Here is a 57,671-nt window from a genome sequence, read left to right as displayed (position 1 = left end):
GTCCAAGATAAATGACTATGGTGAGGATCAGGGTCAGTCGTGAAAACAGCTGTCCCTCCTGCAGCAAAAACAGGTATAAGATTGCCAGTGCGCCTACTATGATGCAGTGGTTCAAAGTGACGATAAAATTACGGTAATATCCTCGTTTCAGTACACTTTTCATGGTGCCGTATCCAAAGATCACGACAAGATCTGCCAGTTCAAGGAATACTGCCATATTACGGTAAATAATAGTTGCATATGGATTAAATCCATATCCGCTGATCGCATATGCCAATACATAAGCCAACTGCAGGCAGAGCATATCCAGAATTATAAAGTCCGCGTGTTTTAGCCATCCCTCAGAATCTTTTCTATACATACGTTTTCCTTCCCCTTACATTTTTATAATATATTTGTCAACTTACGATTATCCCCACAACGGTGTAAGTAACATTCTAAGTAAAACAAAATAAAACCAGACACAATAAACATTCCAAAGAAAAGGAAGTTTATTCCAATTACATTTTTAATACATGGATTTAGTAAAATATGCCATCTTCCAAAGACCCATACAGAAAGCAGAATGAAACAACTCAAGGGAAGTGCATCAAGATTTTCAAGATATGTAACATAAGGGTTTCGATTTTCAATTTTCTTTTTCACATTTCTCCAATTACCAGAGGTTGGGGAATCTGTCCTGCGACTAAACCTGTACACTCGCAACATTCTATCTCAATCTTTCCTATACCCCCCCCCGTGAAATTTCGGGGCTGTTTGTTGTCCTTCCGCAATTGTGTTGCTTTTGAATTTAATGATTTTCCATACGCGAATGTATTATATCACATACTTTCATTTATGCAAACCCCAAAACGCAAAGCGAACATAAATAGCCATAGTTTTCGTAAGTTTTGACATAACTCTGTGTTATCGCGGATGGGAATTTAACTATATTTTCTGTTGGAATTATTGTGCGTTTCAGTCATGCATCCCAACAGCTTTTTTATGGTAACCCGATGAGATTCGACACACAATACAATAAGTTCGATATTTTTCGACATTCTCAAGCTCTTTCCTATGTAAAAAGCCGCCCGGATATCTTACGATAAGTGGGCGACTTCTTATTGCTCCAGAAAAGGACTTTCAACATACAAGAACTACTTCTTCAAATATTAAGAAATGCAAAACTATCATTGAGCACTTCATTTTCTTCCCAATTATATGCTTTCAATATTCTTGCCCTTTCATCGTATTTTTCCTCTGGCATTCTGATAGCAAAGTATGTATTGACTATTGCTTTTGAAACCAATGATTTTTTCTGTAGGTATCTGTCCTGATTTTCCGCTTCTGTTTCTATAAATTGTCTGCTGTCCTGAATTATTTTGCTTTCTATCGAATCCGTATCCAATGCCTGTAGCATAATTGATTCAATTGCACCAACTTCGCTTTCCGGGAGACATTTGATATATATGTCTAATTCTGTCGACTCCAAAAAATCATTGTCAACAGCCCACTTTCGTAATACATTAATGTCCTCTTCAAGAAAATACGTTCCTATTTTTTCATTAATTTTATCCAGGAATTCTCTGTTGCTAGAAACTGTATCATGGTCAATCAATATAATTACCTTATTGACTAACTCCTCTTCTCTCGTTGTATTTTGAATCTGCTCCTGCAACTCCTGCATCCTTTTAGGAATGTTCATTATTCCTCCACAGCTTTCAATATCTACAATATCCGTATCTCTCTTTAATGTCTTTTTTCTCAGTCTGTTTGTTTCTGCATTTTCCAGAAATCCATTGTAATGCCATCCATATTTATATTGAAGCACATATTGAATCATCAATAAATCAGTTGTTCCCTCACAAAAAATCATTGTTTTCATCTATCTTAACTCCAATCCATACTGCTCCTTCAGCTTTATAGCTTTTGTAGCATCCACATTACGTGCTTTTATGCCATTTAAAGTTTCTACCAATGTAATCATTCTTATATCTTTTTCCATATCTGGGCAGCACTTTAGCACTTTCGATATAGCCTCAATGCTATGAGATGTCATAAAAACCTGTACATTCAGTTTTTTACAGGTTTCCAGTATCCATTTAAATGTTCTTTCCATTGCAGAAGTGTGGATTGCGGTTTCAAACTCATCCAAAAGCAAAATTCCATCGTTTGCCTTGACAACTGCGCTCATTAATAAAATTGCCTTTTTCATTCCATCACCATAAACATTTAACGGTAATGCTTTATTATTAGATTTTGAAAGGATTTTGTATGTCCCTCTGCCAAAATTATTTTTATCATAATTTATACTTAATATATTTTCATCAAACTCCTTCAAAATTGAAAGCATTTCCTCATAAAGGTCTGGCCTGTTTAATACTTCGCCTAAAAAGACTTCTCCTGAAGCATGTCTTGTTGGAGAAATATAGACTATATTTTGAGTAAGACTCTTTTGTCTTCTCAAAGGACGTGGATATACAGATGCATTCATTTGTCCCTCATAAATTTTTTCTTTTAATATCGCTTTTCCATTTAATGCAACTTTAAACTCTATCCTGGCAATTTCCCTCGTCTGATCTTCTAACTCTTCTCGATTTTCTTTTTCTATATAAGATAGCCCGGATATAGCTTCATAACGTTTCTCTGTAATTTCCTCCACACTCTCAACAGCATCAGCCCAAAGTGTTACGATGTCATCTTCCGTCTTAAAAGTATACTCCAGCCTCTTATCTTCTATATTTATATCAAACAAATCATAAATACCTTCATAAAAAGACATTCTGTTACGCATAGATGTCGTCGTTCTTCTGCTCAAAGAGCTCCACATCAAAATGTCATCTGGCTGTCTCAGACTCTCAATTATCTCCAAAACACTTGTTTTTCCACAGTTATTATTTCCTGCTATAATATTGACTTGTGCAAGATCAGTTAATCTAAGATTTCTAATTCCTCTAAACGATTTTATATTAATCTCATTTATATTTTTCATATTTATATTTTACTCCCTTTCAGAGATAATACCTTCAACTTATCAGTATTATTTTTAGTATAACGGATAAATAATCAAAATACAATTTTAAGTTTTAGATATGTTCGACATACAATACAATAAATCGACTACATTTATATCCACCCATTCCTTACTTCTGCAAATTCTTTACAGGAGCGTTCACCCCGGCATATATCCTTCCAGAGCAAAGTACCCTCTGCATGCTCCATATTTTGCTTTTCTTCATATAAATACAGCTGATACGCCAGATGTGCACAGAGCATTCTGGTCATGATAATTTCCTTTATCTGTGTTTCTGATTCGTCTGTAATTTGATTGTAATCTGTCTGTAAATCGATATCTGCCAGTATTGTACTTAATCTCTTCTGACGGAATTCACTTAATTCCATTTTGTCAAGATACATACTGATATCTAACAGACGCAGAAAATCATGCAGACCTGGCTCTTTTCGATAAAAGCAAAGCTCCAGCAACGAGTCGCATATCTTATTCATCCATGTTTTTTCGATATCCGCCAACAGCAATACCAGTATTGCCTCTGCTGCTGAAGTTACGATTTCCTTATCCACTGATCTGCATCCTTCCAGTATTTGATCTGTGATATTTTTTAACTCTTCATCCGTGCATATCAGTACCCGGAGTTCCATGCATTCAATATTGTACGAGCTGATTTCTGCTTCCATCTGTGCTATTTTTACCCGAGATTCCTCTGATATATTTTTTATATTGTTGCTTCAGCATCAGTAGTACCAGTTTTTTCTGTTCTGCAATTGTTGCTGCCGAAGCCAGTCTGCGCAAGATTTCCATGCCATTTTTGATTATATGACCATATGCATTTCCCCGAAAATCCTCATCTTTTCCATGCATCTCATCAGTCGTTCTTTCAACAGCCCCATAAACATATTTGAATATAAGCCGCACATGTTCTCCATCTTTTTCATTGAGTTTTATGCACTTTTTCCTCGTCAGTACTTTTTTCACTGTATTCAGGGATTCAAACCTCAGGAGCATATACCAGCCGACATATGATGTAGTGCCTGTCAGGCCTGATATAAATTCCGACTCATCGTTATCCAGCAGTCTGACCCAGTTTATATGCAGCGGAACAGCTATACGGTCAAGCATTCTGTAAAATGCGTAGTCATGTCTTGCACGTATATCTGCACGGCATATTACTTTGATATCTCTGTTCATTTCAAACGGAACTTCTTTGCGTGCTTTGTTCTGCTGTCTCTGCATTTCTTTGCAGAATGTATTTCTCTCTTTTTCGTAGTCAAAATAATCTCTGTACAGTCGGATTTTTCGGTTAAGCCTGTGCAGTGGGATATCATCCCTCATAGGCTCCAGTCCATAAAGTACAAATCTGTGCAAAAAGTAACTGCTCGCCAATATGGAACGGTGATAAACAATTTCCAGTCTGTCTCTGTTGTTTTCCTCTTTTATCTTTCTTTCAAGTTTTGCTTCAAGTAATGTCAGTTCTTTCTCCGCATCATCCAGCATCCCACATTCCGCCATGAGTCCTGCAGCCTGCATTCGTACGCTGTAAGCTTCTTTGCTGAATTTTACTTCTTTTAGCTGCAGTCGGACATCGGTAATTTTCATCTGCATGAAAGAATACTTGATTTTCTCAATCTGCAGCTGATCTTTTCCTGTGTCTATTACATCCGCACATTTATCTGTTATCTCGAATATCCGTTTCCATTCTTCATCACATATGTTTTCCCTGTGTAGTCTTAATAATGTCTGTCCTATAAAAAAGAATTTTTCTTTTCTCTCCGGAAGATGAAGTTCCCATTTTAAGAGTTTTTCATCTTCTGAAAGTGTCTCCTGTTCATTATCTGTAAGCACGGGTTCATTTACAGTTGCAGGCACAAAATTTCCGGATGCAATAAAGGCCGAAATTGCCTCTCCCATCTCCAGAATATTGTCATGCATTTCCCGAACTTCCTGAAGCAGCTCTTCTCCCCATATTTCATACGCTAGTCTTCTGTCATTTTTGTAAATGCATTTTTTGAACATTTTGATAAATTCATTTACAAAATGCTCTGCATCTACCTCATACGCTTCGCACAATCTGCCAAGTTTTTCTCTCAACATTTCGATATATTCATATCCGGGAGTTTCCTTTAAACTCAGATAAATTTCCCGCATGTTCTCTTCCGAAAATACTGCTGCTATTTTATCAGCAAACAGTTTTTTGTTTTCGGACTGCGTGGAAATTACTCCTTCTATTCATTTATTACATAATATCCAAAAAAGCCGTCCAGCTTATGATACGTGAACGACTTTTCATTATTTTACTGCTCATCTTTTTTTTCTTTATCAGCTCTGGCGGCAGGGGTATCCTGCATGGCTGTGATCTGGCCTTCTTCGACGCCTTCTGTGCTCTCCGGCATAAATAATATTTTTACGGTTGCAAACATGATCATCATATCTTCCAGAAGGCTCGGACGACTGATATATGTCAGATCCATCAGTAGTTTATCATATGGTGTCGTATTGTACTTGCCGTAAACCTGTGCATACCCGGTCAGACCTGCTTTGGCCTGAAGGCGCAGGCGAAATTCCGGCATAACTTTCTCGTATTCTGCTGCAATAGACGGTCTTTCCGGACGTGGGCCGACGATTGTCATATCCCCTTTCAGAATATTAAAAAGCTGTGGCAGTTCATCGATACGGCATTTTCTGATAACTCTGCCGACCGGTGTGATCCTCGGATCATTCTCACCACTTGAAAGACGCGCCACACCATCTTTCTCTGCATTTACTTTCATGGAACGGAATTTCAGCACGCCAAACTCTCTCCCGTTTTTGGTCAGACGGGTCTGTGAGTAAAAAACAGGACCGCCATCATAAGCTTTGATCGCAATTGCTGTAATAAGCATGATCGGTGACAATATAATGGCTGCAGCACCGGCAAAGACGATATCCGCCAGCCGTTTCAGAAAAAGGTATTCCGGCTGTGGATCGTATCTTCCAATCCGCAGCATAGGCAGATGGAACATGTGGATCTGTTTGGCTCCACTCATCAGGACATCTCCCACACGTGGAATCACATATACACGCACATGCCTGTCAATACAGTATTTCAGGATGATATTTCTTTCACGGCTGTGGATACCGCTGAGAAAAACCGTCTCCATCTCATCCAGTTTTTTCATATCGTTCAGGCATTCTTCTACCTGAAGTACTTCTTCCACTTTGAATTTTTTCTGCATGTCATACTGGCTGATCAGTTTCTCCATTCCTTCACGGACATCATAAACGATCATGGTCTTCTGTGGCGGAAACGTACGGAAATACCAGAGATGTGCCAGTGTACACCATACAAAAGAGATCGCAGTCTGACCGGCGATTGCCAGCAGTCCCGGTATCACACTCGGAAATCCCTTAACAAGAAGTACGATCACCAGATAGGTGATTCCATCTGTGATCAGCACCGCCAGCACCTGACTGTAGACCATTTCGGATATACGATTTACTGACACGAGGAATGCGCTGTATACTCTGGCAAACATAAAATATACCAGCATAAAGAGAACCAGCATCAGCAGGTTTCCTTTTTTATAGAAGCTGTTTTCCATCTGTCCGACATAGTACCCATACCAGCACCAGGCAAACGGTATTGTCATAAGAATGACATTCAACAGTTTTACAACACGAAGCGGAATGTCATGAGCAAGCATTTTGGTTCTTGATTGTTCTTTCATGTTTTCTCCTAATTATTTTCTCCTGCTCACGGACGGCTCCAGCAGTACCTTCAGTGTTGACGCAATAATGCTCAGATCCAGTGCAAAGGAGTAGTTCTGGATATAATAGAAATCCATTTTTAACTGATTTGACTTGGAACTGCTGTATTTGCCGTGAACTTTGGCATATCCGGTCAGGCCTGCTTTGACTGCCTGACGATACGTAAATTCCGGAAGTTTTTTCTGAATGTGTTCTGCCGACTCCACCTGTTCCGGATACGGACCGACTACTGACATATCTCCTTTAAGGATATTGAAAAACTGCGGAAGTTCATCAAGGTGCGATACCATCAGGAAATATCCGCCCGGGATCCACGGATCCGGATCCTCGATCGTTTTGCCCGGCTTCATGGTGCGGAATTTGTACTGCCAGAAATGCTTTCCGTTTCTTGTAAGGCATTCCCTCTTAGTCAGAATCGGGGCACCTGCCGCAATCCTTACGTATAAGGCAAGAATCAGATACAGCCATGACAAAAGCACCAGCACCAGCGCAGAAAAAGCAATATCAAAAACTCTTTTTGCCACTCTCTGCTCGACCGTCAGGCCGCAGTTACGAAACAGCTGCAAAGTCTTATCTGAAAGTGAGATTTTTTCGGAACTCATCAGCAGAATATCGGCTAATGTCGTCTGGCAATAGCATCTCTTCTTCTGTTCGTAACAATAACGGATATAAAAAGTTCTTTCTTCCTCCGGCATTTCCCCGAGCATGACTGATTCGTGCCGCCGGATTTCACGAATGATGGCTTCCCGGCCTTCCTTTAACGAAATTCTGGTTTTAAGATGGAAACGTTCACCCTGTTTCAGAAGTTCTTCTTCTAAGGATTCCATGTTGTTTTTGCCATAGATCAGAAGTACTTCGTGTGCCGGATAAATGTTGGCATACAGCCACCGTACCAAAAGTGACCACACCAGACCGATCAGCAGGTTGATTGCTGCTACAGCGATCATCGGTGCAATATGCATACGGAATCTCCATCGTCCGATCAGAGCCAGCTCGATATATGTCGCAGCGTTTGCCAGAATTACGGTAAATCCATGCGAAAGCAATATTTCGATATATTGCTGATGCACAACACGAAAAACAGAAAACACCTTTCCGATCAGGATATTTAATGCCGCATACAAAACAAATAATGCCACATATCCCCAGAAGGAATACTGTCGTCCGATAATCGCTTTATAGTTGTATTTCTGATACCATGCATGCGCAAATACGCTTGTCCATGCAAGGAGCAGCAGTGCATTCATGATCATCAGAAACAGTTTTTTGAACCGTTCTTTTCTCATCATCAGACGATAACTTCTCCACCATAACATGGAATATTTACTGAGTCCATGCAGGGTATAGCTTACCATATAATAAACGCGGCTTACCGTCGGCACACCGGCTTTAATGTATGTCTGCCAGTTCATATGCGCGGACTTGCCCTTTTTGCCTGATTTGGACGCAAGTGCTCTTCGATAAACAAGCAGCGGCTCATCTACCCCATATGCGCATGGAATTTTGGAAAGGATGGCGAGCCATGTAGCAAAATCCTCGTGAATTCCGTCTTCTTCCGGCATCGGAAATTCCAGCATCAGTTCTCTTCGGATCAACACGGATGAGCAGGAAATCACATTTTGCTTCAGAAGTTTTTTCCTGCTTACTTTCTCCGGTACATGAAGTACATGGGCAATGGTCATTCCATCATCTTCTATAAAGGCCGATCCTGTAAACAGAAACGCAGCATCCGGATGTTTTCTCAGAACTGACATCTGCCGTTGCAGCTTCTCCGGTCTCCACAGATCGTCACTGTCCAGAAACGCGATCCACTCACCTCTCGCCTGTCGGATACCATTATTTCGGGTTGCCGCTGAACCGGAATTGTGCTGATTCTGAAAAATTCGTATTCTATTATCTTTCTTTGCAAGTGCCTGCATCCGCAGCCAGGTTGCATCCTTTGAACAGTCATCAATGATCAGCAGTTCCCATTCTTCGAAACTCTGTGCAAGGACACTGTTTACTGCCTCTTCTAAATATTTTTCACAGTTATAAGCCGGAGTAACGATTGATATTTTTGGCATAAGAGCCCCTTTCTTTTCTCCTCGTAATTCTCTGATGTCTGTATTTTACCACAACATTCCCATAATTGTCATCTTTTTGAAAAATAATCACATTTACTCCCTTTTTCAGAACAGTTCTCATTTAATGAAAAAAGCACCACCCTTGTCTGACCTCTCAGAAATCATTCTCAGGTGATGCATTTTATTATTTTATTTCTGCTGAAAAATTATTCTACAGTAACGCTCTTTGCAAGGTTTCTCGGCTTATCAACGTCAAGACCTTTTGCAACGCTGACAAAGTAACCCAGAAGCTGCAGTGGGATTACCGCAAGGGACGTTGCAAAATGCGGATCTGTCTTCGGAATATATACGGTAAAGTCTGCAGTGTCCTCAATATTGTAATTGCCAAATGTGGTCAGTCCCATCAGATATGCACCACGGCTCTTGCACTCTACCATGTTGCTAACTGTTTTTTCATAAAGAGCCGGCTGTGTCAGCACACCGATAACCAGTGTACCATCCTCAATAAGGGAGATGGTTCCATGTTTCAGCTCACCTGCTGCATACGCCTCAGAATGGATATAGCTGATTTCTTTCATCTTCAGGCTGCCTTCCATACTGATTGCATAATCAATACCACGGCCGATGAAGAACACATCTTTTGAGTTCGCCTGTTTGGATGCAAACCACTGCAGGCGTTCTTTGTCATCAATGATCCGCTGGATTTTATCCGGCAGAGTCTCAAGTTCTTTGATATATGTGCAGTACTGTTCTTCGGAAATCGTACCTTTTACTTTTGCGAACTGGATTGCCAGTACATATGCTGCGATCAGCTGTGTACTGTATGCCTTCGTAGTTGCAACGGAAATCTCCGGACCTGCAAGTGTGTAGAATACATTATCTGCTTCACGCGCAATAGAGGAACCGACTACGTTTACGATACCCATTGTGCGGATACCTTCATTTTTGCAAAGACGCAGTGCCGCAAGGCTGTCTGCAGTCTCACCTGACTGGCTGATGATCACTGCCAGTGCTTTCTGATCCAGAATCGGGTTGCGGTAACGGAACTCAGATGCAAGCTCTACACGTACCGGTACACGCACTATATCTTCAAATACATACTGTGATGCCATGCCTACGTGGTAAGCGGAGCCGCAGGCAATGATATACACCTGGCTGATCTCCTGAATTTCTTCGTCGGAAAGTCCGATTTCAGAAAGATCGATCTGTCCGTCTTTGAGTACGGAATTAAGTGTGTCTCTGACTGCTTTTGGCTGCTCATGGATTTCTTTCATCATGAAATGCTCGAATCCGGCTTTTTCGGCTGCTTCTGCATCCCATTCGATCGTCTTCATTTCTTTCTGGATTTCTTCGCCATCAAGATTGTAGAAAGTGATCTCACCCTTGCGGACGCGAGCCATCTCCAGGTTGCCGATATAGTAAACATTTCTTGTGTATTTCAGAATCGCCGGAACGTCGGATGCCACATAGGATTCTCCATCGGCCACACCAAGGATCATCGGGCTGTCTTTACGTGCCACATAAAGTTCTTCCGGATAATCTTTAAACATAATTGCAAGTGCGTAGGAACCACGGATACGAACCATTGCATGGTTGATTGCATCGACCGGAGTTCCTTCGTATTTTTTGTAATAGTAATCTACCAGCTTGACGGCAACCTCTGTGTCTGTCTCTGAATAGAAAGTGTATCCTTTGCGGAGCAGTTTGTCTTTCAGTTCCTGATAATTCTCGATAATACCATTGTGTACGGCAACTACGTTTCCGTCATCGCTCACATGCGGATGTGCATTGTTTTCGGACGGTTCTCCATGTGTTGCCCAGCGGGTATGTCCGATACCACAGGTTCCCGGAACAGATTCTCCGCCGTTTGTTTTTTCTGCGAGTACTTTCAGACGCCCCTTTGCCTTGATGACTTCTGTCTTGCCTTCTCCGCTGCGAATAGCGATTCCGGCTGAATCATATCCACGGTATTCAAGCTTGGACAGTCCATCCAGAAGAATCGGTGCTGCCTGATGGTTTCCTGTAAAACCTACGATTCCACACATAAATATTTCTCCTCTTCTCTTTTGCTTAATATATGCAGCTTACAATATAATGTAAAAAATAAACATAATTATACAAAAATCAATTTTTCGTCTATGATAACACAAAACCGGCAGATGTTCAACCCGGTTTCGCCGGACAGCTCTTATCTGAGTATGATGTAGATGGTGTAGATCAGGTACAGACACACCATCGACGCGCCCTCTGCTCTGGTGACTTTTTTGCCCGTTATTGCATAAAACAGAACAAGGATTGAAAATCCAATAAGCACCAGAATATCGATCAGATTGACGCTGATCAGAGCTACAGGACTGATGGATGCCGCAACACCAAGTACCATCAGGATATTAAAAATATTGGAACCGACTGCGTTTCCGACTGCCATGTCAATTTCGTTTTTACGTGCTGCCACAAGTGAAGTAACAAGCTCCGGAAGGGATGTTCCGATGGAAACGATCGTAAGACCTACCAGCGTCTGGCTCATACCGAGGTCAATCGCGATCCGGCTTGCTGCATCTACTGTCAGGTCTCCGCCAAAAGCGATTGCTGCTGCGCCGCCTACAATATAAAGGATGCTCCTCGGATAGGAAAGAAGTTTCTGTGTGCTTTCTTCTGCTTCTTCAATACTCTCGATTTCTGTCTTTTTTCCCTCTGCCCTGGCTTTCATTGCTGTGCGAATCATCACGACAATGTAGGCTGCAAACAGTACCAGAAAAATGACTCCATCGAGGTGTCCCAGAATCATGTTGTGTTTATCTCCGATTGCCAGATATCCAAGTCCGAGCAAAAGCAGGGCGCAGATGATAGAAAGCGGGATGTCTCTTGTGATGGTCTCATACTGTACCATAATCGGTGTGATAACAGCGCAAACTCCGACAACAAACATCAGGTTAAAAATATTCGAGCCGACTACGTTGCTGACGGCAAGTTCATTATTATGTGCCAGAGATGCGGTCACGCTGACTGCTGTTTCCGGCAGGGATGTTCCCATTGCTACGATCGTAAGTCCGATGATAATGGACGGAACTTTTAGTTTGTGTGCAATACTGGAACTGCCTTCTACAAAGAAGTCTGCTCCTTTTATCAGAAATACAAATCCTATTACAAGAAATACCAGCACCAGTGCAAATGGTGACTGATTAATAAAATTTTCCATAGTCTGCCTGTCTCCTTTTTCGTTTTCGCTTCAGTTGTTGACAGTATATCCCAATTTGACAGATACAGCAAGGGGAAGTATGATTGAGTTGTTTTATAGAAGAAATAATGTTATAGAAAAGTATGATTATATTTTTGCAGAATTATATTTTATGAGAAAGGACTACCCTATGCAGATCACACGCCCTGATTTTTATAAAGAATTTTCCTGTATTGCCGGATCCTGCCCAGATACATGCTGCGCAGGCTGGCAGATCATGATTGATAAAAAAAGTCTGAAAAAGTACCAAAAACTCAAAGGACCTTTTCGTAACCGACTGCACAATGATATTGACTGGTCAGAACAGGCTTTTCGCCAGTATGACCATCGCTGTGCATTCCTGAATGAAGAAAATCTCTGTGATATTTACAGTGAGGCCGGAGCGGATATGCTCTGTGATACCTGCCGTAAATATCCGCGTCATATTGAGGAATTTGAGGGACTCCGCGAATACTCGCTTTCTCTTTCCTGCCCGGAGGCTGCGCGGATTTTTCTTTCACACAGGAATAAAATTTCTTTTGTGACACAGGAAGTTCCTTCAAAGGAAGAAACTTATGAAGAGTTTGATTATTTTCTTTTTACAGCTCTGATGGATACGAGAGATTATCTTTTTTCCATTATTCAGGATCGATCTGTTCCGGTGAAGTTGCGCTGTCAAAAACTGCTGGTATGTGCGCATGATTTCCAACTGGCGTTGGATAAAAATGAACTTTTCCAGTGGGAGGATATTCGTGCACGACATGAAAGGTCAGGATTTACGGCAGAATTTCAGGCTAAAGTGCGGAGCTGGACTGCAGGTAAAGGTGTTACTACAAACAAAGATACTGATGTTATGGCATCTGATTCAAATTTCCGGAATTGTGATTCTGCCTCATTGGAATTAAGGAAGCAGATCTGGCAGACAGTAATTCCGCAGATGGAAGTCCTTCGTCCGGGCTGGCATGAATATCTGGAGGAAACGCTGGTGCCGCTTTATGACGGTGATTTTGCTGAGGAACCTGATATTTACAAATCCTTTATCACAGCATACCCCGACTGGGAAATTCAGGAAGAACAGCTCCTGCTCTACTGGATTTACACATATTTCTGCGGTGCTGTATACGACGGGCGTATCTTCGCCAAAGTAAAAATGGCGATTGTATGTACTTTTATGATCCATGATCTGGCAGTCGGAACTTATCTGAAAAATGGCGGAAGTTTTTCTTTTGATGAGATGGTTTCCATCTGTTATCGCTTCTCACGCGAGCTGGAACACTCTGATCTGAATCTGAATAAATTTGAAGAGTTGATGGATGAAGAAAATGTATTTAGATTCAGTAACTTCATATCTAAAACCACTTAATCTTCTCGACATTCCAGCCTTTTTAGTAAGCAAAAACACATGGCATCATATTACTCATATGATATCATGTGTTTTCATAAACTATGGAGAATATCTATATTTTTTTATAATATTCAGATGATTATGCATACCATGCCGCCTTTGCTGTCGTTGACAATTTTCTGCATGGTATCCTGTAATTTTGACTGGCTTTCTTCACCGATGGATGCGATTTTGCTGCGGATGCCATCCTGCACAAGCTGCTCGATGGATTTGCCGAAAATATTGGTCTCCCAGATGCTTTCGCCTCTTTGTCCACTCTCGCCAATGTACTGAATCAGGTCTTTTGCCTGCTGCTCCGTGCCTACGATCGGCGCGATCTCCGTCTCAATCTCCGCTTTGATCATATGGACAGATGGACTTTTTGACTTGATTTTTACTCCGAATTTACTTCCCTGTCGAATTACAGACGGATCCTCAATCTGGATTTCATCAAGCTCCGGAACAACGACACCATAGCCGGTATCGCGAACTGCTTCCAGTGCCGACTGCACCTTTACATACTGCTTTTTCATTGCAGCAAGCTCTTTCATCGTGTGGATCAGATCGTATTCACTTTCCATCTGAATCCCACTCATTTCACTGAGTATTTTGTAATAATATTCGTCTTTGACCTGCACTCGAACACGGACACAGCCACTCGACAGACAGACTTCCTCCAACATGGTTTCCTGTACACATGGAATCCCGAGGCTGACCGATTCTCTGGTGATGTCTTTGATATGATGAAATTCTTTCATCTTCGTGCGAATGCAGTCCAGAATCTGTGCTTTCAGCTCGTGATCTGCCGGAAGCATCTCCACCCATTTCGGAACAAAAAACTGAATTTCTGTCACAGGGAATTCATACAGCACATTCGAAAGAATTTTGGTGACATCTTCTTTGCGAAGCTGTTCACAGTTTGCTGCCATGGTGATGACACCATATTTTTCCTGCAGGGAGCGGACAAGGTTCTGTGTTTCTTCTTTGTATGGTGCCTGAGAATTCACAAGAAGCAGAAACGGCTTGCGTTGTTTTTTTAACTGATTGATGGTCGCTGCCTCCGCCTCGGCAAAGTTTTCCCGTGGTAATTCTCCGAAGCTGCCATCCGTCGTAATCACAAGGCCGATTGTTGCATGCTCTTCGATAACTTTACGTGTTCCGGTCTCTGCTGCCTCATGAAACGGAATTGCTTTTTCAAACCACGGGGTCTTTACCATTCGTTCTTTTCCTTCTTCGATGTGTCCGCTGGCATCTTTTACCAGAAATCCAACGCAGTCAATCAGACGGATGCGGACTTTCTGCTCATCTCCGAGCGGCACTTCTACCGCCTCTTTCGGTATGAATTTCGGTTCAACTGTCGTGATCAGTTTTCCGGATCCACTTAACGGAAGCTGATCACGTACCTCTGCCTGTTTTGCCGGTTCCATCTCCGGCAGTGCGACCAGCTCCATAAATCTGCGGATAAATGTGGATTTTCCGGTGCGGACGGGTCCTACAACGCCTATGTATATATCGCCGCCGGTTCTTGCCTGAATATCCCGGTAAACCTGAAATTTTTCCATAAAAAAGCCCCCTTGCATATACTCACACAATCCCATGTATTGTTACATATATATGCATAAGGGGCTTCTGTTATGATTTTGTCTGTTTCCTTATAGAATAAATCTGCACAACTAATTCATGTTTGGCATAAGATTTATGCTTCTTTTGTACCATGTTCTTTCAGGTATGATGCTCTTCCCTGTTCGTAAAGATTATTTCCTTCGCAGTCAATGATAACTACCAGTGGCATTTCTTCTACATAAAGACGGCGAAGCGCCTCTGACTGGAGATCTTCATAAGCCACCAGTTCTGCTTTTTTGATGCATTTGGCAAGAAGCGCACCTGCTCCACCGATCGCACCGAAATAAACTCCATTATATTTTTTCATTGCTTCTATGACTTCCGGAAGGCGGGCACCTTTTCCGATCATGCCGCGCGCACCCACGGACATCATCGTTGGTGCGTAAGCATCCATTCGTCCACTTGTAGTCGGTCCTGCGGAACCGATAACCTGCCCCGGTTTGGCAGGGGTTGGTCCTACATAATAAATCGTTGCATCTTTCGGATCAAAAGGAAGTTCTTCTCCTCTGGCAAGTGCCTCGCACATTCTCTTATGTCCGGCATCACGGGATGTGTAAATGGTTCCGGTAAGGTAAACGGTATCACCGGCATGAAGGCTTTTTGCAAGTTCCTCTGTCAGAGGAAGTGTAATATGTCGTTCCATTCTCAGATCACCTCCGTTTTGTGTCTTGTCACATGGCAGCTGATGTTGATCGCACATGGCATGCCGGCAATGTGAGTCGGCATGGTCTCGATGTTCAGACCAAGTGCGGTTGTTCTTCCTCCGAATCCCTGCGGTCCGATGCCAAGCTGATTGATTTTTTCCAGCATTTCTTTCTCAAGGTCTGCATAATATGGATCTTCGTTTTCGGAATCTATCGGACGCATCAGAGCTTTTTTCGCAAGAAGAGCTGCCTTATCAAAAGTACCGCCGATTCCTACTCCGACAACCATCGGAGGACATGGGTTCGGACCTGCTGTCTCTACTGTTTCGAGGATAAAATCTTTGATTCCTTCGATTCCCGCGGATGGCTTAAACATGCGGATCGCGCTCATGTTTTCACTGCCAAAGCCTTTCGGACCAACGGTGATTTTGATGTTTTCGCCCGGAACGATTTCTGTATAAAACATTGCCGGTGTGTTGTCTCCGGTATTTCCTCTGCGAACCGGATCTTTGACAACGGATTTACGCAGATAACCGTTGGTGTAGCCACGGCGTACTCCTTCGTCTACTGCCTCGCTCAGATCTCCGCCTGTAATATGTACGTCCTGTCCGATTTCAAGAAAAACGCAGGCCATTCCGGTATCCTGACAGATCGGAACTTGTTCGTTTTCGGCAATCTCATAATTTTCGATAATGTTGTCAAGGATACCGCAGGCAATCTGTCCGTCCTCACAGGAACGACAGGCCTGAATGGATTTTTTGATGTCATCCGGAAGCACCTGATTGGCTTCGATGCAAAGTCTCTCGATGGTGTCCGTAATCATGGATGCTTGTATTTCACGCATGTCGGTTGCACTCCTTCGTGTTGTGTATTTTTATTTTTATGTTTTTTGTTTTATTGTATCGTATCGAGAATTTTTGTGCAAGGGTGGATGAAGGAATTTGTGCGGAGGAGAACCGATAGTTCACGAAAGAAAGGCAGGCGGTCCGGTGACACGCTGAGTCACCGGACCGCCTGCCTTTCTTTCTGTGAATTGGTATCCCCTCCGCACAATTTAATTCCATCGCATCCGTCAAAAATTTGCCTGGATGCGAAGTTGGCTCAGGGTCGGGGCGGAACGCCCCTACCGGGAGCTCTAATGAACCGGAGTCATAATGCTTGATTCATTTGAACTTGAAGGTATCTATGAGAGCATGTGATATAACCGCCGAAATGACAATCATAAAACATGAGGAACTAGAAAAAGCTGACCGGGATCTGTCTCCTGTAACCTGGTGCAGCTTCCGAAATTTTTTCGTTCCAGCGATAACTGCGTTGCACTGTCTGAGCGCTTCAGCGCGAGTTTGCAAAAGCAGTTATCAATAGGCGAATGAAAGAATTTCGAGAAACGCAAGCCGGTTGCAGGGACAGATCCCGTGTCAGCTCTTCTCATTGCACCTCAGTGATACGTCCCTCACCTCGGTGTTATATCACATTACTCTCATCATACCCTCAAATTACAAATCAATAAAACTCATTATGAAGCAGTTCATGCTCCTTGCCTTTGAGCAATCCGGCATACAGTTCCTGTACAAGCGGGTTCTCATCGGACTTCTTGATGATCATGGTATTATCTGCATTGTACAGACCTTTTGCTCTCGCATACTTGGTTCTGTCACCTGCTCTGGTCGGCTGACCACCACCCATGATACATCCACGACGACATGCCATGATCTCAATCAGATGATACTCGGCTTCGCCGTTCTTTACACGTTCCATAACGGTTCTTGCATTTGCAAGACCGCTGGCAACGCAGACTTTTACATCAATTCCTTTATACGGAACTGTGAATTCTTTGATGCCTTCTTCTCCACGAACACCGCACTCTGCGATTTCATTCATGGTCTCCTTGGAATGATCCGGATTCAGACGACGGAGAACTGCCTCTGTAACACCACCGGTAACACCAAAGATTACACCACCGCCGGAACCAAATCCAAATGGCATATCACATGCTTCCGGATCAAGTGACGCAAAGTCAAGACCGAAGTTATCGATCATACGGATCAGTTCGGTAGTCGTAATAACGATATCTGTATCTTTCTCTCCGTGTGTATAGCTGTTCGGCCGAACTGCTTCTGCTTTCTTTGCAGTACATGGCATAACAGAAACCATGATGGTCTTCTTTCCTGCCGCATGCTCCGGATCACGGAAATATTCTTTAATTACTGCGGACATCATTCCCTGTGGGGATCTGCAGGTAGAAAGATTCGGAATAAATTCCTGATACTGGTCAGTGATGAATTTTACCCATGCAGGACAACAGGATGTCAGAAGAGGAAGTTTTTCACCTTTTTCAATTCGGTCAAGGAACTCTGCTGATTCTTCCATAATGGTAAGGTCAGCACTGAAGCTTGTATCATAAACTTCATCAAATCCCATACGGTGAAGTGCATTGACGATTTTGCCCATTACACTTCTGCCTTTCTGAAGGCCGTAATGGTCACCAACAGCTACACGAACTGCCGGAGCGATCTGTGCAACCACACGGATTTCCGGATCCGCCAGAGCCTTCCAGACTTTATCAGAATTTGTATGAATGGAAATCGCTCCGGTCGGACAGAATACACGGCACTGGCCGCAGTTTACGCACTGTGTCTCTGCAATCTTTTTGTTGAATGCCGGCATAACCATAGCTTCTGTTCCACGGAATGCAAATCCAAGTGCTCCGATTCCCTGAATTTCTTCGCAGGCACGTACACAGTTGCCACAGAGGATACATTTATTCGGATCACGCACAATAGATGGCGAACTGAAATCCAGTTCATGCTGCTCTCTTGTATTTTCGAATCGGATGTTTCTTACTCCGAGACGATGTGCCAGTTCCTGAAGCACACATTCGCCGCTCTTGATACAGGTTGTACAGTCACGGCAATGTGCTGCAAGAAGAAGCTCCACGATCAGTTTGCGATAATTTCTCAGTCTTCCGGTATTGGTATAGATTACCATTCCGTCTCTCGGCTGTTCGGAACAGGATGCAAATGTTTTGCCTCTGTCATCTTCAACCGTACATAAACGACAGGCTCCGAATGTGGAAATCTCTGAATGATAGCACAGTGTCGGAATGTTGATGCCTGCATTACGGATCACGGTAAGGATATTTTTTTCATCGGTAAATTCCACTTTTCTACCGTCAATTGTCATTGTACCCATAAGTCAGCCCCCTTCCTATGCTTCCACATAAATTGCATCAAAGTTACAGTTATCTTTACAGGTACCGCACTTGATACAAAGCTCATTGTCAATATGATACGGATGTTTGATCTTTCCGGAGATTGCCGCTGCCGGACAGTTCTTCGCACACTTGCCGCAGCCGATACAGAATTCCGGATTGATGTGGAACTGACGAAGTGCGGTGCAGACTTTTGCACGGCATTTCTTGTCTCGGATGTGTTCTTCGTATTCATCGCGGAAGCGTTTCAGAGTGCTGATGACCGGAAGCGGTGCACTCTTTCCAAGTCCACAGAGAGCCATACTCTGAACCATGGTTGCAAGCTCTTCCAGTTCATCAAGGTCGGACATTTCGCCCTTTCCTTCTACGATTCTTTCGAGGATTTCAAGCATACGTTTGGTTCCCTCACGACATGGAACACATTTGCCGCAGCTTTCACGCTGTGTAAAGTTCATAAAGAATCTGGCCACTTCTACCATACAGGTGTTTTCGTCCATTACTACCAGTCCACCGGAACCCATGATCGCATCCAGTGATTTTACGGAGTCAAAATCAAGTGGACGGTCGATCTGATCTTCAATCAGACATCCACCGGAAGGTCCACCTATCTGTACACCCTTGAATGCCGCTCCGCTCTTTAAACCGCCACCGATATCATAAATAATATGACGAAGGCTTGTTCCCATCGGAACTTCGATAAGACCTGTGTTTTCGATTGCACCGGTCAGGGAGAAAGTCTTTGTTCCCGGGCTTCCTTCTGTACCGATGGTACGGAACCAGTCAGCACCCTGAAGAATGATCTTCGGAACATTTGCATATGTCTCTACGTTATTAAGAACTGTTGGTTTTTCCCAGAGTCCTTTTTCTACGGTACGCGGCGGTTTTACACGCGGCATACCACGCTTTCCTTCGATGGATGCGGTAAGGGCAGAACCTTCACCACAGACAAACGCGCCGGCTCCACGATTGATATGTAAGTGGAAATTTATTCCGGAACCAAGGATATTGTCACCGAGGAGACCATACGCTTCCGCCTGCTCGATAGCCATGCGGAGACGTTTTACGGAAAGAGGATATTCTGCACGTACATAAATATATCCATTCTCAGCGCCTACTGCATATGCTGCAATGACCATACCTTCGATCATCTTATATGGATCACCTTCCATTACGGAGCCATCCATAAATGCACCCGGATCACCCTCGTCACCGTTACATACAACGTAGCGGACTTTTTCTTTCTGACGGGCTACCTGTGACCATTTCTTACCGGCAGGGAAACCGGCTCCGCCACGTCCGCGAAGACCGGATTTTGTCACTTCATCGATAACCTCCTGCGGAGACATATCAAAGAAAGCTTTTGCCATAGCCTGAAATCCACCGGCTGCAATATATTCATCAATAGATTCTGCATCGATATTTCCACAGTTTTCAAGAACGATTCTTGTCTGCTGATTCAGGAACGGAATATCAGATGGATGTGGACAGACGGTATCATGATCACGATAAAACAGTCTGCTTACCGGCTGGCCTTCCATAACAGTACGCTCTACGATTTCCTTACAGTCTTCCACCTGTACATGCACATACTGATAATCGTAAGGCTCGATTTTCATAAGAGGCCCAAGTTCGCAAAGTCCCTGACATCCGGTCTTAACAACACCGACATGTGGAACATCTTTCTGCATTTCCACGCTTACCCAATCCAGATTCTCGCATAATTTCATCATTTCGTCGTAAATCTTCTGTGCGCCGGAAGCAATACATCCTGTACCGGAACAGACAAGCACACGACAGGTAAAGGATTCCAGGGTATTTTTTGCTTCAGTCTGCTTGTTGAGCAGATCTTCTTTACTCACAATACTCATACCGTCTCACCTCTCAATTCATTTAACAGCTCGATTGCCTTTTCTGGTGTCATCTTCGGGTGTACTTCATCATTTACCGTAAGTGTTGGTGCCAGTCCGCACGCACCAAGACAGGATACGGTTTCTACTGTAAAAAGCATATCGTCCGTCGTATGCTTCTTATTGCTAAGTCCAAGCTCTTTCATCAACGCTTCCTTAACCGGCATGGATTTACGCACATGACAGGCAGTTCCGTCACAGACTTTGATCACGTATTTTCCTTTCGGCTCAAAAGAAAAATTCTCATAGAAAGTAGCTACACTGTACGCCTTAGCCTCTGTAACTCCTATCTTTGATGCGACATAGGTCAGAAGTTCTCCCGGAAGATAACGGTATTCTGCCTGAATGTCCTGCATGATCGGAATCAGTGAGGCTGGTTTGCGTCCGTAATGCTCGATGATCTCATCTGTCTTCGCGTAATAAGACTGATCTAACATTCAATTCCCTCCTTGTTTGAAAATAGATTTTCCTGCGCTCATCGTTTTTGTCTAATTTACACAGCTTTGTTAGCTCCAATTATACATTAAATATATATTTTAAACAAGGAAAATATAGATATTTTGAATTAATTTATTATATTTTTTTATTTTTCGCGACTTTTTCGTGACGTTTTTAACATATTATATAATTTTTTATCAATCTTGTTTTCTTCATCTAACTTTCACATAATTTGTTATTCTCATGTGACTTTATTTAAAATGTATTGCTATTCATTTTTTTGTTCTTCTAAAAGTACATATATTTTGTTGCTTTTGGAAATTCTTTACACTATTATAGTGAAAGGTAGATGAAAAAAATTTCTTATTAAGTTTAAGGAGATATACATATGCGAAATTATGACACACCAGTCAGGGCAATCCGACACAAAGTCTTTGCCGAAGTTGCTAAAGCCGGATTCGAATCTTCTGATGAAACTCTGATCCATGATATTGAAGCAATTCCTTACAATATTGTGGAAGAAAAAGCAAAATACCGCGAAAGTATCTACAGAGAACGCGCCGTTGCCAGCGAAAGAGTCCGTCTTGCCATGGGTCTTTCTCTTCGCCCGGAAAACAAAGCCGTCCATCTGACAGACGGTCTTGCAGCCAGCAATATCAACGAAAAATATTATGAGCCGCCTCTTATGCAGGTCATCCCATCTGCATGTGCAGCCTGTCCGCCAAACAAATACATCGTCAGCAATATGTGCCGTGGCTGTGTGGCTCATCCATGTATGCAGGCCTGTCCAAAAGGTGCAATTTCCATGAAAGACGGCAAATCTTATATCGATCAGGAAAAATGTATCAAATGCGGCAAATGCAAGGCAGCCTGTCCATACGATGCCATCTCACACAACGTACGTCCATGCGAGCAGGCATGTGGAGTCAAAGCGATTGGAAGTGATGAGCAGGGCCGTGCAAGCATTCTGGAAGACAAATGTGTATCATGTGGTATGTGTATGGTAAGCTGCCCGTTTGGTGCAATTTCTGATAAATCTCAGATTTTCCAGCTTTCTCACGCGCTTCGCGACGGAGACAAAATTATTGCGATCGTCGCCCCGGCATATATCAGTCAGTTTGGCGATGATGTAACACCAGGTAAATTCAAAACCGCGCTGCAGGTTCTGGGCTTTTCCGATGTACATGAAGTTGCTTTCGGTGCTGATGTCGGTGCAATTTCCGAAGCACACCATTATGCCAAAGAAGTCGCTACCGGTAATCTTCCGTTCCTTCTGACCTCCTGCTGTCCATCCTGGTCCATGATGGCAAAGAAATTTTTCCCGACCATGATCGACAATATTTCTCAGGAACTGACACCGATGGTTGCCACTGCACGTAAGGTAAAACAGGAACAGCCTGACGCAAAAGTCGTTTTTATCGGACCATGCGCTTCCAAAAAGCTTGAGGCAATGCGCCGCACCGTCCGCAGTGATGTTGATTTTGTTCTTACCTTCGAAGAACTAGATGCCATGTTTGATGCACGTGAAATTGATCCTGCTTCTTTTGAAGAAGATGGTTCACTCCATGATGCAACGGCAGCCGGACGTGGTTACGCTGTTGCAGGCGGTGTTGCCGGTGCAATCGAAGCGTGCCTGAAAGAATATTATCCAGATGTACCGGTTCACATCGAACATGCAGAAAGTCTTGTCGAATGTAAAAAAGTCCTCGCGCTTGCCAAAGCCGGCAAACTCAATGGCTGTATGATTGAAGGTATGGCATGCCCTGGTGGATGTATGGGCGGTGCCGGAACCAATGTACCGGTTGCAAAATCTTCGAAAGAACTGAAGAAATTCCTTGCTTCCTGTTCTAAGAAACTTCCACCGAAGGGACTTGTCGATATAGAGCTGAACTAGTTTTGATTTTTCATTTCCGGAGGCTCGTTTCATAAATGGCTCAGTAAAATTTAAAGGATTGCTCAGTTTTCTGGCTGACCAATCCTTTTTTACGACAAACATATTTATTTAAAAAGTCCCGGTTCATTCTCGATTAAATCTTCCGCCAAATACTTCGCATCCATATTTTCTATTCCACAACTATCATGTTCAATTTGATCAGCCAGCTTACTTGAATAATAAATATCAAATGCTTTTCTCAAATCTATTCCCTTGATTTCAGCAATTGCATTGATAATATCGTTTTCCAAATTCTGCTTATAAACTTCTTCCAGTTGCTTTTTATCTACCATTATTTTATACCTCGTACGCTCTTTTAAAAGTAATAAGCTGATTCAGTGTTTCTTGATTTATAATACATATCTGATCATTCATCTTATAATACCGTAATTCGCTCAAAACCTTTTCTTTATTCCACAAACCTCTAAAATACATATCAACAGTCTTAAACACATCATCATCTGCGACATTTCCTATAATAATATCATATTCTTCGTTGAGCGGCTGCCCTTTTCTACATCCACACACAAAATCAAGCCATTTCTCATTTTCCTTTTCAAAAGACAATACTCTATAGTCATCCCATTTCTCGGACAACTCGTAGATATTAACTATCGCTTTTTTCTCTTGTCTCATTCCCTTTCGAACTGCCCATTTTTTCGCCTGATTCTCAAAAGTAGTAATATAAAATCCTCTGCCAAAATCCAAATATTTCTTCGAATGCACTACATCTGGATTCCTTATAATTTCTGTTGATCCATGATATACAATCATACATTAATGCCCTTTTCCCTCACGAAATCTGTAATATCCTCCACCAAATATTCTTTTCCTTGTGTATGAAGAACATCATAACATTTAATGATGTAATTATCCAAAATCCCAGTTGCATTTAATATTTTATACACTTTAGCCGGAGACATCTTCCATTTATCCGCAAGACTATATAACATGAATATGGAAAAACTGAGTTCCTTTTTCTCACACATACTCTTCACCAACCTTTCATTTATTTCTTCTAATTAGATTATAACAAGTATTTCATTTTCATTCACTATTTTTTCAATCAATATATTAAAATATATTAAAATGGTTGATTATTTTAATATTTCCTGTTGCTAAAAAAGGCCCGCCGGGCCTTTTTACAGTTCTATCTTCATCATTCAGCTTTCAGCTGAGCAAGTAATTTTCTGAGTTTTTCTCCGTAATCAGATCCGGCCGCCCATCCGCCGCCATTCGGATTTTCCTGCTGACCAAGCCATTCTACATAAGGTGCGCTTCCTCTGGTCACAAGGTCAAATCTTGTATCTACACAGTCCTGATTGAGCGCATCTTCACATGCATAAGCCTTCAAATGCTGCACCTGTGCGCGGATTCCTGTACGGACATCAGGATAAGATACCCCCGCAACTCCGCCTCCGGTCGTGCCAATGCCTGCAAAATTAAACTGTGATGCACCGGAATCTCCTCCATATTGAAGCCATCCGGTCTCGAGCATTGCCTGTTCATATACAACTTCTCCACGTACACCTTCTGCGTTCGCTTCCTCAAGAATTATTGTGCAAAATTCATCAATCGTCTCTGCTCCGCCTTCCTTTAACGTGGCTGACGGATATTCCACTCCCTGTTCTTCATATTGGGAGGTCATCTGTGCAAGGGAAACTGTCGTCTCTCCCATAATTGTGTAATAACCATACGTATTGTCTGTAGAATCATCTACAAAATCCGGATCCGCTGTAAAATCCGGAGCATCTAAGCTCTCCGGTTTATGGATCTGACCTTCTCCGGAATGATCTGGTTCTTCGCTTTCCGGTGCTGTATCCGAACTGCCAAAGACGCTATCCGAAATATTATTATCTGTTTCTGTATTCTCATCTGCATTTGCTCCTGTCGCCCCAGAAGCCAGACAAGGTGCCCCTGTTAAAAGGGCACCCGTCAGTATTATCTGAGAACAAAAGAGCATTGCTTTTTTGTTTCTGATCATCCATTAACCTTTCTCATTGCGGCTTCTACTACATGTCCTACAAGAACAGATGTAGTAACACTTCCAACACCGCCCGGTACCGGAGTGATTGCATCAACGATCGGTTCAACTGCTGCATAGTCAACATCACCACAAAGTTTTCCTTCTGCATTTACGTTGATACCTACATCGATGATAGTCTGTCCTTCTTTGACATATTCTGCACCGACAACGCCGGCACGGCCGGCTGCTACGATCACGATATCTGCCTCTCTTGCTACAGACGGCATATCCACTGTTCTTGTGTGGCAGATTGTTACAGTTGCGTTTTTCTTAACCAGCATCATTGCTGCAGGTTTTCCAACAACAAGGCTTCTTCCGATAACAACGGCTTTTTTGCCTGTGCAGTCGATTCCGTAATGATCAAGGATTTCCATGCAGGCCTGTGGTGTACATGGTGGGAAACCGATTTTCTTTCCTGTATAAACACCGGACATAGAAAGATCTGTCATACAGTCTACGTCTTTTTCTGCTGCAAGCGCATTCTCGATTACTGCCTGATCCAGATGTTTCGGCAGTGGACGGAACAGAAGAACGCCATGAATGTGGTCGTCTTTGTTTACTTTATCGATGGTTGCAAGAAGTTCTTCCTGAGTTACATCTCCCGGAAGAAGGATTTTTTCACATGCAACACCCAGTGTTTCGCAACGTTTTGTTGCTCCTCTTTCATAAGAGATATCACTTGGGTTTTCGCCAACGCGGATGATGCACAGAGTCGGATTTACACCCTTTCCCTGTAACTCAGCTACGTTTGCTTTGATTCTTTCGTTCAGTGCTGCTGTTACTTCTTTACCTAATAACTGCTTTGCCATTTTTTATATTTCCTCCGCTAATTTTGTTGCTGCTTATTTCAGACGTCCCAGAACGCTTTCGAATGTTTCATCTGCAATTTTGGTATATTTTTCAAGCATTGCATCTGCTTTTTTGTTCAGTTCCTCTGCGTATTCTCTGTCAGCCATGGATTTTGTATTGATGTAAACATTCAGGCTGGCACCTTTTAATGCCGCCTTGCAGAATGCTGCACCGACACCTGCATCACTGATTGCAAGTTTGGAACCTTTTGCACCGAATTCTACGATGAGCTCGATTGCTTCACAGCATTTTTCCATAATCTCCATCGGAACGGAACATGCATCTTTCAGCACGATTTCCATAACGCGTGCTTTTTCTGCTTTTTCTTCTTCTGTTTCTCTCGGCATTCCATATGCTTTGGAAAGCGGTTCAAAAACTTCTGCATCTCTTTCGATCAGACGCAGAAAATCTTTCTGAAGCTGGTCGCATTTCGCTTTCAGTTCCCACATCTCGTCTTCAACATCTGCATATTTTTTCTTGCCTACTGTCAGGCTGCCTACCATGTTACCAAGTGCAGTTCCTACTGCACCAACCAGAGCAGACGCTCCGCCGCCACCCGGTACCGGGGCTTTAGAAGCGAGTACCTCTACAAATTCTGTACATGTGCTTGTGGAAAATCCCATTTTTTTATTTTCCTCCTGTAATAAAATAAATCTAAACAAAAGGGGAAGCCTTTTGAATTTTATTCTTTTTTATAAGATGGAAATCTTATATATCTTTTTCAGGATAAATCCTGGAAACCTGTTCATATTTGGAAATATGATAAAACCTGCGAGGGGAGGCGCTCAAAGTTGCGAAGGCCGCTCTCCCCTCGCGCACCCCACCTGGCCACGCAAAATGGAAATCACAGGTATTGGATATCAATGTTACATACAGACACCAACACCATATGTCCCCTGACGCTTCTCTATACAAGTATCACACGCATTGCCAAATTATTACATCTCCGCAACTTGCTCTTATCTTTTCAGCGGGGCCAAAAAGGGGGAGTCTGAGGGGGAGCTTCGGCCTTTCGCAACTATGAGATGCTCCCCCTCAGGGTTTTCACAGGTTGCCAAACCATTGACGGGCTGACGGGCAGTTCCCGCCCTGTGCAACTATGAGATGCTCCCCCTCAGGGTTTTCACAGGTTGCCAAACCATTGACGGGCTGACGGGCAGTTCCCGCCCTGTGCAACTATGAGATGCTCCCCCTCAGGGTTTTCCTGATTGTCAAATCATTGACGGGCTGACGGGCAGTTCCCGGCAGCTTTTTAGAAAAGTCCGGTAATCTTTCCGGTCTCATCTACATCGATTCTCTCTGCAGCCGGTACTTTCGGCAGTCCCGGCATGGTCATGATCTCGCCTGTCAGGGCTACGATGAATCCTGCGCCTGCGGAAATCTTCAGGTTACGTACTGTAACTTCGAAATCTGTCGGTGCACCGAGTTTTGTCTGGTCGTCTGTCAGGCTATACTGTGTCTTAGCCACACAGATCGGGCAGTTGCCGAAACCAAGAGCCTCGAGCTGTTTTGCCTGTTTCTGGGCATTTGCTGTAAGTACAACTCTCTTGCCACCGTAGATTTTCTGTACGATCTGGTTCAGTTTGTCCTCGATGGAGCCTTCCAGTTCATAGGAATAAGTAAAGTCGTTTGGCTCTTCAACCAGACGCAGAACTTCTTCCGCAAGCTTGATTCCACCTTCGCCGCCTTTTGCCCATACTTCGGAAAGGGCTACGTTTACACCAAGTTCTTTACATTTTGCTTCTACAAGATCAAGCTCTGCCTTTGTATCTGTCGGGAATGCATTGATAGCAACAACACAAGGAAGCTTGTATACATTCTTGATATTGCTTACATGTTTCAGAAGGTTCGGAAGTCCTTTTTCAAGTGCTTCCAGATTTTCATTGTTCAAGTCTGCCTTCGGAACACCACCGTTGTATTTCAGGGCACGTACAGTTGCTACGATAACTACTGCGCTCGGATGCAGTCCTGCCATACGGCATTTGATGTCAAGGAATTTCTCGGCACCGAGGTCAGCACCAAAGCCAGCCTCTGTGATGGTGTAATCAGCAAGTTTCATACACATCTTTGTAGCTGTTACGGAGTTACATCCGTGAGCGATGTTTGCGAATGGTCCGCCATGTACGATTGCCGGAACGTGTTCCAGTGTCTGAACGAGGTTTGGTTTCAGTGCATCTTTCAGAAGTGCTGTCATAGCACCTTCTGCGTGAAGGTCACCTGCTGTTACCGGTTTCTGCTCAGAAACTTTACCATATGTGTAACCAATGATGATCTTGGAAAGTCTTTCTTTCAAGTCTGAAATATCGCTTGCAAGACAGAGAACTGCCATGATCTCAGATGCAACTGTAATGTCATATCCGTCTTCACGAGGCATACCGTTTGTTCTTCCGCCAAGTCCGTCTACTACATTACGGAGCTGACGGTCGTTCATATCTACGCATCTTTTCCATGTAATTTTTCTCGGGTCGATATTCAGTGCGTTGCCCTGGAAAATATGGTTGTCGATCATTGCTGCAAGAAGGTTGTTTGCTGCACCGATTGCATGGAAGTCACCTGTGAAGTGAAGGTTGATGTCCTCCATCGGAACAACCTGTGCATAACCGCCGCCTGCTGCGCCACCCTTAACACCGAATACCGGTCCGAGGGATGGCTCACGGAGAGCTACCATGACGCTCTTGCCAAGTTTCTGCATTGCATCTGCAAGACCTACGGTTGTAGTAGTTTTTCCTTCACCTGCCGGTGTCGGGTTGATTGCTGTCATAAGGATCAGCTTTCCGTCTTTTTTGTCGCTTTCTTTCAGAAGATTGTAATCAATCTTTGCTTTGTATTTTCCGTACTGCTCCAGATATTTGTCATCAATACCTGCTTTTTCTGCAATCTTTGTGATTGGCTGCATTTCGCACTCCTGTGCAATTTCGATGTCGCTTTTGAATCCCATAAAAGTTACCTCCTTTTTTATGCACATATTCTTCTATTAAAAAGGCTGGCCGCCTCTTTTTCAAAAAACATTTATAAAAACGATCATTTAGCAGATTGCCACTTTTGCATATGATTTCAATGATCCGATGATCACATCTCCCATAACTGCCATATCTTCTGCCTGAAAAGATATCGGGAAGTTGTCCGAAAACAGGATCTGAGAGGACGGTGGAAACTCTTCATCACCCTCCCACAGGATCATCTGCACCAGATATCCCGGAAAAATTTCAAGCTGATAAGCAATGTCTCCGTGTTTCACCGGAATGCAATGCATATGTTCCATGATCGTCTGAAAATCTTTGATACGGTTTCCATAGGAAAAAGCCAGTCGCTTGATACATCTTCCATCAAACTGACGGAGATACACTTCGCCCCACGGCATTTCCCGATAAGTTTTAAATTTACCGGTTCCCTGCGCACAGGCACCGTTCAGCAAAAAGCGAATGGTCAGAGTTCTGGCATAAACCATCATTTCCAGAGGATAAAATCCCATATCATCCTCTTCATGACTGACCTCAAAATCCGGCCACGAAATCTGATATACTGTCCCAAGGAATTTCAGAGCAAAATATTTCTCTGCCTCATTGTAAGAAATGCCAAGTCTTGTGGCAATTTCCTTTGGATCAGCGTCTCTGTACTGGCTCAGATAATGTTCCCATGGGAGACGTTCTTTGCTGTCTTTTTCATATCCGAGTTTATCTCCTACAGATTCATTTTCTGTCGGATCTAATGTTGTTTTTGCGTCAGAACTCATAACACACCTCTTAAAATTTAAGTATTGTCATATTTACGACTCGCTCCGCTGTAACACAGCTTCACGATTCTAAATATCATCTTTGCTTCACGTTAGGAAACATGGATGCATCGGTATGCGGGATAAAGCAGGCTCCCACAAATTCATCCATGTAAGTCGGAACTGTCGAAAGTTCCATATAAGTCATATTGGATGCAAGCTCATATGTTTTCTTCTCTGCTGCTGTTGAAAGAAGCATCAGATATGCACCGGTCAGGGAAGAGTTGCCAATATAATGGAATTTATCCAGCGGTACATCCGGGAACATTCCGATATTGACTGCATTCTGCATATTGATTCCGCTGCCGATACCACCAGCAACATAAACATCATCAATCATGGATACATCGAAATCCAGTGAAGACAGCATGGTACGGATTGCTGAGAAAATTGCGCCTTTTGCACGGATGAAGTTGTCAATATCTACTTCTGTGATCTCGACATCTTTTGCAGATCCTGCCTCTTCTTCAAATGCGATCACATAACTTCCCATTCCATAATGGTCGTGACGGACTCTCTTTCCTTCACGGACAAATTTGCCCTTTGGATTGATAATTCCGGTCATATAAAGTTCACTGATCACATCAATGATACCTGATCCGCATAATCCAACCGGCTTCGTACCCGGTTCACCGACAACTTTGTAAGTCGGCTCCATCGTTTCTTTGTCGATTGTACATGCTTCAATAGCTCCGTCAGTTGCACGCATACCACAGCTGATATCGCCGCCCTCGAAAGCAGGTCCTGCTGAGCAGGCACAACTCATCATGAAATCAGAGTTTCCAAAAACAAGCTCGCCATTGGTACCAAGGTCAATGAACAGTGAAAACTCCGGTCTGTTCCAGATCATACTTACCAGAGTACCTGCTGTAATATCTCCGCCGACATAGCTTCCGATATTCGGCGCCATGATGATGTGTGCATCTTTGTTGATTTCAATTCCCACATCCGATGCAAACAGAGAATTTGTCTTAAAGAATGCCGGAATATACGGCTCTGTACGCAGATAATCCGCATTGATTCCTGCAAAAAGATGATTCATTGTTGTATTGGATGCCACACACATACGATAGATCTGGCTTTCCGGAAAATGAATGCTTCTGCACATCTCGTGAATCATCGGATTGATCGTCTCTTTGATCACAGCATCCTGCAGTTTCTTGATTCCGCCCGGTTTTGTCGTCTCAATGATACGGTTGATTACATCTGCACCATAACGGATCTGGCCATTACCGGAAGAACTTTTTGCAAGGATTTCTCCGGTTGCCATGTCAATGATCACAGCCGAAACCGTTGTCGTACCTATATCCACAGCAAGTCCGCCCATCACAACGTCTTCTTTGCTGTCAAAAATATCGTATACAAACATATCATCCGGTGTCACACGCACCACGCATTTTACTGAAAAATTGCTTGCGCGGAGAACATCCGGCAGTTTACGAAGAACTGTATACGGAACTCTGATTCTTTTCAGATTCATAAATTTCCGAAGTGCTCTTGTCAGTCTCTCTACATCCGGCATGGTATCATCCAGAGTAGGTTCATTCATCTGAAGTTCAACTACTTCCAGACTGTTTCTTAACTGAATCCCGGTTTCTTCTACCTGATCTTTTGCTTTTTCAAAAATTGCAATTTCTTCCCTGGAACTTAAGTCAGCCACTTTCATTCTGCTCTTATATGCAGAAGCGATATCCGGCACCAGCACTTCCACGTCAGCACTGATCTTGCTCATACATGCAAGACGCCAGCCCTTCTCAAATTCCTCATCAGAAATATGAAGTGTTTTCTTTGAGTCCAGTTCTCCGCTTTTTAACTGCACCCGGCACTTTCCGCAGGCTCCGTTTCCGGAACATGGGGCATCGATTGCTACATTGGCACCACGTGCAACCTCCAGAAGATTATCCCCCGCATTGGCAAATGCTTCTACCTCACTGCCATTTTCAAATGTAAATGTCACCTTAAACATGCGGTAACCACCTTTCTCGCCTCAATATGCAATGCAAAAAAGGCCAGAGGCCGCAAAGCCTCCAGCCCTTTTGTACCTACAGTCGTAAAAAACGACAGACTGATTAGATTTCCAGATAAGAATCTGCGTACAGATAGTTATTTTTGATGATGTCACAGGATTTGATTGTTTCCATCAGACGAAGGTCGTTAGGGTTAACGATTGCTGAGGTAAGTCCCTGCATCATAGCCATAGCTACCATAGCGGAGTCCATGATCGGACGGATATGTTTCGGCATACCGTTGGAGTTATTGGAAAGACCACCGGTGCTCTTCATTCCCATGTCAGAGATCATTTTGATGAATTCAAGAACTTCCATCTGTTTGTCCTGCATTCCTTTGATAACGAGGAATAACGGGTCGAACCACATATCATTCTCAACGTCCATACCCTGTTCCATACCTCTCTCCATCAGAGTCTGCATGTACATCATACGTTCGTCATTGTCTTTTGCGATTCCTTCGCCGTTGCAAAGAGCGATAACGATTGCATCGTTTGCTGCCGCAACATCAACATATCCGATTCTTCCAGCTGCATCAGCGGAGTTTACGATCGGTTTTCCTTTGGAACGGTTGTATACAGAAATACCAGCTTCGATAGCTGCTACGTTGGAAGTATCCAGTGCAAGCGGAACATTGTCGAAGTTGCTCTGCAGAAGTTCTACAGCCCATTTCATAAGTTCCGGTCCATCGTTTTCTGCTGGTCCGATATTAACATCCAGATATGTAGCACCTGCGTCGAGCTGCTGTTTTGCTCTCTTGAGGATCGGCTCAGCATCTCTTTCTGTGAATGCTTTATTAACTGCCGGTGCTGTTGTGGAAAGTCTCTCTCCGATTGTAACAAATTTTGCCATACCTGTGTTCTCCTTTACATGGTTTTAGATGTCCCAGAGAGTATTCGTTCTCCCTGAGCATAATTTTTATTTTATGCGGCTTATGCCTGCATGTCTTTTAAGAATTTCACAAGCTGTACTGCTTCTCTAGGTCCTACGATAATCTCCCATCCCGGAAGTTTTGCTTCAAGGTCACCCTTGAGGACTGCTACTTTACCCGGAATAACGAGTTTACGGCATTTTACCTTCGGCTCTACTTCTTCTTTGATGTACTCAGAAATGCTGGTGCTGGAGAATTTACCAGCTGCCCAGGATGTCAGTACGGAAAGTCCGCCTGCATCATTGATCACAAGGTTAAGCGGAACACCGGAACGCTCAAGTTCACCGGAAACTACGAAATATGTAAGAGCAAAGTCTACGGTTGTAACAACGAGAGAATTCTCATCTGCACCGTTGAGTGGGTAGATACCCGGTTCTACTTTCATCGGTTTCTGCGGGTCTGTGTAAACGTTCTGACGAAGACCGAACAGTGGAAGTGCCTCTGCATAGGTCATCTGTTCCATAACGATGATGGAACCGTATTTCATTGTAAATACGGAAGCAAGTGCTGCCTGTAAATGATGATCTCCCTTAGCAATTTTAACCAGGTTAACGATGGATGGATATCCAAATGTTCTGTCCTGATCTTTCAGAGCTGCACGGCGAACCTGTACAGTGTTTGCGAAGGTTTCTTTGACGTCAGCGCCTGTTGTATCAAGAACAAGGTTCTTGTTGCCAAGTTTTTCAAGTGCTGCTACTGTGTCATATAATTCGTTCAGGTCTTTACCGGATACACCAAGAACAACACCAGCTTCTGTAGCAACAGCATTCATTGCTTCATAGTTGGAAGCATTTGCACCGTTCAGAACCGGTTTGCCGTCTTTGCATACTTCAAGAGCTGCTTTTGCGATCTCAGGATCTGTACATCCGAGAACCAGAGTTCTTCCAAGACCTTTTGCTTTTTCTACAAGTGCTGTATATTTTGCTGCGTCTGCATCTGCATCACAGTTTACATATACAAGCTCTACATGCATTCTCTCACCGATACGGTCATAGTCTACATGTGGGATTGCTGCAAGCTTAGCATCTACTTCTGCATCATCCATGCATGTGCAAAGGGATACAGCATATCTTGGTTTGCTTACAAATGTTTTTTCATGTCTGAACAGAACAGTTTCTCCTCCGAGAGTGAATTCTGCATCACCTGTTCCGATTTTGATTGTCTTCATCGGCGGAGCAGTTGCCTCAGACAGAGAAGCCAGTGCTTCGTCAGACATATGTGGACACTGCTCAATCTGCATTGCGCCCTGTGCAACTTTCATGGAGAAAGCCATACATGTCGGACATCCACATTCCTTACAGTTTTTCTTTGGTGTTAATTTAAATATCTGAATACCATTCAGTGCCATAGCTATTTTTCCTCCTATTATTCCTTACGCAAGTGCTTTGATCAGTTTGGAAATAGTCTTGACAGATTCCGGATGTCTTAAGATTACGGCATCAGAACCAGCTGCAAGGTCTGCTGCTGCTGTCATAACTTCCATATCGATTCCACGCTCGTCTGCTGATCCCCATTCAGGCATATCAGCTTCAGAAGCGGTTGCTTCTTTAACTGCCCATGTCTCTGCGGATACAGGTGTAATAATAGGCATCTGCAGCATGTTGTCGTTCTGACCTAATGCTGCACCTTTGATACGGTCCATTGTAGAAACAACGTACTCATATCCGTAACCAGCTGCTGCACTGCCGATGTTCATAACGATCTTCTTCGCATCAACACCAAGCTGTGTAGTAACAACGTTTAACTGTTTTGCAAGGTTGATATCAACGGCTGATTCAGCGCCGACGATCTGATTGTAAGCAAGACCTGCTGCTGCACCGATTGCTTTGTAGTTTTCTTCTTTTTCGGAAAGAAGAAGGGCATTTCTTCCCTGAAGGACTTCTGCTACTTTCGGGAGAAGTTCCGCATCCTTCTCTACGTTTTTGCAGCCTTCTACAACCAGTGGACAGTCAATAGCGCCTGCTACTTCTTTAACAACCTCGATCAGTTCATCGATAGATTTGTTTGCCCCGTTCGGATCTCCACCGTCAAGGATGAGGGCAACAAAATCTGCGCCTTCGATAGCTGCTGCTTTTTTTGCGATATCAGCCATGGAAACAGCGCCTTCATAATAAGCTTTTACACCTTCAGAAAACTCATCCAGACCCAGATCTGAAATCTCAACACCGATCTTTGGTGTGTTCTCTGTCGGTGCATCAAAGGTGTAGAACGGAAAAGAATTTTCTCCGCCGATTGTCACAGTCTTATCTCCGCTTCCGATTGTGACAGCGTTAATCTTTGCATTAAATTTCTGTGGTTTCTGATTAAACGGCATTTCTCATAAGCCTCCTCTAAATTATTAAAAACTCAACTGTTATTATACTACATAAAATCACCAGTGACAAGATAACACGGGGCTTTTACGTTAAAAAAATATCAAAAATCGTCACATGTGCAAAGATTTTGCACTGTCACAGCCGGTTGTTTGCAACAGCTTTACGTTGTGATTCGATTTTTATTTCAGATAAACCCTGAATTTTTCCTGCGTAAACCTTAAAACTCTCTCTCAGCTCGTTGCTTACGCAACTTTACGCTGCGATTCGAGTTTCAAGGTTAAACCCCCGGGTCAGGAGTTCAAGCACTCCTGGCCCTCGAGGGGTTTACATCATTGGATCCATTGCAAGTGCCGGATGTCCTTTTTCGGTAAGGTATTCAACCAGTGCTTCCGGATCTGTTGCTACTGTCTCATCACCGATCATATCAGTGAAGTTTTCGATTCCGTAAAGTTCCTGAGCTGTCTTGTTCAGACGTTCAGCAACGAATTCTTTCAGTTCTTTCGGCATCCATACGATACGTTCGATACCACCCTCAGCCTTCATGAATTTCTTGGAGGAAATGAAGTGTTTTCCATGTCCCATGAAACCAGGTGTCTGAACACCGCCGCCTGTCATGGAAGCCATCTCAGGGAAGGTCATTCCAAGTGGTGTCATGCCTGCATACTCACGGTTAGCGATTACAACACCGTTGGAGAACGGCTCGATACCACAGATACACTCGAAGCATCCGCAGGAAGTCATAGGATCCTGCATGATAGAGTACAGTGTAACGTGCTCCAGAGCACCCTGTGAGAATTTCTGAACAGCTTCATCAACGTCTTCGTAAGAACCAAGGTTCTCATCGATTGGACGTTCTTTTGTGATTACCTGACAAGGTCCGTTCGGATCAAGCTGATGTGTAGCTTTTGCATCCAGCCATGAAACGGCACCGCAGAGACCAAGTCTTTCTGGTGTTACTACGCAGACATGGCTCGGGGAGAATGCCTGGCAGAGGATACAGCTGTAATATACGTCTACAGATTCATCTGTCAGAGTATCAAGACGTTCATCACGTTTGTCAAAGATCGGGATTGCAACTTCATGACGTACTCTTGTACATTCTGCCGGATCTGTATAGATAACAACTTCACACTTATCAACAACTGCGTCAAATTCATTTTTAACAGATGCGTAAAGAACTTCACCAATATGTTTGATCTTGAATCCTGCGTTGAATGCATCAATGCTGATACGGATACGCTGCATATCACGCTGTCCTGTATGATATACACCTTCGATACAGTTGATGTAGTTGTGGAATTTACGCTCGATAACCGGTTCAAAGTCTGGCTGCATGTTCTTGCCGGCAACTTTTACAACATATGCAATGCTGTTCTTGCTTCCAAGTTCCATGTCATCTACTTCAGGTCCGACTACTGTGATCTTGTGGTCTTCAATTTCAGAAGCGTCACATGTCTGAACAAGCTCTGCACAGTCTACACGGGAACCATCGAACTCAACCTGCATGTCTTTACGACGGATGATCTCACCTTCGAATGCAGATGCAAATGCAACAGGGATATCGATATTTGTAATTTTGATCTTGATGTCACGTGCTTCAAGAGATGTAGCATTGAATTTGCTTACGTCTTCCTGAACGATCAGGCTCTTTGGCACACGGAAGATATTTTCTGTTTCGTTTGTGATAACAGGGAAACCAAGTGCGATCGCACCTGCACCACAGGCTACGATCACGTCATCCAGAGGTTTGAATGCGTTTACGAATGCCGGTACACGGTCCATTGTATATTTCATAAGTGTGCCTGCATCACCCGGTGTTACATTACCGAAGATCAGTGCTGCACGAAGTGCAACGGATACTACATGGATAACTGCTGTAACGTCTTTGCCGAGCGGAATAACACGTACGTTTGCACCTGTCTTCATTCCTGCTTCTGCAACCTGGTCGATGATTCCGCCAACCAGTGTTACGAGGATACCCTGTGCCTGATAGCTCTTTACAAGAGCAACACCTTCTTCTACGGATGGAGCAGAGCCAAGGATTACAGCTACACCAGGGATATCTCCTGTTACAAGCGGTACACCAAGCTCACGGATTACTGCATCTGCAAGATGTCCGTAGCATGGTTCTTCGTATGGTGTTGCACCATCAATATATTTGAGAACTTCAATGAATTCTGCGCAAAGTGCTGTAGCAACACCGGACATGAATGCATCGTTTAATCTTTTTTCTCTTGTCATAAGTGTTTTAACAACACCAAGAGCTTCTTTTAATTCTTTTAAAGTCGTAACTTTGGTTCCTGTTACAGCATAGTAACATGGAAGGCTGTAAGCGGTGTTCGGGAAGCTGACAGCTTTGTCTTCGCCATACTGAGCGATTGCTCCGTCAATAGCGCCCTCTGTTAAACCATATACAGCATCATTTCCGCCGAATACTCTATCAAATAAAGTCACTTTAATACCTCCTGTTTTTACAGATTTGAATTCTGATCAATCTTTTCTTTTATTTTTGTGATTTCAGCTGTTACAGTCTCACTGAAATCATAAGGGGATTTACCCTGACGGTCAGCGTCGATAACCTCCGTATTGTAATGGAGTATGCCAAGAAGGTCTTCTGCCGGAATTCTGGAACGGATAAATTCCTCATCTTCTGTGTTTCTGACCTTGTTTGCCACAACCTTAACCTGTGCTACTCCAAGATCACTGGCAAGTCTCTTGACATTCTTGTAGGTCTGTACGCTTCTTGCACCTGGTTCGATCACTACGATAAATGCGTCAACTCCCTCTGTGGTTCCTCTGCCGAGATGTTCCAGGCCGGCTTCCATATCAAGAATCACCACATCTTCTCTTCTCAACACCAGATTGTTAATAATACGTTTCAGCATTACATGCTCCGGACATACACATCCGCCGCCGCCTGTCTCGACAGTTCCCAGGACAAGGAGCCGTACGCCGTTGCAGACCTTACCGTATTTATCCGGAATATCGTCTACCTTTGGGTTCAGATGATAGAACTGATTTCCTGCAGTTGCTCCTGTGCGTTCCTCCACAAGCTTACGCATTTTGGAAATCGGCACGATAGAATCCAGTGTTTCTTCATCAAATCCCAGCGCCAGGCCAAGATTTGCATCCGGGTCCACATCTGCTGCAAGTACCGGTCTGCCCTCTGCTGCATACAATCTCGCGAGCGTTGCTGCAAAAGTAGTTTTGCCTACGCCGCCTTTTCCTGTAACTGCTATTTTCATTTTATGTCATCCACCTTTTATTACAATTTTAGATTACAGCAAATTAGATTCCTAATGCTGTTCTCTTTTCTTCAATTCTTTCGATCATCAGATCAACTAATTTCTCGATATCTGTTTCTACTGTGTAAGCAGCACCTGTCCATTTTCTTGTTCCTTCTGTAAGAAGTTCACCCATCTCTGAAGAACCGGAAACATATGGATCAACACCAAGGAAGGTATCAATACCAGTACCTACTACGTAGTTACCGATGGATACAGCTTTTTCAGACATCCACTCAGGAGCACATCCGACTACCGGAAGCTGATTGATCTGAAGTCCTGAATCTTTTGCAAGTTCAGCAGCCAGGATCATCATACGGGAGATATCTACGCAGGATCCCATGTGGAGTACCGGTGGGATATCAGCCAGCTCACAGACACGTTTCAGACCTGCACCGCAGAGTTCTCTTGCGGATTTGTCCATCAGACCAGCTTTTGCAGCGGCCTGTGCAGAACATCCGGAAGCGATGATCACGATATCGTTTGCGATACATTTCTTCATCAGTTCAATATGTGCGTAGTCAGGACGGATCTTCGGATTGTTACATCCAACCATAGCAACGGCACCACGGATAACACCGGAAGTGATACACTCAAGTAACGGTTTTGTTGTTCCTGTTTCGTCTACCTGAGAGTTTGTAACTCCATCAAGGACTTTAACGATTGCTTCTACGGAGTAACCAACAGTAGCTTTCTGTTTCAGCTGTGGGATATGTACAAGCTCTGGTTTTCTGTTCTTGAAGTTGTCGATTGCCATCTTAACGATTGCTTTTGCATTTTCTCCGGCTGTCTCAGCATTGAATCTGATGAACTCAGCATCCGGCATCTGGGCAATCGGAGAAGTTGTGATGAATTTGGTGTGGAAGCATTTGCTCAGAGGTCCTAATGCAGGGAAGATACACTGAACGTCAACTACGATTGCTTCACAGGCTCCAGTCAGTACTACGTTCTCCTGCTGCAGGAAGTTACCGGCCATCGGAACGCCACGACGCATAGCTACTTCGTTTGAAGTACAGCATACACCTGAAACTGTGATTCCTTTAGCTCCTACGGATTTTGCATAATCAATCATTTCTTTGCTGTCTGCATATTCACAGATCATCTCAGAAAGGCTCGGATCATGTCCGTGTACAACGATGTTTACGTTTTCTTCAACCATTACACCAAGGTTTGCTTCTGTATCCAATGGCTTCGGTGTTCCGAATAATACGTCAGAGAACTCTGTTCCCATCATGGAACCGCCCCATCCATCAGCCAGGCCACAGCGAAGGGACTGTTTTACAAGCGCTTCCGGAAGAGAAGAACATCCCATATGAGCCATGTGCATAGAAGTTGCAACCTCACGGTCGATAGCACGTGGTGCGATTTCGTTCTCGATCAGTTTTTCTTTCTGTCCTTCCGGCATTCTGTCAAGGAATCTCTGATATCCGAATGGTTTACCATATTCCATCAGACCGATCTCAGCCATCTCATGAGCCAGATCATAGATATCTTTTCCTTCTGTTTCTACGCCCCATTCTTTTGCAATACGGATCAGTTTCGCAGGATCTTTTACCTTATAGTTTCCATCTTCTTTTGCACAGTACAGTGTGTGGCAGATTTCACGACCGTGATCAGAATGAGTAGCAGCACCGCCTGCAGTGAATTTCAGGAAGTTTCTTCCTACGATACCGTGTGCGTCACATCCGCAGACTCCTCTCGGAGCTTTAGGTGTGATACGGCATGGTCCCATAGCACAGATTCGACAGCAGATACCCTGCTCACCGAACTTACAGTGTGGAGTCTGGTTTTTTACACGAAACTGCCATGCATCTGCGCCTACCTTTGCGCCAGTTTCCAACAGTCTGTCGGTAGCAGCTTCAAATTCTTCCACTGTAGTTAATTTGAATTCACTCATTATAGACCTCCTTTAATGATACATGAATTGACATGTACTTTTCTTTCTTTTTTATGTAATAACCTCACTGACAGAACCCATCCCCCGCCATGGGTTATTTTTGAATTAATAAAAAGTGCTTTTTCCAGCACAAATGCCCTTGCCGTCAGATCCGACAGCAAGGGTCTTTCTTTACAGATTTAAATTTTTGATAATTTCTTTCAGTGCGGCCTTCACCGGATTATCTTCCGGAAGAGACGCTGTCGGACGGCCTTCGCAGTCATATTCATAGACTGTATCGTCCTGTGGAACTACACCGAGAAGGTGCAGACCCTGTTTCTCTATTTCTTCTTTGATTCCATCGTTCAGTTCGCCTTTCGGCGCACGGTTCACAATAAGTCCTACTGATTCCGGGTGCATATTGCATTCATCGATCAGTTTTGCAATTCTGCCAACCGCCTGAATCCCTCTTCTGGAACAGTCACTGACAAGGATTGCTGTCTGCATGGACGGAAGGACACCCCGGCTGATATGCTCCATACCCGCCTCGTTATCCACAACGATATATGGATAATGGTTCTGATATTTTGCGAGCTGCGCCTGAAGCAGGCCATTTACATAACAGTAACAGCCTTTTCCCTGTGTTCTTCCCATAACGAGAAGGTCAAAATCATCTTCTTCAGTTAACGCATCTTCAAAACGCATCTCTGCGTAATCTGCTTTGGACATTCCTTTCGGAATCGGGCTTTCTTTCACCAGTTCTGCCTGTGCAATTTCTTCCCTGACGTCGCCGAGAGTTGTCTCAACTTCCACTCCGAGAACTTCATTCAGATTGGAGTTTGCATCTGCATCTACTGCAAGGATCGGTCCTTTGCCCTGTTCACAGAGATACTGAATCAACATTCCGCATAAAGTAGTTTTACCAACGCCGCCTTTTCCGGCGACAGCAATCACGTGTGCCATAATAATAGAGTGCCTCCTGCTCTAATTCCGCATTTATGAAATTATAAATCCGTAATTTAATCTTTCTAGTCTTACTTCGAGTTATACAAGTGTACGCATACCGGATTCTTTGATGATCTCGCTTACGTCTTTCCACTTGTTCAGTGCATACAGATGGATACCTTCTACGCCGAGAGCGCGATATTTATCAATCTGTTTGATAGTGTATTCGATACCGGCTTTCTTGAAATCTTCTTTCTTCTGCTCAAGAGCATCGTCGAATGGAGCTTTGTCGAATGGGTTCGGGAAAATCCAGTATTTGGAAATCAGTCTGGAAAGTTCACGATCCATTACGCAGCCGTTACGGGACAGTGCCATGTTGATTGTAGCAGCCTGATCAAGGATTGGCATAATACCTACATCGATTGGCATTGTAACACCGGCTTTGCGGATTTTGTCCTGCCAGCGTGCAAACTGTTCCATATCCCAGCAAAGCTGAGTCATGATATAGTCAGCACCGTTGTCCTGTTTCATTTTAAGGACAGATATATCAGCATCCAGACTGCGACATGCAATATGTCCTTCCGGTGAACCTGCTACTGCGATTTCAAATTTGTCGCCAAATTCTTTACGGATAAATTTAACAAGGTCTGTTGCGTAGTTAAAATCTCCGCCTGTGGAATTCTCTCCACGCGGGAAGTCACCACGAAGTGCAAGGATATGATCAACGCCTTCGCTTAAATAAGTTTCAAGCTGATCTTTGATTCCCTCTTTTGTGTTTTTGATAACTGTGAAATGAGTTACCGGTACAGTGCCGGCTTTCTTAACCATCTGACATACTTCTCTGTTGGTGCCGACGTTTCCGCCGCCTGCTCCGTATGTAACAGAAATGTATTCCGGTTTGAACTCACAGAGATGTTCGATCGTTCCCGGAAGGTTTTCCATTCCCTTGTCTGTCTTCGGCGGGAAGAGTTCGAAGGAGAGGAGCTGTCTTTCTTTCATCAGTTCTGTTAATTTTACTGTTGCCATAATACATACCTCCACATATATGTTTTTTATCTAATGGGTTTTCGTTATCACCCTTAAGATCTGACTGAGATTTATTCACAGGCAAGTTTTACAATGCTGTTGGCCAGATCCACCATAAGGATACGGCCTTCTACAACTCTTTCATCACCCATGATATCTCTGAGTACAAGTTTGTTACCGTCCACATCGATTCTGGCTACATTTTTGAAGATTACAGAATCGTCACTTTCTTTATATACTGTTGCAAGACACATATTTCTGCCTCCTGACTATGTCACTGTCTTTCTTTGTACTTACGAATTGCTTCATTATTTAGTAATTTTCGCATTCCTGTGAGTCTTCGAAACCCGCTGACTTATTTCATTTCTTCTTTAACCAAAGTCAGCGCAAGGCCCAGACGCATGTTGCCTTTCTGGAAATCAGCCACTGCTTCTTTAATTGTCTTAGCAGAGCTGCTCAGTCCCATTTTTTCGAGGTTATCAGCCATCTGATCAAGTTCCGCTGCGTGATGTTCGTTATGCTGAAGCATATATGTCAGCAGTGCAACGGTTTCTTTCTTGCAGTCACCACCCTCGCAGGATCCACAGTGATCTGTACTTCCACAGTCACCATGAGAATGTGCATGTTCCCCATCACCATGTACATGGGAATGTGTATGTGTCACACCGTCCGCATGAGTATGTTCATGAGAATGCTCCGGTGTATGTTCATGTCCGTGATGAACGAGATTTCCGTTCTCATCTTTAATAAGATGCATATCGTGCTCCTTTCTCCGGTTCTACCTCCGGAACGCCTGTAAACAGGCGCACTTATGACAAGAATTTATCAATTAAATCCATTATACATCTTTTATTTCTGTTTATCAAGGATATAATAAGAAAAAATAGACAAAAACAGTTGTCGTTCACTCACTTTTTTTTACATTTTTTTAAATCGACATGTTTTTATTCGTTACATAAATAACGCCCCTGTCAAATAAATAACAACTAGTTGTTTACGCTTTTCTTTCCCACTTGTATTAATTTTTTAACATATTTGATGTTCTTCTTTCACAATTTTATGTTATAATAAACAAAAATTGTGAATTTTGCTAACAAGGAGGAATCATTTTGACCACTTCCGTATTTTTAAACAATGATCGTACCATGCCATTGCTTGGTCTGGGATTATATAAGATTACTGACGATGCCGAGGCAGAAACAGCTATTACCGCTGCTGTTCAGAACGGTTACCGCCTGTTTGATACGGCATCTGCTTATAAAAACGAAGAGTTCGTCGGACATGCACTTGCAAAATGCGGTATTCCCCGAAAAGATCTTTTTGTTACCACAAAGATCTGGAATAATGCACAGCGGCTTGGTGATGTAGAAGGTTCTCTGCAGCGAAGCCTTGACCGTCTCAGCCTGGATTACATTGATCTGTACCTGATTCACTGGCCGGTTCCCGGCTGTTTCTTAAACACATGGAAGGACATGGAAAAAATCCTTGAATCCGGTCGTGCTCTTTCTATCGGAGTCAGCAATTTTGAAATTCGCCACCTTGAAGAGCTTCGCAGAATTTCCGGTATTGTTCCTGTTGTTAACCAAATTGAATGCCACCCTCTCTGCTACCCGAAAGAACTGATCGAATACTGTCAGGCAAACGGCATACAGGTACAGGCTTATGCTCCGCTGGCGCGAGGTGCTTATCTTGACAATGATATTCTTTGTGTTCTCGGCACCAAATACGCGCATACACCGGCTCAGATCGGACTTCGCTGGGCAATCCAGAAGGGAATTTCCGTAATACCAAAGTCCACCCACCCGGAACGTATTGCTTCTAATGCCAGAATTTTTGATTTTACTATTGAGCAGGAAGATATGGATCTTCTTGACACACTGAATCAGAATTATCACAGTTCTTCCATCCCGGAAGATCTCAGGGATATTGTGTTTTAATTTTTATTTTAGAACTCAGAACTACATCCACACATTAATGCAACAAAATAAAACCGACTGGTCAGAGCGATCAGTCGGTTTTTCTTATGCATATTTCTCTTGCATCATCTTTTGTATTTCATATCGGTAGTTTTATCTTTATGTTCATTACCACGGAAGCATCGGTGTTTCCACTTTTTTATCGCGGATCATCAGATCGCGTACCGCATCGGCAGCCGGCTTGTCCTCAAATAGTACTTTATTTACTTCCATGATGATCGGCATATCCACATCATATTTTTCTGCAAGGCTCTTTGCAGCTTTTGCGGAATATACACCTTCTACTACCATCTTTACTTCATCCATCGCCTGTTGCATAGTATAACCTTTGCCCATAAGATATCCGGCTTTACGGTTACGGCTGTGTACACTTGCACATGTTACGATCAGATCCCCCATACCGGAAAGACCATAGAAAGTCTCCTGGCTTGCTCCCATTTTTGTGCCAAGGCGGGCAATCTCTGCGATTCCACGCGTGATCAGAGCTGCCTTTGTATTGTCTCCGTATCCAAGGCCATCTGCGGTGCCTGCCGCAAGTGCAATGACATTTTTCAGCGCTCCGCCAAGTTCTACCCCAAGGATATCCGGGGTCGTGTACACACGAAATACCGGACTCATAAAAATCCCCTGAAGATATTCTGCCGTTTCTCTTTTTGCAGCACTGACCACACAAGTTGTCGGAAGGCCTCTTCCCACCTCTTCTGCATGGCTCGGACCGGAAAGAACGCAGACATTCGCTGCCGGAATCTCTTCACTGATAATATCACTCAGCGTCATCAGTGTGTCTTCTTCAACGCCCTTTGCTACATTAACAATAATCTGACCTTCTTTGACAAACGGGGCCATCTGTTTCGCCGTACTTCTGGTAAAAGGGGATGGCACGGCAAGAACTGCTACATCAACATCCCTCAGACATCCCTCAAGATCTGTCGTAATTTCCACTTCTTCCGGAATTCGTACTCCCGGAAGTTTTGATTCGTGTTCACGTTTTTCATTCAGCATCTTTACTTCATTTTCAAGTGCCGACCACAGTTTTACCTGATGTCCGTTTTTGTGCAGGAGCAGTGAAAGGGCCGTTCCCCAGCTTCCAGCTCCCAGTACATTTACTTTTGCCATTTTCCCCACCATTTAACCTTTCTTTGTTTTTGATTTGCTCAGAAAGACCTTGCTTTCTGTTCCTTTTGATAATCGTACAATATTCGCTCTGTGACGCCAGAATGCCAGTACAGTCAGCGCAGTCATCACAAGGTACATTTCCGTCGTATGTATTCTGTCCATACCATATCCGCCAGCCTCTCCAAAGACAATCATCGCAATCAGAGCCGACAGATAAGATGTCAATGAACACAAAGAAACATAGTGCGTCGTAAAGAAGAGTGCAAAAAATACCACTGCACATATCACAAACATTCTCCAGTCAAATGCGATCAGGAATCCAACAGACGCTGCAATTCCCTTTCCGCCTCTGAATCCAAGAGTGATTGGGAAATTATGCCCGAGAATACATCCTGCAGCAGCATAAATGCAGAGCAACGGCATCATCTCTGTCTCCCTGCCCGCAAAAATCAGTCTGACCACCACAATCGCAAGTACACATTTCAGGCAGTCTCCAAGCAAAGTCATTGCACCGGCTTTCTTGCCGAAGGTACGCAGTGCATTTGTCGTTCCTGCATTACCGCTTCCATGCTCGCGAATATCGGTTTTATGCATTTTCCCAATGATATAGGATGTCTGAAAAAGTCCAAACACATAACCGATCAGAATACTAATCAAACGTTCCGTCATTTTACTCAGCTCTTTTCCCCGCGTTCACGGATAATAAATTTCAGGGAAGTTCCCCGAAAACCAAACGCATCTCTTACTTTGTTTTCAATGTATCTGGTATAAGAGAAATGCATCAGTTCTTTGTCATTGACAAAAATAACAAATGTCGGTGGTTTTACCCCCACCTGCGTCATATAAAAGATCTTCAGACGTTTTCCTCTGTCTGACGGCGGCTGCTGCATTGCAACTGCCTCGGAAAGGATCTCATTCAGGACACCTGTCTGAATACGTAAAGTCTGGTTCTCGATAACGGCATCAATTGTTTCAAACAGTCTCGGCAGACGCTGACCTGATTTCGCAGAAATAAATACCAGTTCTGCATATGGCATGTATGCAAGTACTTCACGGATACGGTTTGTATGCTTGTAAATGGTCTTGTCATCTTTTTCGACTGCATCCCATTTGTTAACTGCGATCACAACGCCCTTGCCGCGTTCATGTGCAATACCGGCAATCTTTGCGTCCTGCTCGGTCACACCTTCCGTTGCATCAATCACAACAACGACCACATCTGCGCGCTCTACTGCAGTAACTGTACGGATTACACTATAACGTTCCAGTTCTTCTTTGATTTTGCCTTTACGGCGAAGTCCTGCCGTATCAATAAAGATATATTCTCTGTCCTTCCATTTGACTTTTGCATCGACGGCATCTCTGGTCGTTCCGGCAATGTCAGAAACAATCACGCGATCCTCACCGAGCAGTTTGTTGATCAGAGAAGATTTACCTACATTTGGTTTTCCAACGACTGCAATCTTCGGAATATCATCATCTTCATCTGTGTCTGCATCTTCCGGGAATTCCTTTACGATTTCATCCAGCATATCACCAATACCGGTACGGTTTGCTGCAGAAATTGCAATCGGTTCTCCGATTCCCAGATTGTAAAACTCATAGACATCCATCATGTATTTCTGGACACTGTCTACTTTATTTACAACCAGAACAACCGGTTTCTGGCTTCTGCGCAGCATATCCGCTACTTTTGCATCAGAATCCACAAGTCCCTGCTGTACATCTGTAATAAACACGATCACGTCTGCTGTATCGATGGCGATCTGCGCCTGTTCTCTCATCTGTGATAAGATAATATCTCCACTGTCAGGTTCAATACCGCCTGTATCAATCAATGTAAATGACTTGTCCAGCCACGTCACATCTGCATAAATTCTGTCGCGGGTAACACCCGGGGTATCTTTTACAATTGATATCATTTCGCCTGCCAGCGCATTAAATAACGTGGATTTGCCTACATTAGGCCTGCCCACTATTGCCACTACCGGTTTGCTCATACATTTGTCTCCTTATCTGTTTTTTATTTTCTGTCGGATCCAGCACTGCCGATACAAGATCAGCCCCTGCCGGATCTACAACGATAATCTCTCTTCCAAGTTTCTCGGAAAGTTCCGTTACTGTAATATCATCAAGAAAAACATTTTCTCCGCTTCTCAGCATATTGCACGGAATCAGAAGCCTGTCTCCAAGTTCCCGTCCGGAAAGCTGCTCACTCAGATCCTGTCCGGTAATAAGTCCCGACACTGTGATCTTCTCTCCGAAAAAATCATTCCTTATTGCGATCACTTCGAATGTAATCTTCGGGTATTTTTCCTGAATGGTTTCCATACACTTCTTTATATATGGTGCCGCAAGTCTGCCTGTAGCAACAGTAACATGATATGCTCTGTCGTCTCCGTCTCTTGCTGCAACAGCTTCACGTACCTCGGTATCCAGAAGCCGGAGCATGCCAACTCCGTTTTCGAGCTGCAGATAACCATCATAACGGTCTTCTTCCGGAAGCTCCTCTCCTGCAAGAATATACCACTCATCTGAAGCATGGATAAAATGGATTCCATGTTTTTCGTACATAATCTTCTGCCAGCGGTGTATCTGCTCCAGAACTGCCTTTGCATCTTCTTTTGTAAATGGTTCCAAAGGATAAAGTCCGTCACGAAATTTCGTCAGACCGACCGGAACAACGGACACACTCTGAAGAACCGGTGCATATTTCGCCATTTCCCAAAGGCTGTATTCCAGCTCCTCACCATCATTGACGCCTTTGCACAGAACAATCTGCCCGTTCATCGTGATCCCCGCTTCATAGAGCCGGTCCACTTTTTTCAGCGCATCTCCCGCAAAACGGTTGTGCAGCATTTTGCAGCGAAGCTTTGGATTCATCGCCTGAAAAGATACATTGATCGGTGAAAGATGGTATTTGATCACACGCTCTATATCCTCCTGACTCATATTGGTCAGTGTCACATAGTTACCCTGCAAAAAAGAAAGTCTGGAATCATCGTCTTTAAAATACAGGGTCTCTCTCATACCCGGCGGCATCTGATCAATAAAGCAGAACATACAGTGATTGCTGCAGGAACGGTAATCATCCATCAGACCATTTTCAAACTCGATGCCGAGATCTTCGTCGTAATCCTTCTCAACTTCAAGTTCCCAGATCTCACCATTTGCTTTCTCTATCAAAAGTTCTATATATTCATCATTCAGGAGATAACGGTAGTCAAACACATCTTCTACCGGCTGGTGATTGATCTCCGCCAGCACATCTCCCGGTTCCAGTTCCAGTTCTTCACCGATACTGCCGGGAAGAACTCCGGAAATCACATGTTTCTTTTTTTTCATAGAATTCCTTTCTGATTATGACCATATCTGGTTTGCATTATATGAGAATTTACTCTTAATGTCCCAATAGACATATTACCCCAGATATTACTACTATAACAATTTCACAAGTAAAAATCAATAAATTCCTTGACTGGATTTAGGGCAAATGTTATAAATGTATTAGGACTCAGTTTGAATACTACACCTAGGAGGAATATTATGCCAAATATAGAGTTACTTGAAAAATCAACTCCAACTGCTCCGATTCGTATCGTAGCACTTGCAGGATGTCAGGATCTGGCGAAGGAGGTTGACAAGAAACTTGTAAAATTCCGTAAAGAACTTGCGGCAAAGAAAAAGCCAAGTACGATTCCACAGGGGTACAGCCTGCCTTCTTTCCTGGTTGATTCCGAGATCATCCGTTTCGGTACAGGTGAAGGTAAGGGATACATCAAAGAATCTGTTCGTGGTACAGATCTTTTTATCATGGTTGATATCACAAACTACAGCCTTACTTACAAGGTCTGCGGTCATGAGAACCATATGTCTCCGGATAACCACTATCAGGATCTGAAACGTATCATTTCTGCTGCTACCGGTAAAGCACACAGAATCAATGTCATCATGCCATTCCTTTATGAAGGCCGTCAGCACCGTCGTACCAAGAGAGAATCTCTTGACTGTGCACTGATGCTTCAGGAATTAAGAGATATGGGTGTCTCCAACTTCATTACCTTTGATGCACATGACCCACGTGTTCAGAATGCAATTCCTCTGGACGGCTTTGATAACTTTTTCCCGACTTATCAGTTTCTGAAAGCTCTGGTAAAAGAAGTCAAAGATTTCAAACTGGACAATGATCATCTGATGATCATCAGCCCGGATGAAGGTGCTATGTCAAGAGCCGTGTACTTCTCCAACATTCTCGGTGTAGACATGGGTATGTTCTACAAACGCCGTGACTACTCTACCGTTATCAACGGAAAGAACCCGATCGTTGCACACGAGTTCCTCGGTGATTCCGTAGAAGGAAAAGATGTTGTTATCATCGACGATATGATTTCTTCCGGCGAAAGTATGCTGGATGTTGCAAAGCAGATCAAAGAGCGCCACGCAAAACGTGTATTCATCTGCACCACATACGGTCTGTTTACAGATGGTCTCGACAAATTTGATGAATATTATGAGAAAGGCTGGATTGATAAAGTTATCACGACCAACCTCAACTACCGTCTGCCGGAGCTTCTGACAAAACCTTACTACATTGAAGCAAATATGAGCAAATATCTTGCAAGTATTATTGACATCATCAATCATGATGTTTCCGTAGAAAAGGTTCGTTCCAGCAACGAAAAGATCATGGAACTTATGGAAAAAGTAAATAACCGCTAAATTCAATGGGAGTTCGCATTATGCGAGCTCCCACTTTTACTGTATTATTCAGATACATTCATCATTTTCTCTATTTTAATCCGAGAAATGCCCCAAGATTTCCTCTTTTGCCATGCGATGCACGATGAGAAAACAAAAATTCCGGATTGCAGCAGGTACAGATTCCCGGCATTGAAATGTGATTCTCCGTGATGCCTGTTTCCATAAAAATAATTTTATTCGCTTCCCAGAGATTTAACTGATACTTTCCGTTTTCTTTTTTATAAAATAATGTTTTCCAGTGTTCCGGAGCAAAAGAGTTCTGAAATTCCTGTATTACATCTTCGCTGACTTCGTAACAGTCCTGACAGATAGACGGCCCGATAGCCGCATAAACATCTTTCGGATCTGTGCCATATGTTTCCTGCATTTTCTTTACCGTAACTGCCCCGATCTTTGAAACCGTTCCCCTCCATCCGGAATGAGATAAGCCAATTGCATGATGCACCGGATCAATGAAATACAGCGGTACACAATCAGCATAAAACGTTGCCAGAACCAGTCCACGCACATTTGTAATCATGCCGTCCACATCCGTGTACGGTCGCGGTTTCGTAATCCCATTTCCACGGTCTTCATCTGTAACGATACGCACATTTGCCGTATGCGTCTGATCCGAAGTCACGATGTCTTTTTCCGAAAAGCCAAGTGCGGCTGCAAATCTCCTGTAATTTTCGCGGACAGCAGCGTCCTCATCTCCCCTTGTAAAGCTGAGATTCATAGATGCATAAATTCCTTTGCTTACACCACCCAGTCTGGTACTGAATCCATGCACAATATCTTTAAACTGTTCAAATGCCGGGTATGTAAGCCAGGTCACACCTTTATTTTCTTTTATCTGCATATGTAAGGCTGTTCCCTCATGCCATCTTATTTCCGTCATCCTGTTCTTCCTCTCTTTTGTCACTCACAATAATCAAATGCATTTTTGATCCACCGGATCTGCTGTCCGTCAATCGCAACAACATCAAATCTGCACGGCGGCTCCCGATACCCATAACGAATCAGAAAAAAACTTGCCGCACGGCTGATTCGTTTCTGTTTATGCCAGTCTACTGCTGCGGATGCGTACCCATTTCCCCCAGAACTTCGATATTTCACCTCGACAAACACCAGATATTTCCCATCTCTGGCTACCAGATCAATTTCTCCACTCTTGCAGCGAAAATTCCTCTCGATCACCAACAGACCCTGTTTTTCCAGAAAGGCAGCCGCCTGATCTTCATAGCGACTGCCTGTTTTTCTTTTATTGATACAAAACACTCTTTTCTGATTTTATGTCGGTATCTTTCGTATAGATTTTTATATCATTATAACACAACTTCACTATCATACAAAATTTTTAATAAACGTTACACGATGGATTGGTGTCGGACCAAATTTCTTCAATGCCTCGATGTGTTCTGTCGATCCATAGCCTTTATTGGATGCAAAACCATATCCCGGCAGTGTTTTATCGTATTCGGCCATCAGGCGGTCTCTCGTAACCTTTGCCACAATGCTTGCCGCTGCAATGGACGCACTTTTGGCATCCCCTTTTATGATCGGCACCTGCGGAATCTCAATTCCCGGAATCGTAACCGCATCATTCAAAAGAAGCTGCGGAGTAACTTTCAGCTTGCTTATTGCCTGACGCATGGCTTCATAGGTTGCCTGTAGAATATTAATCTCGTCAATCTTCGCCGGTCCGACCATCCCAATTCCAACAGCCACTGCTTCCCGCAGGATAACATCATAGAGTTCTTCTCTTTTATGTGCTGTCAATTTCTTTGAATCGTTCAGATACAAAATCTGATGATCCGCCGGAAGAATCACTGCGCATGCTACTACCGGACCTGCCAGCGGTCCTCTGCCTACCTCATCAATCCCACAGAGATATCCCAGATGTTCGTATTTGTGCTCATACTGCATCATCTGTTCCATACGAAGTTTTTCCGCTTCCAGAGCTTTTATTTTCTTTTCATACTGAAGGATCAGTTTCTGTACACCGCTTCTGGAATCTTCACGGTACAGATCACACATATTTTGCCAGTCGGCTTCTCCCGCCGCTGCAAATTCATCTTTTATTTCACCGATTTTTTTCATCAGTTTTTCTCCTGCTCTGCCCACTCCAGAGTGATGCGTCCGATCTTTCCGCTTCGGAAATCATCAAACAGAAGTCCGGAAGCCTTTGTATAATCAAGCTCTTCCCCTTTTTTGAGGCAGCCTCGCGCTTTTGCGATCTCACCAAGAATTTCCACGGCATTTCCCTCTTCAGAGATACCATAACGTTTCTCGAGGAGTCCTGTATAATGTTCTTTCAGATAGTCGATCAGTTTTAATGCCAGCTCTTCCATATTCAGAATATCGTCTTTGATCGAACCGACAAATGCCAGACGAATTCCAACTTCCTGATCCTCAAATTTCGGCCAGAGGATTCCCGGTGTATCCAGAAGCTCCACATTTTTATTCAGGCGGATCCACTGTTTGCCCTTTGTAACACCCGGTCTGTTGCCGGTCTTTGCACAGGCCTTACCTGCAAAGGTATTAATAAATGTAGATTTTCCTACATTCGGGATTCCCGCAACCATGGCACGGATCGGACGATTCTTGATTCCTCTTCTGCGGTCACGTTCTATCTTTTCTTTGCATGCCTCCTGAATCACATTCTGTATTGTCTTCATGCCGGCTCCATTTCTGGAATCCACCTTCACTACATGAAAACCTTTACTCTGAAAAAACTCTTTCCATGCCTCATTCTGTCTCTCATCTGCAAGATCCGCCTTATTTAGAAGAATCAGGCGTGATTTGTTCTGTCCGAGCTGATCAATGTCCGGATTTCTGCTGGAAAGCGGCACTCTGGCATCTACCAGCTCTATAATCAGATCTATCAGTTTCAGATCTTCCTGCATCTGTCTCTTTGCTTTGGTCATATGACCCGGATACCACTGTACGTTCATATATTACCTAACCTTTCGTAAATCCCAGTTTTTCAAAGGGTGCACACGTAAACCAGATTTTGCCTGCGATATAGCGCTTCTTTATCATACCGACATCTGCATAACGGCTGTCTTCACTGTTGTTCCTGTTATCTCCAAGAACAAAATATTCACCGGATTCCAGCGTAATAGAACTGGACGCAAGTCCCGGATTACTGATCATAGGAAAATCTTTGCCCTCTTTGTAAACTTCCCCGTCGATCAGGATTCGTCCACCCGAAATCTGGATGGTTTCTCCCGGAAGTCCGATCACACGCCGGATATGCAGTGCCGCATCATCACTGGCATTCGTTCGAAACACGATCAGATCTCCTCTTTTTGGGGAAGAAAATTTATATACCACACGGTTTATAAAAAAGCGGTCGCCTACCTCGATCGTCGGTTCCATCGAACTTTCCTGCATCGTCACTGTCTGAAACAGCATAATGCCGACCATAGCCGCCAGCACCAATGTCACAACGATCTCAAACACCCAGCGCATAAAGCCGCGTACTTTTTCGTCTTCTAGTTTTTCTTTTGCTTCCTGAATTTTTGGACTTTGTTTCCAGTTTTTTATATCCATATTCATTCTCCCATAATGGAATCAGCAGACACACTGCCGCTTCTTCGATATGCAATGCAAAAAGAGGGACAATAGCTGTCGTTATTGTCCCTGCTTCTGAAACCTTTGAAATTTTCTTATCTGACGCGTTCTTTAACTTTAGCAGCTTTACCTACACGATCTCTCAGGTAGTTCAGCTTAGCACGGCGAACTTTACCATGACGGATAACTTCTACTTTAACAACGTGTGGGGAGTGAAGCGGCCATGTTTTCTCAACGCCTACACCATTGGAGCTCTTTCTTACTGTGAAAGTTTCTCTGGTGCTTCCACCCTGTCTCTTAAGAACAGTTCCCTCAAAGATCTGAATTCTCTCACGGTTTCCTTCTTTGATCAGAGCGTGTACTCTTACTGTGTCACCTACACGAAACTCCGGTACTTCTGCTTTTAACTGAGCAGCTTCGATGTTTTTGATAATGTCGTTCATTTTATTCTCTCCTATTCTTATCTGGATGTTCTTAATACATACGACTGTAACAGAGGACCATCTTTTTTACAACATTGTTGATTATACTATACTCTCCATGCTAATGCAAGAAGATTTTAATTGTTTTCTGTATTTTCCGCATCTGTTTGGTTTGCGGCATCTGACTGACTGTCTGTGCCTGCAAGAAGCTGATTCAATTCCTCAATCATTTCTTCGTCTTTCAGACGGAATTTGACTTCCACTCGTCTGGACGCGTCTTTATCTACATTTCCGTCTGCATCCAGCACCGGATTTGCCATGGAATGTCCGTTGACTGTCAGATACTTCTCGAGTTCCTGTGACTGCTCGTCATTCAGGAAATTGCCCTGAATATCGATCAGATACTGCGCCACTGCCAGTGATCTCTGCTGAGAGAGCTGCAGATTGTAACTGTAATCTCCGTCTGTATCCGTGTATCCGTCAATGATGATCTCTGCGAGGTAATCTTTGTAATCGTCCTGCAGAAGTACTTTACAGTAGATCGGAAGGATCTGCTCCAGTGCCTGTTTACCGGAATCGGTCAATTCTGCCTGATCATAATCAAACATAACACTTGCTTCCAGAGTCAGCGCACCGGTCTGTGCATCAATGTCAACATTTATATTGTTTTTGGAAAATTCATTTTTGAGTGCCTCAATAACATCCGCTTTTACACCGATGATCTGATCGATCTGCACCTGCTGGTCTTTCAGCTGTGCCGTCTTCTCATCAAGTGCTGTCTGCTGTGCATTCAGCGTTGATTCCTGTTCTTTCAGTTTTGCAGCAAGAGCCTCCAGCTGTTTCTGCTGCTCGGCAAGCTTCTCATCCTGTGTCTTTAACTGCTCATCCTGATTCTGCAGTGTCTCATCCTTTTCATCAATGGCATTCTGTTTATCCAGAAGTTCCTGCGTGTACTGCTCCTGTATCGCAATCTTCTCATCTCGCTCCTGCAGACTTTCATTATAGCTTTTCTGTGCCTGAAAAAGCGTCACGCACATAATAAGTACAAAAAGCAGAAGCACACCTGCCATCATATCAGAATAAGAACGCCAGACGTTAAATCCATTGCCTTCTGATTTTTTCTTTTTGCGCATCTGTTTCTCCTTTTATCTGAATAAACCGAATTTGCCTTTCTGGACTCCCTTGGAAAGCTCACGGATATTTCTGGAGATTTCTTCCAGAAGTTCCTCCTGCCGGTCACCCCGTTCCTGAATAGTTTCCTGAAGTCTTTCCAGCGTCTCTTTCTGAGCAATCTGTCCGCCGCTGAGCTGAACATTATTTCCGTTTCCTGTCGCCGAGATATCTGCAAGCAGACGACGAACCTGTTCCATCGTCTTACAGGACAGTTTCTGATACTGAGCAAAATCCTGAAGTTTCTGTTCAAATTCCTCAACCACTTCACGATTTGCTTTTGCCACATCTGCATTACCTTTGCCCGCTGCGGAAATACGTTCCATTCCCTGCGCTGCAGCCTCAACATATTTCTGCATGGTCTGGTTACATGCAACCCAGAATTTTGCAGAAGAGGTCTCTGCTTCCTTAAGATAATCAGCAAGATGCTGGTAATCTGCCTGCTGCTGTTTCTGGATTGTCTGATTGTCCCGTACAATACGGCCAGCCACAGAAATATATTCTTTCTGAATGCTTACGGACTCTTCAAGCATCTTTTTCATTGTAGTCTCATGCTCTACATATGCGTCACTGAGCTGCCTGCTCATAGCCTGATAGAGGTTTGTCGTATAGTTTACATTGTCCGTCTGCGCATCTTTCAGCTGAGTAAGTGCTTTCCCGAAATCAGCAAACTGTGTTTCAAATGATGCATTCATTTCTTTCAGGAATGCATCCAGTATCTCTTTTACTGCATCTTCCTGGCATCTGGTCACAGAATCAACCAGTGTATCCATAGAATCGTTCATTTTTTTGAAAGTTGGTGTAATGACTTTCTCAAAGCTGTCTGCCATTTTTACGGAAAACTGCTCTGCCATCTGATTCATTGCTGCAGTCTGATTCTTCTGGCTCGCAACAAGAAGATTCATGGACTCAGTCTCTGCACTCGGCATGACATATGTATGGAAACGGTCAAGAAACATCTGAAGATTCTCTGTCATAGAAGAATATTCGCTCTTCATTCCGGATGTGTAAACGATAGAAAACGCAATACCATAAATGGAAGTCAGGAATGCGACCTTGATGCCATCAACCAGCGAAGATACGGAACTCGTCATTGCCGCATAATCTGATGGCTGAAAATCCTTAAGTCCCCATACCAGACCTACAAAGGTACCTAAGATACCGATGCTGGTAAAAAGATCCGGTGCCATTTCCAGAAGCCGTTTATGCACGTGCATATCGAGATCATCTTCATTCAGAAACTCTTCAATATCCACGATTCCTTCCTGGCTCTTCGCAATACTGTCTGTAAATGCCTTCATCTTGCCATCCAGATAGGCATGATGAAAAATTCCGTTCAGTGATGCCACTTTATCCGGTGCTACTCTTCCCGGCATTTTAAAGGCATCCTCCAGCTCGTCCGCCGCATCCTTCAATGCAAGCGAAAGCTTATTCATGCGAAACATTCCGCCCAACAGCCCCACGATATAGACAACTGCAATAATACCGAGAAAAATAAAGTTGTAGATCAGCACGCTTGCCGCACTGTTGCCTACGTACAATGTCATTCCGAGAGCAGCTGCAAGTACAGCCAGAAACAACACGACATTCATGATTTTTTTCCTCATAGCTAACCTCCCTGTAGTGTTTAATTTATTCTTGTTTTTTTGCAAAAAAGCATTAATTTCATACTATTTTCTGCCTTTTCTATCATATCATATCACAATTTTACGAACAAGCTGTTTTCCTGACTTTACCCGTTTCTCACAAATTTTTCATATTTCTGGAACAAAGCGGACAAGTCCGCTTCAACCTCCCTAAATCCCTCAATCTTTGATGGACTTGTTACGCTTTGCGCGCCAGATGCAGTCTGCTTTGGCAGACATATTCCTCATGCATCTGGTCGCATCCTCGCGGAGCGTTTTCATGTGATAGGAAAATTACGGAGTAATTTCCTATTACATGAAAAAACAGGCGGCTCTTTTACGAACCGCCTGTCTCATTATGCATATACTTTATCTTCTTCCAGAAGCACAGCTTCGCCGTCCTTTACCTCAACAATATTTACACCGCAGTTCGGCGGAACGCTTCCATGCCAGAAATTTTTCGGATCCTGATAAATGTTCTGCAGAAGTGCGCGCACTGCACAGCCGTGTGATGCGATCAGAATCGTTTTGTTTTGATAATCCGGATTACCGGTCACCTCTTCCCAGAAATCTTTCGTCCGTGCAAGAATATCTGAAATATTTTCTCCGTTCTTCGGACGTTCAAATTTCCATGGATCATTAAAAAACTTCTCCAACTGCTCATTCAGAAATACATGCTCATCTGTAAAGCAGACAACACCTTCCATTTCACCAAAATTGATCTCCTGGATTCTTTTGTCCTCGATGACCGGCACCTTATGTGGCTGCTTTTCAAGAATCAGTTCTGCCGTCCTTCGCGCTCTCACAAGTGGGCTTGTGATGCAGAGATCAAACGGGACTTCTTTTAATGC

General features: G+C 43.5%; 51 protein-coding genes (2 of these 51 only partly in view). 4 read left to right on the top strand and 47 right to left on the bottom strand.

Features of this window, described 5'->3' with window-relative positions; genetic code table 11:
- From H8Z79_RS07700 to H8Z79_RS07660, 9 genes are all read right to left on the bottom strand, one after another.
- Positions 1–361: the 5' portion of a sugar transferase gene (locus H8Z79_RS07700; RefSeq protein ID WP_225876938.1), read on the bottom strand. Its footprint begins 917 nt before the window's first position; 361 of the gene's 1,278 nt are visible here — the first part of the coding sequence; its start codon is at positions 359–361; its stop codon lies beyond the left edge, outside the window.
- Between the two features lie 783 nt (positions 362–1,144).
- Positions 1,145–1,864 carry a DUF3226 domain-containing protein gene (locus tag H8Z79_RS07695; protein ID WP_118039494.1) on the bottom strand — a complete coding sequence of 240 codons (720 nt, stop codon included), beginning with the start codon at positions 1,862–1,864 and terminating at the stop codon, positions 1,145–1,147.
- Positions 1,865–2,971 (bottom strand): AAA family ATPase, encoded by a 1,107-nt coding sequence (locus H8Z79_RS07690; protein ID WP_118039495.1) that lies wholly within the window; start codon positions 2,969–2,971, stop codon positions 1,865–1,867. It lies immediately after the preceding gene.
- A gap of 134 nt (positions 2,972–3,105) precedes the next feature.
- Complete coding sequence (locus tag H8Z79_RS07685) at positions 3,106–3,561, bottom strand: hypothetical protein (RefSeq protein WP_147348992.1); 456 nt, start codon at positions 3,559–3,561, stop codon at positions 3,106–3,108.
- Positions 3,562–3,643: 82 nt separating this feature from the next.
- Positions 3,644–5,143 (bottom strand): hypothetical protein, encoded by a 1,500-nt coding sequence (locus tag H8Z79_RS07680; protein ID WP_118039497.1) that lies wholly within the window; start codon positions 5,141–5,143, stop codon positions 3,644–3,646.
- A gap of 146 nt (positions 5,144–5,289) precedes the next feature.
- Positions 5,290–6,702 (bottom strand): exopolysaccharide biosynthesis polyprenyl glycosylphosphotransferase, encoded by a 1,413-nt coding sequence (locus H8Z79_RS07675; protein ID WP_118039498.1) that lies wholly within the window; start codon positions 6,700–6,702, stop codon positions 5,290–5,292.
- Positions 6,703–6,714: 12 nt separating this feature from the next.
- On the bottom strand, positions 6,715–8,805 hold the full coding sequence (locus tag H8Z79_RS07670) for a sugar transferase (RefSeq protein ID WP_118039499.1): 2,091 nt from the start codon (positions 8,803–8,805) through the stop codon (positions 6,715–6,717).
- A gap of 206 nt (positions 8,806–9,011) precedes the next feature.
- Positions 9,012–10,850, bottom strand: coding sequence for a glutamine--fructose-6-phosphate transaminase (isomerizing) (gene glmS / locus H8Z79_RS07665; protein ID WP_118039500.1), 1,839 nt, complete (start codon positions 10,848–10,850; stop codon positions 9,012–9,014).
- 143 nt (positions 10,851–10,993) lie between these two features.
- Positions 10,994–12,004: a calcium/sodium antiporter gene (locus H8Z79_RS07660; protein WP_118039501.1), complete on the bottom strand. Its 1,011-nt coding sequence runs from the start codon at positions 12,002–12,004 to the stop codon at positions 10,994–10,996.
- Positions 12,005–12,155: 151 nt separating this feature from the next.
- Here H8Z79_RS07660 and fliB point away from each other — a divergent pair, with 151 nt between their 5' ends.
- Positions 12,156–13,385, top strand: coding sequence for a flagellin lysine-N-methylase (fliB, locus tag H8Z79_RS07655; RefSeq protein ID WP_225876937.1), 1,230 nt, complete (start codon positions 12,156–12,158; stop codon positions 13,383–13,385).
- Positions 13,386–13,498: 113 nt separating this feature from the next.
- On the opposite strand, the gene spoIVA is transcribed toward fliB, so the two are convergent.
- From spoIVA to H8Z79_RS07625, 6 genes are all read right to left on the bottom strand, one after another.
- Positions 13,499–14,968: a stage IV sporulation protein A gene (gene spoIVA / locus H8Z79_RS07650; protein ID WP_118039502.1), complete on the bottom strand. Its 1,470-nt coding sequence runs from the start codon at positions 14,966–14,968 to the stop codon at positions 13,499–13,501.
- 134 nt (positions 14,969–15,102) lie between these two features.
- Positions 15,103–15,672 carry a Fe-S-containing hydro-lyase gene (locus H8Z79_RS07645; protein ID WP_015542869.1) on the bottom strand — a complete coding sequence of 190 codons (570 nt, stop codon included), beginning with the start codon at positions 15,670–15,672 and terminating at the stop codon, positions 15,103–15,105.
- A gap of 2 nt (positions 15,673–15,674) precedes the next feature.
- On the bottom strand, positions 15,675–16,517 hold the full coding sequence (locus H8Z79_RS07640) for a fumarate hydratase (protein WP_118039503.1): 843 nt from the start codon (positions 16,515–16,517) through the stop codon (positions 15,675–15,677).
- A gap of 659 nt (positions 16,518–17,176) precedes the next feature.
- Positions 17,177–18,865, bottom strand: a complete 1,689-nt coding sequence (locus H8Z79_RS07635; protein WP_015542871.1) for a [FeFe] hydrogenase, group A — start codon at positions 18,863–18,865, stop codon at positions 17,177–17,179.
- 15 nt (positions 18,866–18,880) lie between these two features.
- Positions 18,881–20,752, bottom strand: a complete 1,872-nt coding sequence (locus tag H8Z79_RS07630; RefSeq protein ID WP_015542872.1) for an NADH-quinone oxidoreductase subunit NuoF — start codon at positions 20,750–20,752, stop codon at positions 18,881–18,883.
- Complete coding sequence (locus tag H8Z79_RS07625; RefSeq protein WP_015542873.1) at positions 20,749–21,228, bottom strand: complex I 24 kDa subunit family protein; 480 nt, start codon at positions 21,226–21,228, stop codon at positions 20,749–20,751. Before H8Z79_RS07625 ends, H8Z79_RS07630 begins: the two co-directional genes overlap by 4 nt.
- A 389-nt stretch (positions 21,229–21,617) precedes the next feature.
- On the opposite strand from H8Z79_RS07625, the gene H8Z79_RS07620 reads away from it, so the two are divergent.
- Positions 21,618–23,123 (top strand): 4Fe-4S dicluster domain-containing protein, encoded by a 1,506-nt coding sequence (locus tag H8Z79_RS07620; RefSeq protein ID WP_118039504.1) that lies wholly within the window; start codon positions 21,618–21,620, stop codon positions 23,121–23,123.
- Between the two features lie 104 nt (positions 23,124–23,227).
- On the opposite strand, the gene H8Z79_RS07615 is transcribed toward H8Z79_RS07620, so the two are convergent.
- From H8Z79_RS07615 to H8Z79_RS07525, 19 genes are all read right to left on the bottom strand, one after another.
- Complete coding sequence (locus tag H8Z79_RS07615; RefSeq protein WP_015542875.1) at positions 23,228–23,455, bottom strand: hypothetical protein; 228 nt, start codon at positions 23,453–23,455, stop codon at positions 23,228–23,230.
- A gap of 4 nt (positions 23,456–23,459) precedes the next feature.
- The gene (locus tag H8Z79_RS07610) at positions 23,460–23,936 is read right to left on the bottom strand and encodes a DUF3990 domain-containing protein (RefSeq protein WP_015542876.1); all 477 of its coding nucleotides are present in this window, start codon (positions 23,934–23,936) and stop codon (positions 23,460–23,462) included.
- The gene (locus tag H8Z79_RS07605; RefSeq protein WP_015542877.1) at positions 23,933–24,151 is read right to left on the bottom strand and encodes a DUF3791 domain-containing protein; all 219 of its coding nucleotides are present in this window, start codon (positions 24,149–24,151) and stop codon (positions 23,933–23,935) included. Before H8Z79_RS07605 ends, H8Z79_RS07610 begins: the two co-directional genes overlap by 4 nt.
- Before the next feature lie 170 nt (positions 24,152–24,321).
- Positions 24,322–25,146 (bottom strand): glucosaminidase domain-containing protein, encoded by an 825-nt coding sequence (locus H8Z79_RS07600; RefSeq protein ID WP_015542878.1) that lies wholly within the window; start codon positions 25,144–25,146, stop codon positions 24,322–24,324.
- Complete coding sequence (locus H8Z79_RS07595) at positions 25,143–25,997, bottom strand: bifunctional 5,10-methylenetetrahydrofolate dehydrogenase/5,10-methenyltetrahydrofolate cyclohydrolase (protein ID WP_015542879.1); 855 nt, start codon at positions 25,995–25,997, stop codon at positions 25,143–25,145. The genes H8Z79_RS07600 and H8Z79_RS07595 overlap by 4 nt, the downstream gene beginning before the upstream one ends.
- A gap of 33 nt (positions 25,998–26,030) precedes the next feature.
- The gene (locus tag H8Z79_RS07590) at positions 26,031–26,660 is read right to left on the bottom strand and encodes a cyclodeaminase/cyclohydrolase family protein (protein WP_015542880.1); all 630 of its coding nucleotides are present in this window, start codon (positions 26,658–26,660) and stop codon (positions 26,031–26,033) included.
- Positions 26,661–27,289: 629 nt separating this feature from the next.
- Positions 27,290–28,975: a formate--tetrahydrofolate ligase gene (locus H8Z79_RS07585; protein ID WP_015542881.1), complete on the bottom strand. Its 1,686-nt coding sequence runs from the start codon at positions 28,973–28,975 to the stop codon at positions 27,290–27,292.
- Positions 28,976–29,062: 87 nt separating this feature from the next.
- Positions 29,063–29,770: a DUF3786 domain-containing protein gene (locus tag H8Z79_RS07580; protein WP_118039505.1), complete on the bottom strand. Its 708-nt coding sequence runs from the start codon at positions 29,768–29,770 to the stop codon at positions 29,063–29,065.
- 76 nt (positions 29,771–29,846) lie between these two features.
- Complete coding sequence (gene acsV, locus H8Z79_RS07575) at positions 29,847–31,775, bottom strand: corrinoid activation/regeneration protein AcsV (protein WP_118039506.1); 1,929 nt, start codon at positions 31,773–31,775, stop codon at positions 29,847–29,849.
- 103 nt (positions 31,776–31,878) lie between these two features.
- The gene (gene acsE, locus H8Z79_RS07570; RefSeq protein ID WP_015542884.1) at positions 31,879–32,667 is read right to left on the bottom strand and encodes a carbon monoxide dehydrogenase/acetyl-CoA synthase methytransferase subunit; all 789 of its coding nucleotides are present in this window, start codon (positions 32,665–32,667) and stop codon (positions 31,879–31,881) included.
- Positions 32,668–32,747: 80 nt separating this feature from the next.
- The gene (acsC, locus tag H8Z79_RS07565) at positions 32,748–34,094 is read right to left on the bottom strand and encodes an acetyl-CoA decarbonylase/synthase complex subunit gamma (RefSeq protein WP_015542885.1); all 1,347 of its coding nucleotides are present in this window, start codon (positions 34,092–34,094) and stop codon (positions 32,748–32,750) included.
- 24 nt (positions 34,095–34,118) lie between these two features.
- Complete coding sequence (gene acsD / locus H8Z79_RS07560; RefSeq protein WP_015542886.1) at positions 34,119–35,060, bottom strand: acetyl-CoA decarbonylase/synthase complex subunit delta; 942 nt, start codon at positions 35,058–35,060, stop codon at positions 34,119–34,121.
- Positions 35,061–35,385: 325 nt separating this feature from the next.
- Positions 35,386–37,515 (bottom strand): acetyl-CoA decarbonylase/synthase complex subunit alpha/beta, encoded by a 2,130-nt coding sequence (acsB, locus tag H8Z79_RS07555; RefSeq protein ID WP_118039507.1) that lies wholly within the window; start codon positions 37,513–37,515, stop codon positions 35,386–35,388.
- A gap of 17 nt (positions 37,516–37,532) precedes the next feature.
- The gene (locus tag H8Z79_RS07550) at positions 37,533–38,306 is read right to left on the bottom strand and encodes an ATP-binding protein (RefSeq protein WP_015542887.1); all 774 of its coding nucleotides are present in this window, start codon (positions 38,304–38,306) and stop codon (positions 37,533–37,535) included.
- 43 nt (positions 38,307–38,349) lie between these two features.
- Positions 38,350–40,242, bottom strand: coding sequence for an anaerobic carbon-monoxide dehydrogenase catalytic subunit (gene cooS, locus H8Z79_RS07545; RefSeq protein ID WP_015542888.1), 1,893 nt, complete (start codon positions 40,240–40,242; stop codon positions 38,350–38,352).
- A 171-nt stretch (positions 40,243–40,413) separates the two neighbouring features.
- Positions 40,414–41,184 carry an ATP-binding protein gene (locus H8Z79_RS07540; protein ID WP_015542889.1) on the bottom strand — a complete coding sequence of 257 codons (771 nt, stop codon included), beginning with the start codon at positions 41,182–41,184 and terminating at the stop codon, positions 40,414–40,416.
- 81 nt (positions 41,185–41,265) lie between these two features.
- Entirely contained in the window at positions 41,266–42,192 is a 927-nt protein-coding gene (locus H8Z79_RS07535) for a methylenetetrahydrofolate reductase (RefSeq protein WP_015542890.1), read from the bottom strand.
- A gap of 71 nt (positions 42,193–42,263) precedes the next feature.
- A complete protein-coding gene (locus tag H8Z79_RS07530) occupies positions 42,264–42,446 on the bottom strand; it encodes a CooT family nickel-binding protein (protein ID WP_015542891.1) in 183 nt (60 codons plus the stop codon).
- A 101-nt stretch (positions 42,447–42,547) separates the two neighbouring features.
- A complete protein-coding gene (locus H8Z79_RS07525; protein WP_015542892.1) occupies positions 42,548–42,949 on the bottom strand; it encodes a hypothetical protein in 402 nt (133 codons plus the stop codon).
- Positions 42,950–43,301: 352 nt separating this feature from the next.
- Here H8Z79_RS07525 and H8Z79_RS07520 point away from each other — a divergent pair, with 352 nt between their 5' ends.
- Complete coding sequence (locus tag H8Z79_RS07520; RefSeq protein WP_225876936.1) at positions 43,302–44,129, top strand: aldo/keto reductase; 828 nt, start codon at positions 43,302–43,304, stop codon at positions 44,127–44,129.
- Positions 44,130–44,276: 147 nt separating this feature from the next.
- Here H8Z79_RS07520 and H8Z79_RS07515 read toward each other — a convergent pair whose 3' ends face one another.
- The 4 genes from H8Z79_RS07515 to H8Z79_RS07500 are packed head-to-tail and all read right to left on the bottom strand — an operon-like array spanning position 44,277 to position 48,629.
- Positions 44,277–45,284 (bottom strand): NAD(P)H-dependent glycerol-3-phosphate dehydrogenase, encoded by a 1,008-nt coding sequence (locus tag H8Z79_RS07515; RefSeq protein WP_118039637.1) that lies wholly within the window; start codon positions 45,282–45,284, stop codon positions 44,277–44,279.
- A 12-nt stretch (positions 45,285–45,296) separates the two neighbouring features.
- Entirely contained in the window at positions 45,297–45,953 is a 657-nt protein-coding gene (gene plsY, locus H8Z79_RS07510; protein WP_118039508.1) for a glycerol-3-phosphate 1-O-acyltransferase PlsY, read from the bottom strand.
- A gap of 5 nt (positions 45,954–45,958) precedes the next feature.
- Positions 45,959–47,284: a ribosome biogenesis GTPase Der gene (der, locus tag H8Z79_RS07505; protein WP_015542895.1), complete on the bottom strand. Its 1,326-nt coding sequence runs from the start codon at positions 47,282–47,284 to the stop codon at positions 45,959–45,961.
- Positions 47,247–48,629, bottom strand: coding sequence for a DUF512 domain-containing protein (locus H8Z79_RS07500; RefSeq protein WP_118039509.1), 1,383 nt, complete (start codon positions 48,627–48,629; stop codon positions 47,247–47,249). The genes der and H8Z79_RS07500 overlap by 38 nt, the downstream gene beginning before the upstream one ends.
- A 201-nt stretch (positions 48,630–48,830) precedes the next feature.
- Between H8Z79_RS07500 and H8Z79_RS07495 the strand changes: the two genes are divergently transcribed.
- A complete protein-coding gene (locus H8Z79_RS07495; protein ID WP_015542897.1) occupies positions 48,831–50,003 on the top strand; it encodes a ribose-phosphate pyrophosphokinase in 1,173 nt (390 codons plus the stop codon).
- A 70-nt stretch (positions 50,004–50,073) separates the two neighbouring features.
- Here the strand turns inward: H8Z79_RS07495 and pgeF are convergent, their stop codons facing one another.
- From pgeF to H8Z79_RS07450, 9 genes are all read right to left on the bottom strand, one after another.
- Entirely contained in the window at positions 50,074–50,925 is an 852-nt protein-coding gene (gene pgeF / locus H8Z79_RS07490; protein ID WP_118039510.1) for a peptidoglycan editing factor PgeF, read from the bottom strand.
- Between the two features lie 20 nt (positions 50,926–50,945).
- A complete protein-coding gene (locus H8Z79_RS07485; RefSeq protein ID WP_118039638.1) occupies positions 50,946–51,296 on the bottom strand; it encodes a YraN family protein in 351 nt (116 codons plus the stop codon).
- Between the two features lie 75 nt (positions 51,297–51,371).
- Positions 51,372–52,127, bottom strand: coding sequence for a ribonuclease HII (locus H8Z79_RS07480; protein ID WP_118039511.1), 756 nt, complete (start codon positions 52,125–52,127; stop codon positions 51,372–51,374).
- Positions 52,127–52,981, bottom strand: a complete 855-nt coding sequence (gene ylqF, locus H8Z79_RS07475) for a ribosome biogenesis GTPase YlqF (protein ID WP_015542900.1) — start codon at positions 52,979–52,981, stop codon at positions 52,127–52,129. The genes H8Z79_RS07480 and ylqF overlap by 1 nt, the downstream gene beginning before the upstream one ends.
- A 7-nt stretch (positions 52,982–52,988) precedes the next feature.
- The gene (gene lepB, locus H8Z79_RS07470) at positions 52,989–53,582 is read right to left on the bottom strand and encodes a signal peptidase I (RefSeq protein ID WP_118039512.1); all 594 of its coding nucleotides are present in this window, start codon (positions 53,580–53,582) and stop codon (positions 52,989–52,991) included.
- 116 nt (positions 53,583–53,698) lie between these two features.
- A complete protein-coding gene (gene rplS / locus H8Z79_RS07465; RefSeq protein WP_015542902.1) occupies positions 53,699–54,046 on the bottom strand; it encodes a 50S ribosomal protein L19 in 348 nt (115 codons plus the stop codon).
- A gap of 116 nt (positions 54,047–54,162) precedes the next feature.
- Positions 54,163–55,158 carry an OmpA family protein gene (locus H8Z79_RS07460; RefSeq protein ID WP_015542903.1) on the bottom strand — a complete coding sequence of 332 codons (996 nt, stop codon included), beginning with the start codon at positions 55,156–55,158 and terminating at the stop codon, positions 54,163–54,165.
- Positions 55,159–55,170: 12 nt separating this feature from the next.
- A complete protein-coding gene (locus tag H8Z79_RS07455) occupies positions 55,171–56,802 on the bottom strand; it encodes a MotA/TolQ/ExbB proton channel family protein (RefSeq protein ID WP_118039513.1) in 1,632 nt (543 codons plus the stop codon).
- A gap of 374 nt (positions 56,803–57,176) precedes the next feature.
- On the bottom strand, positions 57,177–57,671 hold the 3' portion of the coding sequence (locus tag H8Z79_RS07450) for a histidine phosphatase family protein (RefSeq protein WP_182279223.1). It continues 120 nt past the right edge of the window; 495 of the gene's 615 nt are visible here — the last part of the coding sequence; its start codon lies beyond the right edge, outside the window; the stop codon is at positions 57,177–57,179.

Origin of the sequence: Blautia intestinalis (genome assembly GCF_014297355.1) — a bacterium.
In the GTDB taxonomy this organism is placed as follows: Bacteria; Bacillota; Clostridia; order Lachnospirales; family Lachnospiraceae; genus Blautia_A; species Blautia_A intestinalis.
This window is presented reverse-complemented; position numbering and strand designations above follow the sequence as displayed.

Excerpts from the sequence above, each read along its gene's own strand:
- H8Z79_RS07550 (WP_015542887.1), bottom strand. The coding sequence starts at position 38,306 with ATGAAAATAGCAGTTACAGGAAAAGGCGGCGTAGGCAAAACTACTTTT.
- pgeF (WP_118039510.1), bottom strand. The coding sequence starts at position 50,925 with ATGACGGAAATAAGATGGCATGAGGGAACAGCCTTACATATGCAGATA.
- H8Z79_RS07615 (WP_015542875.1), bottom strand. The coding sequence starts at position 23,455 with ATGGTAGATAAAAAGCAACTGGAAGAAGTTTATAAGCAGAATTTGGAA.
- H8Z79_RS07670 (WP_118039499.1), bottom strand. The coding sequence starts at position 8,805 with ATGCCAAAAATATCAATCGTTACTCCGGCTTATAACTGTGAAAAATAT.
- H8Z79_RS07525 (WP_015542892.1), bottom strand. The coding sequence starts at position 42,949 with ATGCATCTTATTAAAGATGAGAACGGAAATCTCGTTCATCACGGACAT.
- acsE (WP_015542884.1), bottom strand. The coding sequence starts at position 32,667 with ATGGCAAAATTTGTTACAATCGGAGAGAGACTTTCCACAACAGCACCG.
- H8Z79_RS07515 (WP_118039637.1), bottom strand. The coding sequence starts at position 45,284 with ATGGCAAAAGTAAATGTACTGGGAGCTGGAAGCTGGGGAACGGCCCTT.
- H8Z79_RS07480 (WP_118039511.1), bottom strand. The coding sequence starts at position 52,127 with ATGAAAAAAATCGGTGAAATAAAAGATGAATTTGCAGCGGCGGGAGAA.
- fliB (WP_225876937.1), top strand. The coding sequence starts at position 12,156 with ATGAGAAAGGACTACCCTATGCAGATCACACGCCCTGATTTTTATAAA.
- H8Z79_RS07580 (WP_118039505.1), bottom strand. The coding sequence starts at position 29,770 with ATGAGTTCTGACGCAAAAACAACATTAGATCCGACAGAAAATGAATCT.
- H8Z79_RS07495 (WP_015542897.1), top strand. The coding sequence starts at position 48,831 with ATGCCAAATATAGAGTTACTTGAAAAATCAACTCCAACTGCTCCGATT.
- H8Z79_RS07535 (WP_015542890.1), bottom strand. The coding sequence starts at position 42,192 with ATGGCAACAGTAAAATTAACAGAACTGATGAAAGAAAGACAGCTCCTC.
- H8Z79_RS07625 (WP_015542873.1), bottom strand. The coding sequence starts at position 21,228 with ATGTTAGATCAGTCTTATTACGCGAAGACAGATGAGATCATCGAGCAT.
- H8Z79_RS07645 (WP_015542869.1), bottom strand. The coding sequence starts at position 15,672 with ATGGAACGACATATTACACTTCCTCTGACAGAGGAACTTGCAAAAAGC.
- H8Z79_RS07620 (WP_118039504.1), top strand. The coding sequence starts at position 21,618 with ATGCGAAATTATGACACACCAGTCAGGGCAATCCGACACAAAGTCTTT.
- H8Z79_RS07595 (WP_015542879.1), bottom strand. The coding sequence starts at position 25,997 with ATGGCAAAGCAGTTATTAGGTAAAGAAGTAACAGCAGCACTGAACGAA.
- H8Z79_RS07460 (WP_015542903.1), bottom strand. The coding sequence starts at position 55,158 with ATGCGCAAAAAGAAAAAATCAGAAGGCAATGGATTTAACGTCTGGCGT.
- cooS (WP_015542888.1), bottom strand. The coding sequence starts at position 40,242 with ATGAGTGAATTCAAATTAACTACAGTGGAAGAATTTGAAGCTGCTACC.
- H8Z79_RS07610 (WP_015542876.1), bottom strand. The coding sequence starts at position 23,936 with ATGATTGTATATCATGGATCAACAGAAATTATAAGGAATCCAGATGTA.
- H8Z79_RS07590 (WP_015542880.1), bottom strand. The coding sequence starts at position 26,660 with ATGGGATTTTCCACAAGCACATGTACAGAATTTGTAGAGGTACTCGCT.
- ylqF (WP_015542900.1), bottom strand. The coding sequence starts at position 52,981 with ATGAACGTACAGTGGTATCCGGGTCATATGACCAAAGCAAAGAGACAG.
- glmS (WP_118039500.1), bottom strand. The coding sequence starts at position 10,850 with ATGTGTGGAATCGTAGGTTTTACAGGAAACCATCAGGCAGCACCGATT.
- H8Z79_RS07540 (WP_015542889.1), bottom strand. The coding sequence starts at position 41,184 with ATGGCACACGTGATTGCTGTCGCCGGAAAAGGCGGCGTTGGTAAAACT.
- H8Z79_RS07635 (WP_015542871.1), bottom strand. The coding sequence starts at position 18,865 with ATGGGTACAATGACAATTGACGGTAGAAAAGTGGAATTTACCGATGAA.
- acsV (WP_118039506.1), bottom strand. The coding sequence starts at position 31,775 with ATGTTTAAGGTGACATTTACATTTGAAAATGGCAGTGAGGTAGAAGCA.
- H8Z79_RS07455 (WP_118039513.1), bottom strand. The coding sequence starts at position 56,802 with ATGAGGAAAAAAATCATGAATGTCGTGTTGTTTCTGGCTGTACTTGCA.
- H8Z79_RS07660 (WP_118039501.1), bottom strand. The coding sequence starts at position 12,004 with ATGGAAAATTTTATTAATCAGTCACCATTTGCACTGGTGCTGGTATTT.
- spoIVA (WP_118039502.1), bottom strand. The coding sequence starts at position 14,968 with ATGGAAAAATTTCAGGTTTACCGGGATATTCAGGCAAGAACCGGCGGC.
- H8Z79_RS07675 (WP_118039498.1), bottom strand. The coding sequence starts at position 6,702 with ATGAAAGAACAATCAAGAACCAAAATGCTTGCTCATGACATTCCGCTT.
- H8Z79_RS07640 (WP_118039503.1), bottom strand. The coding sequence starts at position 16,517 with ATGCGTGAAATACAAGCATCCATGATTACGGACACCATCGAGAGACTT.
- H8Z79_RS07585 (WP_015542881.1), bottom strand. The coding sequence starts at position 28,975 with ATGGGATTCAAAAGCGACATCGAAATTGCACAGGAGTGCGAAATGCAG.
- H8Z79_RS07500 (WP_118039509.1), bottom strand. The coding sequence starts at position 48,629 with ATGAAAAAAAAGAAACATGTGATTTCCGGAGTTCTTCCCGGCAGTATC.
- der (WP_015542895.1), bottom strand. The coding sequence starts at position 47,284 with ATGAGCAAACCGGTAGTGGCAATAGTGGGCAGGCCTAATGTAGGCAAA.
- H8Z79_RS07600 (WP_015542878.1), bottom strand. The coding sequence starts at position 25,146 with ATGATCAGAAACAAAAAAGCAATGCTCTTTTGTTCTCAGATAATACTG.
- acsC (WP_015542885.1), bottom strand. The coding sequence starts at position 34,094 with ATGGCACTGAATGGTATTCAGATATTTAAATTAACACCAAAGAAAAAC.
- rplS (WP_015542902.1), bottom strand. The coding sequence starts at position 54,046 with ATGAACGACATTATCAAAAACATCGAAGCTGCTCAGTTAAAAGCAGAA.
- H8Z79_RS07690 (WP_118039495.1), bottom strand. The coding sequence starts at position 2,971 with ATGAAAAATATAAATGAGATTAATATAAAATCGTTTAGAGGAATTAGA.
- H8Z79_RS07630 (WP_015542872.1), bottom strand. The coding sequence starts at position 20,752 with ATGAGTATTGTGAGTAAAGAAGATCTGCTCAACAAGCAGACTGAAGCA.
- plsY (WP_118039508.1), bottom strand. The coding sequence starts at position 45,953 with ATGACGGAACGTTTGATTAGTATTCTGATCGGTTATGTGTTTGGACTT.
- H8Z79_RS07605 (WP_015542877.1), bottom strand. The coding sequence starts at position 24,151 with ATGTGTGAGAAAAAGGAACTCAGTTTTTCCATATTCATGTTATATAGT.
- H8Z79_RS07695 (WP_118039494.1), bottom strand. The coding sequence starts at position 1,864 with ATGAAAACAATGATTTTTTGTGAGGGAACAACTGATTTATTGATGATT.
- H8Z79_RS07530 (WP_015542891.1), bottom strand. The coding sequence starts at position 42,446 with ATGTGTCTTGCAACAGTATATAAAGAAAGTGACGATTCTGTAATCTTC.
- lepB (WP_118039512.1), bottom strand. The coding sequence starts at position 53,582 with ATGGATATAAAAAACTGGAAACAAAGTCCAAAAATTCAGGAAGCAAAA.
- H8Z79_RS07680 (WP_118039497.1), bottom strand. The coding sequence starts at position 5,143 with ATGCGGGAAATTTATCTGAGTTTAAAGGAAACTCCCGGATATGAATAT.
- acsD (WP_015542886.1), bottom strand. The coding sequence starts at position 35,060 with ATGCCGTTTAATCAGAAACCACAGAAATTTAATGCAAAGATTAACGCT.